57 protein-coding genes (2 of these 57 running past the window's edge) are annotated in these 57,671 nt (G+C 44.0%); 30 read left to right on the top strand and 27 right to left on the bottom strand.

Features of this window, described 5'->3' with window-relative positions:
* Window positions 1-2,197, bottom strand: the 5' portion of a protein-coding gene (locus CHH48_RS12015) for a putative bifunctional diguanylate cyclase/phosphodiesterase (RefSeq protein ID WP_176466416.1). 161 nt of this gene lie to the left of the window's left edge; the window shows 2,197 of its 2,358 coding nt (coding positions 1-2,197); its start codon is at window positions 2,195-2,197; the stop codon falls past the left edge of the window.
* Between the two features lie 126 nt (window positions 2,198-2,323).
* On the opposite strand from CHH48_RS12015, the gene purT reads away from it, so the two are divergent.
* The 3 genes from purT (at window position 2,324) to CHH48_RS12000 (ending at window position 5,300) form a co-directional block, all read left to right on the top strand.
* On the top strand, window positions 2,324-3,496 hold the full coding sequence (gene purT / locus CHH48_RS12010; RefSeq protein ID WP_095219107.1) for a phosphoribosylglycinamide formyltransferase 2: 1,173 nt from the start codon (window positions 2,324-2,326) through the stop codon (window positions 3,494-3,496).
* On the top strand, window positions 3,483-3,824 hold the full coding sequence (locus CHH48_RS12005; protein WP_095219108.1) for a n-acetylglutamate synthase: 342 nt from the start codon (window positions 3,483-3,485) through the stop codon (window positions 3,822-3,824). The genes purT and CHH48_RS12005 overlap by 14 nt, the downstream gene beginning before the upstream one ends.
* Window positions 3,825-3,908: 84 nt before the next feature.
* Window positions 3,909-5,300, top strand: coding sequence for a vWA domain-containing protein (locus CHH48_RS12000; protein ID WP_095219109.1), 1,392 nt, complete (start codon window positions 3,909-3,911; stop codon window positions 5,298-5,300).
* Window positions 5,301-5,343: 43 nt separating this feature from the next.
* Here CHH48_RS12000 and CHH48_RS11995 read toward each other — a convergent pair whose 3' ends face one another.
* The gene (locus CHH48_RS11995) at window positions 5,344-6,003 is read right to left on the bottom strand and encodes a DUF4396 domain-containing protein (RefSeq protein WP_245840359.1); all 660 of its coding nucleotides are present in this window, start codon (window positions 6,001-6,003) and stop codon (window positions 5,344-5,346) included.
* A gap of 32 nt (window positions 6,004-6,035) precedes the next feature.
* On the bottom strand, window positions 6,036-6,368 hold the full coding sequence (locus CHH48_RS11990) for a hypothetical protein (protein WP_095219110.1): 333 nt from the start codon (window positions 6,366-6,368) through the stop codon (window positions 6,036-6,038).
* A gap of 148 nt (window positions 6,369-6,516) precedes the next feature.
* On the opposite strand from CHH48_RS11990, the gene CHH48_RS11985 reads away from it, so the two are divergent.
* Window positions 6,517-7,842 (top strand): MFS transporter, encoded by a 1,326-nt coding sequence (locus CHH48_RS11985; protein ID WP_095219111.1) that lies wholly within the window; start codon window positions 6,517-6,519, stop codon window positions 7,840-7,842.
* On the opposite strand, the gene CHH48_RS11980 is transcribed toward CHH48_RS11985, so the two are convergent.
* A complete protein-coding gene (locus CHH48_RS11980) occupies window positions 7,839-8,192 on the bottom strand; it encodes a hypothetical protein (RefSeq protein WP_095219112.1) in 354 nt (117 codons plus the stop codon). The genes CHH48_RS11985 and CHH48_RS11980 overlap by 4 nt on opposite strands.
* Before the next feature lie 182 nt (window positions 8,193-8,374).
* On the bottom strand, window positions 8,375-9,214 hold the full coding sequence (locus CHH48_RS11975) for a methyl-accepting chemotaxis protein (protein WP_095219113.1): 840 nt from the start codon (window positions 9,212-9,214) through the stop codon (window positions 8,375-8,377).
* A gap of 396 nt (window positions 9,215-9,610) precedes the next feature.
* On the opposite strand from CHH48_RS11975, the gene CHH48_RS11970 reads away from it, so the two are divergent.
* Both CHH48_RS11970 and CHH48_RS11965 read left to right on the top strand, forming a co-directional pair.
* Window positions 9,611-10,339 (top strand): AzlC family ABC transporter permease, encoded by a 729-nt coding sequence (locus CHH48_RS11970; RefSeq protein WP_095219114.1) that lies wholly within the window; start codon window positions 9,611-9,613, stop codon window positions 10,337-10,339.
* Window positions 10,336-10,659, top strand: a complete 324-nt coding sequence (locus tag CHH48_RS11965; protein WP_095219115.1) for an AzlD domain-containing protein — start codon at window positions 10,336-10,338, stop codon at window positions 10,657-10,659. The genes CHH48_RS11970 and CHH48_RS11965 overlap by 4 nt, the downstream gene beginning before the upstream one ends.
* A gap of 42 nt (window positions 10,660-10,701) precedes the next feature.
* Here CHH48_RS11965 and garD read toward each other — a convergent pair whose 3' ends face one another.
* From garD to CHH48_RS11950, 3 genes are all read right to left on the bottom strand, one after another.
* Entirely contained in the window at window positions 10,702-12,231 is a 1,530-nt protein-coding gene (gene garD / locus CHH48_RS11960) for a galactarate dehydratase (protein ID WP_095219116.1), read from the bottom strand.
* A 123-nt stretch (window positions 12,232-12,354) separates the two neighbouring features.
* On the bottom strand, window positions 12,355-13,713 hold the full coding sequence (locus CHH48_RS11955) for an MFS transporter (RefSeq protein ID WP_095219117.1): 1,359 nt from the start codon (window positions 13,711-13,713) through the stop codon (window positions 12,355-12,357).
* Window positions 13,710-13,937: a hypothetical protein gene (locus CHH48_RS11950; protein ID WP_095219118.1), complete on the bottom strand. Its 228-nt coding sequence runs from the start codon at window positions 13,935-13,937 to the stop codon at window positions 13,710-13,712. Before CHH48_RS11950 ends, CHH48_RS11955 begins: the two co-directional genes overlap by 4 nt.
* Before the next feature lie 351 nt (window positions 13,938-14,288).
* Here CHH48_RS11950 and CHH48_RS11945 point away from each other — a divergent pair, with 351 nt between their 5' ends.
* The 4 genes from CHH48_RS11945 (at window position 14,289) to CHH48_RS11930 (ending at window position 17,441) form a co-directional block, all read left to right on the top strand.
* On the top strand, window positions 14,289-15,110 hold the full coding sequence (locus tag CHH48_RS11945; RefSeq protein WP_095219119.1) for an amino acid ABC transporter substrate-binding protein: 822 nt from the start codon (window positions 14,289-14,291) through the stop codon (window positions 15,108-15,110).
* Window positions 15,097-15,795 (top strand): amino acid ABC transporter permease, encoded by a 699-nt coding sequence (locus CHH48_RS11940; protein WP_095219120.1) that lies wholly within the window; start codon window positions 15,097-15,099, stop codon window positions 15,793-15,795. Before CHH48_RS11945 ends, CHH48_RS11940 begins: the two co-directional genes overlap by 14 nt.
* 12 nt (window positions 15,796-15,807) lie before the next feature.
* Window positions 15,808-16,554: an amino acid ABC transporter ATP-binding protein gene (locus tag CHH48_RS11935; RefSeq protein ID WP_095219121.1), complete on the top strand. Its 747-nt coding sequence runs from the start codon at window positions 15,808-15,810 to the stop codon at window positions 16,552-16,554.
* A gap of 119 nt (window positions 16,555-16,673) precedes the next feature.
* A complete protein-coding gene (locus CHH48_RS11930; protein ID WP_095219122.1) occupies window positions 16,674-17,441 on the top strand; it encodes an SDR family NAD(P)-dependent oxidoreductase in 768 nt (255 codons plus the stop codon).
* 16 nt (window positions 17,442-17,457) lie between these two features.
* Here CHH48_RS11930 and CHH48_RS11925 read toward each other — a convergent pair whose 3' ends face one another.
* Window positions 17,458-18,420 carry a LysR family transcriptional regulator gene (locus CHH48_RS11925; RefSeq protein WP_095219123.1) on the bottom strand — a complete coding sequence of 321 codons (963 nt, stop codon included), beginning with the start codon at window positions 18,418-18,420 and terminating at the stop codon, window positions 17,458-17,460.
* 127 nt (window positions 18,421-18,547) lie between these two features.
* On the opposite strand from CHH48_RS11925, the gene CHH48_RS11920 reads away from it, so the two are divergent.
* A complete protein-coding gene (locus tag CHH48_RS11920; RefSeq protein ID WP_095219124.1) occupies window positions 18,548-19,594 on the top strand; it encodes a 2,3-butanediol dehydrogenase in 1,047 nt (348 codons plus the stop codon).
* 34 nt (window positions 19,595-19,628) lie between these two features.
* Here CHH48_RS11920 and CHH48_RS11915 read toward each other — a convergent pair whose 3' ends face one another.
* From CHH48_RS11915 to CHH48_RS11905, 3 genes are all read right to left on the bottom strand, one after another.
* Window positions 19,629-20,561, bottom strand: coding sequence for an aldo/keto reductase (locus tag CHH48_RS11915; RefSeq protein ID WP_095219125.1), 933 nt, complete (start codon window positions 20,559-20,561; stop codon window positions 19,629-19,631).
* Window positions 20,562-20,679: 118 nt separating this feature from the next.
* Window positions 20,680-22,878: an MMPL family transporter gene (locus tag CHH48_RS11910; RefSeq protein ID WP_095219126.1), complete on the bottom strand. Its 2,199-nt coding sequence runs from the start codon at window positions 22,876-22,878 to the stop codon at window positions 20,680-20,682.
* Between the two features lie 73 nt (window positions 22,879-22,951).
* On the bottom strand, window positions 22,952-23,560 hold the full coding sequence (locus CHH48_RS11905) for a TetR/AcrR family transcriptional regulator (RefSeq protein ID WP_095219127.1): 609 nt from the start codon (window positions 23,558-23,560) through the stop codon (window positions 22,952-22,954).
* Window positions 23,561-23,671: 111 nt separating this feature from the next.
* Between CHH48_RS11905 and CHH48_RS11900 the strand changes: the two genes are divergently transcribed.
* Window positions 23,672-24,607 (top strand): alpha/beta hydrolase, encoded by a 936-nt coding sequence (locus tag CHH48_RS11900; RefSeq protein WP_095219128.1) that lies wholly within the window; start codon window positions 23,672-23,674, stop codon window positions 24,605-24,607.
* A 162-nt stretch (window positions 24,608-24,769) separates the two neighbouring features.
* On the top strand, window positions 24,770-26,254 hold the full coding sequence (locus CHH48_RS11895; protein ID WP_095219129.1) for an aldehyde dehydrogenase family protein: 1,485 nt from the start codon (window positions 24,770-24,772) through the stop codon (window positions 26,252-26,254).
* 70 nt (window positions 26,255-26,324) lie between these two features.
* Here the strand turns inward: CHH48_RS11895 and CHH48_RS11890 are convergent, their stop codons facing one another.
* From CHH48_RS11890 to pepT, 3 genes are all read right to left on the bottom strand, one after another.
* A complete protein-coding gene (locus CHH48_RS11890) occupies window positions 26,325-26,930 on the bottom strand; it encodes an alpha/beta hydrolase (protein ID WP_095219130.1) in 606 nt (201 codons plus the stop codon).
* Between the two features lie 14 nt (window positions 26,931-26,944).
* On the bottom strand, window positions 26,945-27,397 hold the full coding sequence (locus CHH48_RS11885) for a MarR family winged helix-turn-helix transcriptional regulator (RefSeq protein WP_095219131.1): 453 nt from the start codon (window positions 27,395-27,397) through the stop codon (window positions 26,945-26,947).
* A gap of 98 nt (window positions 27,398-27,495) precedes the next feature.
* A complete protein-coding gene (gene pepT / locus CHH48_RS11880) occupies window positions 27,496-28,731 on the bottom strand; it encodes a peptidase T (protein WP_095219132.1) in 1,236 nt (411 codons plus the stop codon).
* A gap of 109 nt (window positions 28,732-28,840) precedes the next feature.
* Between pepT and CHH48_RS11875 the strand changes: the two genes are divergently transcribed.
* The 3 genes from CHH48_RS11875 to CHH48_RS11865 all read left to right on the top strand — a co-directional run bounded on the left by CHH48_RS11875 (window position 28,841) and on the right by CHH48_RS11865 (window position 32,307).
* Window positions 28,841-29,938 (top strand): NAD(P)/FAD-dependent oxidoreductase, encoded by a 1,098-nt coding sequence (locus tag CHH48_RS11875; protein WP_095219133.1) that lies wholly within the window; start codon window positions 28,841-28,843, stop codon window positions 29,936-29,938.
* Window positions 29,939-29,990: 52 nt separating this feature from the next.
* Window positions 29,991-30,956, top strand: coding sequence for an alpha/beta hydrolase (locus CHH48_RS11870; RefSeq protein ID WP_095219134.1), 966 nt, complete (start codon window positions 29,991-29,993; stop codon window positions 30,954-30,956).
* Window positions 30,957-31,056: 100 nt separating this feature from the next.
* Window positions 31,057-32,307, top strand: coding sequence for an MDR family MFS transporter (locus CHH48_RS11865; RefSeq protein ID WP_095219135.1), 1,251 nt, complete (start codon window positions 31,057-31,059; stop codon window positions 32,305-32,307).
* Window positions 32,308-32,430: 123 nt separating this feature from the next.
* Here the strand turns inward: CHH48_RS11865 and CHH48_RS11860 are convergent, their stop codons facing one another.
* A complete protein-coding gene (locus CHH48_RS11860; protein ID WP_095219136.1) occupies window positions 32,431-33,399 on the bottom strand; it encodes a cation diffusion facilitator family transporter in 969 nt (322 codons plus the stop codon).
* A gap of 18 nt (window positions 33,400-33,417) precedes the next feature.
* Window positions 33,418-33,726 carry an ArsR/SmtB family transcription factor gene (locus tag CHH48_RS11855; protein ID WP_095219137.1) on the bottom strand — a complete coding sequence of 103 codons (309 nt, stop codon included), beginning with the start codon at window positions 33,724-33,726 and terminating at the stop codon, window positions 33,418-33,420.
* 481 nt (window positions 33,727-34,207) lie between these two features.
* On the opposite strand from CHH48_RS11855, the gene CHH48_RS11850 reads away from it, so the two are divergent.
* A complete protein-coding gene (locus CHH48_RS11850) occupies window positions 34,208-35,797 on the top strand; it encodes a SulP family inorganic anion transporter (RefSeq protein ID WP_095219265.1) in 1,590 nt (529 codons plus the stop codon).
* 159 nt (window positions 35,798-35,956) lie between these two features.
* Complete coding sequence (locus CHH48_RS11845) at window positions 35,957-37,873, top strand: S8 family peptidase (protein WP_176466417.1); 1,917 nt, start codon at window positions 35,957-35,959, stop codon at window positions 37,871-37,873.
* Between the two features lie 311 nt (window positions 37,874-38,184).
* Here CHH48_RS11845 and uvsE read toward each other — a convergent pair whose 3' ends face one another.
* Complete coding sequence (gene uvsE / locus CHH48_RS11840; RefSeq protein ID WP_095219139.1) at window positions 38,185-39,141, bottom strand: UV DNA damage repair endonuclease UvsE; 957 nt, start codon at window positions 39,139-39,141, stop codon at window positions 38,185-38,187.
* 191 nt (window positions 39,142-39,332) lie between these two features.
* On the opposite strand from uvsE, the gene CHH48_RS11835 reads away from it, so the two are divergent.
* The 5 genes from CHH48_RS11835 to CHH48_RS11815 all read left to right on the top strand — a co-directional run bounded on the left by CHH48_RS11835 (window position 39,333) and on the right by CHH48_RS11815 (window position 43,284).
* Window positions 39,333-39,845: a DUF4178 domain-containing protein gene (locus CHH48_RS11835; protein WP_095219140.1), complete on the top strand. Its 513-nt coding sequence runs from the start codon at window positions 39,333-39,335 to the stop codon at window positions 39,843-39,845.
* Between the two features lie 23 nt (window positions 39,846-39,868).
* Window positions 39,869-40,537, top strand: coding sequence for a PspA/IM30 family protein (locus CHH48_RS11830; protein WP_095219141.1), 669 nt, complete (start codon window positions 39,869-39,871; stop codon window positions 40,535-40,537).
* A gap of 96 nt (window positions 40,538-40,633) precedes the next feature.
* Window positions 40,634-41,284 carry a DUF4247 domain-containing protein gene (locus CHH48_RS11825; RefSeq protein WP_175073349.1) on the top strand — a complete coding sequence of 217 codons (651 nt, stop codon included), beginning with the start codon at window positions 40,634-40,636 and terminating at the stop codon, window positions 41,282-41,284.
* A 26-nt stretch (window positions 41,285-41,310) separates the two neighbouring features.
* Window positions 41,311-41,706 carry a DUF350 domain-containing protein gene (locus tag CHH48_RS11820; protein WP_095219143.1) on the top strand — a complete coding sequence of 132 codons (396 nt, stop codon included), beginning with the start codon at window positions 41,311-41,313 and terminating at the stop codon, window positions 41,704-41,706.
* 27 nt (window positions 41,707-41,733) lie between these two features.
* Window positions 41,734-43,284: a polyamine aminopropyltransferase gene (locus tag CHH48_RS11815; RefSeq protein WP_245840360.1), complete on the top strand. Its 1,551-nt coding sequence runs from the start codon at window positions 41,734-41,736 to the stop codon at window positions 43,282-43,284.
* Here CHH48_RS11815 and CHH48_RS11810 read toward each other — a convergent pair.
* A complete protein-coding gene (locus tag CHH48_RS11810; protein ID WP_095219145.1) occupies window positions 43,278-43,721 on the bottom strand; it encodes an Lrp/AsnC family transcriptional regulator in 444 nt (147 codons plus the stop codon). The genes CHH48_RS11815 and CHH48_RS11810 overlap by 7 nt on opposite strands.
* A 213-nt stretch (window positions 43,722-43,934) precedes the next feature.
* Between CHH48_RS11810 and CHH48_RS11805 the strand changes: the two genes are divergently transcribed.
* The 4 genes from CHH48_RS11805 to aguB all read left to right on the top strand — a co-directional run bounded on the left by CHH48_RS11805 (window position 43,935) and on the right by aguB (window position 47,412).
* Window positions 43,935-44,546 carry a YitT family protein gene (locus tag CHH48_RS11805; protein ID WP_095219146.1) on the top strand — a complete coding sequence of 204 codons (612 nt, stop codon included), beginning with the start codon at window positions 43,935-43,937 and terminating at the stop codon, window positions 44,544-44,546.
* A 60-nt stretch (window positions 44,547-44,606) separates the two neighbouring features.
* Window positions 44,607-45,422 (top strand): DUF2785 domain-containing protein, encoded by an 816-nt coding sequence (locus CHH48_RS11800; RefSeq protein WP_095219147.1) that lies wholly within the window; start codon window positions 44,607-44,609, stop codon window positions 45,420-45,422.
* 77 nt (window positions 45,423-45,499) lie between these two features.
* Window positions 45,500-46,531 carry an agmatine deiminase family protein gene (locus CHH48_RS11795; RefSeq protein WP_095219148.1) on the top strand — a complete coding sequence of 344 codons (1,032 nt, stop codon included), beginning with the start codon at window positions 45,500-45,502 and terminating at the stop codon, window positions 46,529-46,531.
* 5 nt (window positions 46,532-46,536) lie between these two features.
* A complete protein-coding gene (aguB, locus tag CHH48_RS11790) occupies window positions 46,537-47,412 on the top strand; it encodes an N-carbamoylputrescine amidase (protein WP_095219149.1) in 876 nt (291 codons plus the stop codon).
* Between the two features lie 33 nt (window positions 47,413-47,445).
* On the opposite strand, the gene CHH48_RS11785 is transcribed toward aguB, so the two are convergent.
* The 5 genes from CHH48_RS11785 to CHH48_RS11765 all read right to left on the bottom strand — a co-directional run bounded on the left by CHH48_RS11785 (window position 47,446) and on the right by CHH48_RS11765 (window position 51,201).
* Window positions 47,446-47,772 (bottom strand): YnfA family protein, encoded by a 327-nt coding sequence (locus CHH48_RS11785; RefSeq protein ID WP_095219150.1) that lies wholly within the window; start codon window positions 47,770-47,772, stop codon window positions 47,446-47,448.
* A gap of 78 nt (window positions 47,773-47,850) precedes the next feature.
* Window positions 47,851-48,750: an ABC transporter substrate-binding protein gene (locus CHH48_RS11780; RefSeq protein WP_095267113.1), complete on the bottom strand. Its 900-nt coding sequence runs from the start codon at window positions 48,748-48,750 to the stop codon at window positions 47,851-47,853.
* A gap of 19 nt (window positions 48,751-48,769) precedes the next feature.
* A complete protein-coding gene (locus tag CHH48_RS11775) occupies window positions 48,770-49,519 on the bottom strand; it encodes an ABC transporter permease (RefSeq protein ID WP_095219152.1) in 750 nt (249 codons plus the stop codon).
* Between the two features lie 13 nt (window positions 49,520-49,532).
* Entirely contained in the window at window positions 49,533-50,504 is a 972-nt protein-coding gene (locus tag CHH48_RS11770; RefSeq protein WP_095219153.1) for an ABC transporter ATP-binding protein, read from the bottom strand.
* 13 nt (window positions 50,505-50,517) lie between these two features.
* Complete coding sequence (locus tag CHH48_RS11765) at window positions 50,518-51,201, bottom strand: ABC transporter permease (RefSeq protein ID WP_281252940.1); 684 nt, start codon at window positions 51,199-51,201, stop codon at window positions 50,518-50,520.
* Between the two features lie 415 nt (window positions 51,202-51,616).
* Between CHH48_RS11765 and CHH48_RS11760 the strand changes: the two genes are divergently transcribed.
* The 3 genes from CHH48_RS11760 to CHH48_RS11750 all read left to right on the top strand — a co-directional run bounded on the left by CHH48_RS11760 (window position 51,617) and on the right by CHH48_RS11750 (window position 54,540).
* The gene (locus CHH48_RS11760; RefSeq protein ID WP_095219154.1) at window positions 51,617-52,636 is read left to right on the top strand and encodes a PTS transporter subunit IIC; all 1,020 of its coding nucleotides are present in this window, start codon (window positions 51,617-51,619) and stop codon (window positions 52,634-52,636) included.
* A 103-nt stretch (window positions 52,637-52,739) separates the two neighbouring features.
* A complete protein-coding gene (locus tag CHH48_RS11755) occupies window positions 52,740-53,687 on the top strand; it encodes a bile acid:sodium symporter family protein (RefSeq protein ID WP_245840361.1) in 948 nt (315 codons plus the stop codon).
* A gap of 109 nt (window positions 53,688-53,796) precedes the next feature.
* Window positions 53,797-54,540, top strand: a complete 744-nt coding sequence (locus CHH48_RS11750; RefSeq protein ID WP_095219155.1) for a ZIP family metal transporter — start codon at window positions 53,797-53,799, stop codon at window positions 54,538-54,540.
* 195 nt (window positions 54,541-54,735) lie between these two features.
* On the opposite strand, the gene CHH48_RS11745 is transcribed toward CHH48_RS11750, so the two are convergent.
* The 3 genes in view from CHH48_RS11745 to CHH48_RS11735 are tightly spaced (at most 19 nt apart) and all read right to left on the bottom strand, a layout consistent with a single transcriptional unit that may run on beyond the window.
* Window positions 54,736-56,064: an ABC transporter substrate-binding protein gene (locus CHH48_RS11745; RefSeq protein WP_095219156.1), complete on the bottom strand. Its 1,329-nt coding sequence runs from the start codon at window positions 56,062-56,064 to the stop codon at window positions 54,736-54,738.
* A 19-nt stretch (window positions 56,065-56,083) separates the two neighbouring features.
* On the bottom strand, window positions 56,084-56,896 hold the full coding sequence (locus tag CHH48_RS11740; RefSeq protein WP_095219157.1) for a carbohydrate ABC transporter permease: 813 nt from the start codon (window positions 56,894-56,896) through the stop codon (window positions 56,084-56,086).
* On the bottom strand, window positions 56,893-57,671 hold the 3' portion of the coding sequence (locus tag CHH48_RS11735) for a carbohydrate ABC transporter permease (RefSeq protein WP_095219158.1). Its footprint extends 148 nt past the window's final position; only the last 779 of its 927 coding nucleotides appear in the window; its start codon lies beyond the right edge, outside the window; its stop codon occupies window positions 56,893-56,895. Before CHH48_RS11735 ends, CHH48_RS11740 begins: the two co-directional genes overlap by 4 nt.

Raw genomic sequence — 57,671 nt, 5'->3', positions numbered from 1 at the left:
GGTTTTCAGCCAGAGACTGGATGGTGGCGACAATGGATTGATTATACTCGATATGTTGAATGAACGTTTGATCAATTTTTAAGATATCGACTTCGAGTTTATCCAGATAGTTCAAGGAACTATACCCGGTTCCGAAATCGTCGATACTAATTTTAACCCCTGTTTTGCGCAATTTCTGGAGGATGGAATTTATTTTGGTTTCATTCTGCATGACAACACGTTCTGTGATTTCCAGTTCCAGCAAGCTGCCATCCAGATTGTAATGATTCAGTCGATCTCGGAAGAAACTTGAGAAATCATCCTGCAGGAACGTAATAACAGATACGTTGATGGAGATGCAAGGAATAGTGCATTCGTTGGTTTCTTCCAGCCATTTCGCTAAGCAAGCCATTACCCGCTCAATGACACTGCGCTCAATAGCGACTATCAGACCGCTTTCCTCGGCAATCGGAATGAATATATTCGGAGGAATGAAGCCACGTTCGGGATGGTTCCAGCGCAGCAGCACTTCTGCTCCAGTTATTGTACGTTTGAAGCTGTGAAATTTTGGCTGAAAGTACAAATCAAAAGCCTGTGTTTCGATCGCTTCCTGCAGCTCATGTTCAATCTCGAACCGAAGCACCTGTTTTTCTGCCATCTCCGGCTGAAAGACAGTGTAATTATTTCCACCGTTTTCTTTCGTCTGATACATCGCAATATCAGCGTACTTATAGAGATTATCCATATCTTCCGCATGCTCCGGGAAGGAAGCAATGCCGATACTGGCTTGCAAAACGTGCTCGTAATCTTGAAGCCGCATTGGCTGTCGGAACTGCTCGACAATGTATTGAGCGAGTCGAGTTGCGGACTCTCCGGGTACGATGAGCAGGAATTCATCTCCTCCAACCCGGTTGACGGTGCCTTTACCATCCAAAATTCTTTCCAGACGAGCTGCTGTTTCCACTAGGACCTTATCGCCAAAGGAATGTCCAAAAATATCATTAATTCGTTTGAACAAATCATAATCAATTAACAGAATACTGAAGGAGGTTCCTTTGCCTGCGTATTCCTGCATCTGCTGCTGCATCAGGCGGCGATTCGGCAGTTTGGTCAGATCGTCATGATAGGCAAGAAATTCAACTTGTTTGGCTGTCTCTATCGTCTGCGATATGTCCTTGATGACGAGAAAGTAACCAACTATATGATGTTTCACAATCGTAGGGATGCCAGTAACATGAACATCTATTTGTACACCTGATCGGCTAATTATTTTAGTGTCCCATTGATGTGATCCGCCATTCTTAAGGATATTAAGGTGATTCCGGAATATCTCCTTATCAAGGAACAGAGCTGCTGCATCCATTCTTTTGATAGCATCCTCGTTATAACCGGTCAAAAATTCACTTTCTTTATTAGCATGCAGAATCGAACCATACTTCTCAACTGCCAATACAGCATTAGGATTGTCATTGAACAGAGATTGATAGAGCTGCTGTGTCGTCACTAGTGCCCTGTTCCTATAAAGCAACGGAATGACAGTCAAGACTGTATTAGAAGTTAAAACGATAACAGTAGGAAGCATGAAATGAAGGTTATAAGACATTGCTGATTGATAAGAAGTGAAAGCTGCAAAGATGCAATAACCTAAACCGACAATAGCAATTCCAGACATCAGACTTCCGAATAATAACAATAGCTTGCTCCACTTCATTTGTTCTCCATTCGTATACATATTAAGAAAACGGAATAAGGTGAATATAGTCGATTGTGTCAACACCATCGAAGTAAGTACTTCTATAAAGTGGACATCAATCAAATTTGGATATAAGGAAATCGGTGTTAACATATGTAATAAGTAAATTAAGGCGGCTAAAAGAAGGCTGATAAGCAAATCATGTCTGGTATTTCCTATCGGACTGCGTACGACACGCAGAATAAGAGCGCCGCTTACGGAACTTAGAAGGAAATTGACAATGAAGAAAAGACATGTCGCTTGAGGAGCAGGGCCCGCATCAATCGATAGGGTAAACGAATATGTAGCTAGAATGGCACTTAAGCCAGTTCCTAGTGATACTAAAATCACTTTCCATGTACTGACGTCAGTCCGCATCATATGCTGGCTCACATATAATACAAGCCTGGTGAGTACGCTTATGAGCAATACGCTAGTGATAGTGTAGAGAAGATGGATACCCGGTATATCAATGAACGGAAGCAACGTTTTTCCTCCTGCGACAAAAGTAAGGATTACCTGAATTGGACAGGCATGGTAACATAAGTTTATCAGATAAAGTCGAATCATGGCGCAAAACTTTTTACTAATTGCAACTCAGGAGGCGATAGTATGTATCAAACGAAAAAACTGCTGCTGCTCGGATCTGGAGAACTGGGAAAAGAGGTTGTAATCGAAGCGCAGAGGCTTGGCGTAGAGACAATTGCAGTGGACCGGTACGATGGGGCTCCGGCAATGTCGGTTGCCGATCGGAGCTATGTTATTGATATGCTGGATCGTGAAAAGCTCAGACAGATAGTAGAATGGGAAAAACCAGATTTTATTGTTCCGGAGATTGAGGCAATCGCTACAGATGAATTGGTCGAACTAGAGAGGGAAGGCTATCATGTCGTACCGACTGCAAAAGCTGCAAAGCTAACAATGGATCGGGAAGGAATCCGCAGATTTGCTTCTGAAACTTTGGATGTCCCGACAGCTGGCTATCGTTTTGCAGATACATACGAGGAATTTCAGGAAGCGGTGGAGAAAATCGGTTTTCCTTGTGTCATCAAGCCTTTGATGAGTTCATCTGGTAAAGGACAAAGTGTCTGCCGGAAACCGGAGGATATCGAGCGAAGCTGGCAAATTGCCATGGAAGGCGGAAGAGTGCAGAAACCGCGAGTCATTGTAGAAGAATTCATTCACTTTGATGCGGAAGTCACACTGCTGACAGTCCGTGCAGTAAACGGTACCTTCTTCTGCGAGCCGATTGGGCATGAGCAGGAAAATGGCGACTATACCGCTTCATGGCAGCCTCATCAGCTGACAGATTCGCAGCTGGAAGAAGCACAGGAGATAGCAGAGCGTATTACAACCGGATTAGGCGGCTATGGCTTATTCGGGGTAGAGCTCTTCCTTGCAGGGGAGCAAGTATACTTCAGTGAAGTGTCACCACGCCCGCATGACACGGGAATGGTGACGATGGTGACACAGCAGTTGTCCCAATTTGCCTTGCACGTGCGAGCAATATTAGGCTTGCCGATTACAGAAATCAAGCTGGTGCAGCCTGGTGCAACCAGTCCGTTAAAAGCGGGCACAGCTTTGGAATCCTATCATATATCGGGTTTAAGAGAAGCACTGCAAGAGCCCCAAACGCAGATTCGTGTCTTTCGCAAGCCATCGACAACAGTAGGCCGCAGAGTTGCTGTAGCTTTATCCGTTGCTGAAACTGTGGAAGAAGCAAGGGAACGCGCAGAACAGGCAAGAAAACGGCTTAAAGTGGAGGGACAGGATGAATTATCATAACCTGACTTTTCGCGCCGTCACAAATACAGACAATGGTGAAACCTCAAGTGAAACCATCTTTCATTACAAGCAGGATGGACAGATTCTTACCGCAGCATATAGCGGCGGTTCGATTCTGGAAGGAAGGCTGATTGGTTTGGTGGAAACAGATGGAAAGCTTCGTTTTCGTTATCATCATATTAATGATAAGTGCGAGCTGCGGAGCGGACAGTGTGTTTCTGTGCCGGAAATATTGGCAGACGGCCGAATACGGCTGCATGAACAGTGGCAATGGATGTACGATGATGATTCCGCGGGGGAGTCCATTGTAGAACAGGTTAAGGAGTAGAGCGCGGTTAGGATTTCCTGAATTTTGAAACGAAGCTGTTGATAATTCGTACTAATAGCAACAAAGGAGAGGAGTTAGGTTCGAATGAAAAACACCTCCATTTTCCTGCTTTTGGTTTCGCTTATCGTATTGGCAGCATGCAGTCCGAATAGTGCTCCAGATGAAGAATCTGCTACAGAAGAAGCGACTATAGAAGCAGATGAAACAATGGATATAAGTACGATACAGGAAGTCAGCACGGAAGGATCGCTGTCGGTGCTTAAAGAACAGCAGGGTGGAAAAGAGACTTCTGATATTCCGATAGAAACTGACACAGCTAAAAGCGATGGAAATGTAAAAGACGAGGACATTATAGATGCAGCAATTCCATCCTTGAAGGAAGCAATCGAGTCTGATGATAACCCTGAAACACTGCATAAGGCTCTGATAGCTGTTTTAGGGAGTCCATATTATGGGCAAACGATTCAGGACGCGGAGAATATGAAACCAGCTTTCGAGGATCCATACCTGCCGCATCCGGAGGCTGAAGAAGATGCTGATGCATCATCTGAAGCTGAGAACGCCATTATCTTGCTGGATGCCAGCTCCAGCATGCTTTTGGATGTAGGTGGCGAGCAGAAGATGAAAGTGGCTAAAGATGCCGTCAAGAGCTTCGCTAAAACACTGGGAAGCTCAAGTGAAATATCTTTGATCGTTTATGGTCATAAAGGGTCTGAGTCGGATACAGATATGGATGAATCTTGTTCAGGTATTGAAGAGGTCTATACCTCTGAAGCATATGATAATCAGAAATTCAGTAAAGCAACAGACCAAATCGAGGCAAAAGGCTGGACGCCGCTTGCAGGAGCAATTGAAGCAGCAGCAGACAAAAGCAGTTCGATGGATGGTGCAACCGCAATTTATATTGTCAGCGATGGGAAAGAGACTTGCGGAGGTGATCCAATTAAGGCAGCCGAGCAAGCTGCATCGGATGAATCGGGCATTGTTAACGTTATTGGATTTGATGTCGATGAGGAATCAGAAAATCAACTGGCTGATGTAGCAGAAGCAGGCAGAGGAAAATATTACGCTGCAGATAGTGCAGCAGATCTTCAGACTACCATTGAATATGAATGGCTGCCATCAAATTTGGACTTGGCATGGGCGCCTGTCAATATACCCCCGAATGGGTGGGAAGTAGGCGATGAATACGATCGCCAGCGGCAAGTGCTTGCTAAGATAAAGAATATAATGGGTAATGAAGAGGTGCGATACGAAGCAGCGCTTACAAATCTTGCAGAAGAGGAAGTCATCACAGAGGAAGTGAAAGTTGCTGTATCCCAGCTTATCCAGGAACGCTTTGATATGGCAAAGGAAGAGTTAAGCGACCTGGAACAAGAAAAGATTGACCAGGTAAATGAAAAGCAAGAAGAAATCCGTGTAGAAGTGATGGCATGGGTGGAAGAAATGAAGAAACTGAAAGAGAATGCTTCATGATAAAAGACACGGAAACAACAGGTATGTTGTTTCCGTGTCTTTTTCACATCGCGTGTTTCATGCCTTTTTTCACCATAATCCAATTGACAGGGTAGCTAGTAGCAAATCCGATGATCATGGCAATTTGCATCATGAACCAAAATAGTACACTATTCGGATGCAACCCATCAAAGAATACGGAATGCGCCAATAGCATGAATCCGAACATGCCTATTTCAAACGCAATAAGCGAAAGTGCATCTGTCTTGATTGCATCGGCTATATGACTGTCATTTGCTTTGTTCATTCCCATACCGTAGTACTGGAATACAATCCCAAATAAGAAGGCCAGGATGAATTCAACGGCAAAGTCAGCATACAAGGTACTTCCTGCGATTGTCAGACCAGCCCAGAAAACTATCGGAGCACCGATCATATCGCCAAGCGCACACCCGCTGCTGCAGTGGGTAGTCGAGACGAAAACCTGCTGCCAGAAAGGTTTGTCGGCATGTTGCATCTGATCGTGTTTTTTATTTACCTTCATACTGTCTTTCCTGCCGATCTTATAATAAGCCCAAAGGCCAATTATAGGGAAGTAGAGACCGATCATTGGCCAAACGATATACATAATCTTCATCATCTGGCGACGGCTGCGAAAATCGAAAACTATCATGATAGCTTGGAGAATACCAATCAAGACCCCAATTGTTGCGATAAGATGCAAACTGAATCACCCCTAAAATGTTCTTAGAAGCTTTACCCTTTCTTCCTTAAGTGAAAACGAAATGAGATCATCCATATCCACCAGCATAAAAGTAAGATCCAGCAAGCAGTCATGATGAGCGTGGAGCCATCACCTCTTGATAGACTGATAAAAAAGAACTGAATTTCCGTTGTTCCGCCTGATCGCATGAGGGCGTTGTAGAAGCTTGTGATAAATAATACGGGCACCAGAAGGATGGTCAGGAGTGAGAATAAGCGGCCATGTTTATGGATAACTAGTGAAATGATGCTTGCGACCAGAGTTGCCAAGAGAAATACAAAGTAAAGGATAAAGAATATAGCTGAAGAATTAGCGAAAGTATCCATCTCATTACCTCCTTTGGCATACCTAAAATCGATAGCAATGCTTTACGAGCAAGAAATTTTTGACAAAAAATGCGCACTGTAATTTTTTTGTAAATAAGCATGCATGTCAGCAAGCATAAGGTATAGTGGAAGAAAAAGGAGGTTTCCTATGGAAAGCAAACACGAAAGGCAGACACCCGACCAAGGTAGGGGATTCGGATTTTTGCTGTCCTTGCCTATTTTGTCGTGGGCTTTATATGACTTTGCCAATACTATTTTTTCTTCCAATATCACAACTGTCTTCTTCCCATTCTATGTTACTGATACAATCGGCAATACAGCAGAATTGGAACAGCTTGGGAATACCCTGATTGCTTATGCAAATGCACTGGCGAGTTTTTTTCTAGTTATCTTCTCACCCTTGTTTGGCGTCTGGATCGACCAGACTGGCTATAAACAGCGCTATATTGTCCGATTTGCTGGCGTCTCCATTCTATGTACAGTTTTAATGGGCGTATTTGCGGGATGGAATTCGGACGCAACCCTATGGGGACTTCCAGCGCCGTTTGTAGCTACAGTTCTTGTATTTGTACTGGCGAAGTTCTTCTATAATAGCAGTCTTATATTTTATGATGCGAAAATCAGTGATTTGGTACCGCGCAACCGGCTGTCGACATTGTCGGGATTCGGTGTAGCAGTGGGGTATATGGGGACGCTAGTCGGCTTGCTTGTCTACTTTTTGCTGGATGACGGCTATGAATACGTCTTCTTGGCTACAGCAGGTCTCTATCTCATATTTACGCTCCCGCTGCTGTTTTTCCTGAAAGACAAGCAGTCAGTGCAGAAGCGGCCACGTATGAGTCTGTTGATCGGATATAAGGAAATCATCGCAACATTCAAGGAAATCCGCAAGCATCAATCCATCTTTCGGTTCATGGTAGCTTATTTCTTTGTTAATGATGCAATAGCGACAACCATTGCTGTAATGAGTGTTTATGCTGTCACGGTTGTTGGGTTCAGTTCCGGACAGTTCATCATTCTGTATTTAGTTTCAACGGTTACAGCAATCATAGGTTCATTTTGCTTTGGCCAGATAGCTAATCGGGTAGGGGCGCATCGATCATTTTCATTTGTGGCATTAATTATGGTGATAGCTTTAACGGTCGGCGTGTTGGCAACAGCGCAATGGATGTTTTGGATAGCGGGCAGTCTTTTCGGGATTGCTTTAGGATCTATTTGGGTTACATCGAGGATTTTAATTGTGGAATTATCTCCTGTTGAAAAAAGAGGGCAATTCTTCGGCCTGTTCGCATTCTCGGGCAAGGTGTCCTCGATTATTGGGCCGATGATTTATGGAAGTATTACTCTTGTTTTAAGAGGTTACGGAGATTTGGCAAGCAGAATTGCTTTGACCTCGCTCATCGTACTCACACTGATAGGTTTGATTGTCCATGTGGCAAAAAAGAAGACTCCGGACAGGATGGCAGTGCGTTAACGCGGCTGCCATTCCTCCAATGAATCTACGAAGGTGCCGGAGAAATGCACGCTTCTTGCGATATTGAAAAGCTGTACTTTCGCTAAAATGGAAATTGGATTGACGATGACAATGTTACGGAAACCGAGTTCATCATATAATTCAAAAGCATCAGCAATTCTATAAACCAGATCCTGCTTTATAACATTCAAATGAATAAGGTCTACAATCAGATCATATTCGGTGGCTTGGATAGACCCGAATATTTCATAAAGTGCCTCCATGAATTCTGTGGATTCATCATTCTTAAAGAACCCTTCTGCTGTTATATGAAGTACTTTCTCTTTGTCATCAATCTCGAATTTGTACATACTGAATTACTCCCCAAACTTCATTCCTTAACGGGACTTAAGCGTACTAGCTTTGCTGGTTTATGTCAATTAACCATTTATCCTCTATATACCAGGTCAGTATAATTTAGGAATCAAGTACTTGTGAATATTATACTAGACTTTTTTCCTATAGATAAAAAATCCCGCAATAATGCGATTCCTTAAATAAGGAGACTTAGTTCATTTGCTTGTTTATCCAGATTCTGGGCCGCTTGTTCCAAGGTATAAAGTTCTTCTATAACCTCTTGCACGCGGGTTTTCCCATCCATACTCCGCTGTTGAGCCTGATGCGAAACGGCTTCAATCCGTTTAATATGCTCAGTCATCTTCCCGATATTCTCTTGAGCCTGCTTTGTTGCTTCTGCTGCTTGTGATGCAAGCTTCCGGACTTCATCCGCAACAACATTGAAACCTCTGCCATGTTCGCCAGCATGGGCTGCTTGAATGGCAGCATTCAACGCTAATAGATTCGTCTGGTTTGCAATGTCCCTAATGGTTTGGACAAGCGATTGAATGGAGCCTGTTTGTTTAATTAAGGCTTCAGTTGCATCAATATTGGCGGTCGTCGCAGCAACGATGGACTGTATTGAATCGGCGGCTCCATTATTTTTTTCGATTCCGGAACTCGTTCGGTCACGTAAGTCATTTGCCATCTGCTGCAGGTCGGATGTAATTGTTTTTGTGCCAATTTCCCTTGCAGTAATATCAGTTGCAATTTTCAGGACGGCTCCCACACTTCCATCATCGCCGCAGACAGGCATGTAGGTAGCTTCCAGCCAGATTACATCACCATTTCTGGCAATTCGCATGATCTTATCCTGGAAAGATTGACCGCTGCGCAGTCGGCTCCAGAACTGATTATAATCTGCGCTATGAGCAAAATCTGGTGTGCAGAATTGCCGGTGATGCATACCAGGCAGCTCTGTCTTGTGATAGCCAATGGTTGCAGCAAAATTTTCATTAGCCCATAATACCTCGCCAAATGGTGTGAACTCTATCATGGCTAAGGACTTCTCTGCTGCGCTTAAGACAGCATTGTTATCCAGGACTTGTGTCGTTGATGGTGGATTATTTATTATTGGAATCTACTCCTATTCTTTTCGAAACTAAGTATTTATACCCAGATTTAAGTGGTGAAAAACTTTTTATACTTATATATATATCCTTTTTTAAAAGTTAATAATTGCAGGTACTTTACTTTATTATCTATAGCTCATATAGAACTGCTATGGGAAGATGTAATCTTGACTAGTCTTATCCTATTCTATCCAGAGAAAAAAACATACGAATAGAACTCCTGGCTGAAGTCTTTTAAGTTATTTCTGTGATTCCCATTACGTGCCTGCTTTTGGTATACTGTCTACCAATACTAGAGAAGATTGATAGGTGGGAGCAGAATGGCCGATGTGCATGCATCGATTGGAGCAGAGGAAAACAATGAGATGAATTTTAGGCAGGGAGTGAGGGATTGTATCCCTACACTGCTTGGGTATATCAGCATTGGGATTGCTGCTGGAGTAATCGGTATTGCAGCAGGACTTAGTGCGCTGGAGGTAGTGTTACTGGCAGTGCTTGTATATGCTGGATCAGCTCAATTTATATTTGCTGCATTAGTACTTGAGGGAAGCCCGGCTGCTGCAATTATTTTAACAATTTTTATCGTGAATTTACGTCATTTTCTTATGAGTGCGACGCTGGCTCCGCATTTTACACAGTATTCTGTTTGGCAGAACATTGGATCTGGCATACTGCTGACAGATGAGACATTCGGCGTTGCCTCGGTCAAGACACAGCAGAAGCAAGGGATGACAGCAAGCTGGATGAACGGGTTAAATGTGACGGCTTATATTTGCTGGATTATTTCTTGTGCTGTCGGCGCAATATTCGGGAACTGGATAGCAGATCCGGAGGCGCTCGGTCTGGATTTTGCTCTGACCAGTATGTTTATTGCACTGCTTGTGCTGCAGCTGGATGCAGTTGAATCGACGAAAATAAAGCACTATATTCGACTAATACTATGTATTGTCATTCTGATGATAGGCTTTTCCTTCTTTGTAAGTTCCCATATGGCTGTACTTCTGGCGACCATTCTCGGTGCAACGATTGGAGTGGTAACTGAAAAATGAACGTTTCTTTATCCATGCTGCTGCTGATTGCTGCTTGTGCGGCAGTGACGATAGTGCCGCGCGTCCTGCCTTTTCTCATTATCAGAAATCTGAAATTGCCGGTGCTTGCCATGAGGTGGCTGTCCTATATACCTATATGTATACTTACTGCACTAGTTGTCTCGAATGTACTAGGAGAAAACGGACCGCTTTCTTTCGACTGGGAGGTCATCGCAATTATGATTCCTACCATTCTTTTCGCATTATGGACGAAGAGCCTATTGTTAACGGTAGTAATTGGTGTAGTGCTTATGGCTGCTCTACGATTTTTCATAGGATAACAAAAAAATCCCGACGCTCTATGCATCGGGATTTTTCCTTTTTCATGTAACAGGGGCTGGATTGAACAGAGCTAGATCGTTATGGGTGCCCCAATGATCTGCCCAAGTCTGTTTCCTGCCGCTTGCTACATCCAGTATAAAGTGGAATATTTCCCAGCCTACTTCTTCCAATGTTGCTTCCCCGGTAGCGATCGTACCAGCATTTATATCTATTAAATCCTTCCATTGCTGGTGCAGGGCAGTTCGAGTCGATATCTTCACGACAGGTGCCATTGCCAGACTGTATGGCGTGCCGCGGCCTGTTGTAAAGAGCTGCAGGTGTATGCCGGAAGCAAGCTGAAGTGTACCGCAGACAAAATCGCTGGCAGGAGTGGCGGCAAATAGTAAGCCCTTCGTTTCAGCACGTTCTCCTGGTGCGAGGACATTTGCAATTGTGCTTTGTCCAGACTTGGCGACAGATCCCAACGCCTTTTCTACAACATTGGATAAGCCGCCTTTTTTGTTCCCAGGCGACGGATTGGCGCTCCGATCGGCCTGGCCGGAAGCTAGATAGCGGTCATACCAATCCATTTCCCGCACTAGCTTTTCGGCGACTTCCTCACTGGCAGCCCGAGGTGTGAGTAAATGGATTGCATCCCGCACTTCTGTCACTTCGGAAAACATTACGGTTGCACCAGCACGGACTAGTAGGTCCGATGCATAACCTACGGCAGGGTTCGCGGTGACGCCGGAAAACGCATCACTTCCGCCGCATTGTGTGCCAATAACCAATTCAGAGACAGGACAGGTTTCTCGTTTTCGCTTATTCAGCGTGACCAGCTTTGCCTCGGCCTTTTCTATAATTTTGTCAACCATTGCATGAAAGCCATGCTGATCTTGCAGCATAATGATATCTTCATCGTTTCCGCTTGGGTTTACTCGTGATGGAATGAGTTTCTCGCAGCCAAGACCGATAACTAGTGTCTCTCCGCCAAAGTTCGGATGGCGTGCCAGGTTTTGAACAGTACGGATCGGGATGATTGCTTCCGGTGCCTGAATAGCAACCCCACAGCCGTAAGCGTGGTGAAGACCGATAATATCATCGACATTTGGATAGTTAGGCAGGATATCCTCTTTCAGTCGTTTCACTGCATGATCCATTACCCCGACGACACATTGGACACTAGTTATAATGCCGAGTATGTTTTTGGTGCCGACTGATCCATCGGGATTACGGTAGCCTTCGAATGTATAACCTTCTAATGAAGGAAGGGGGGCAGCGGGATCAGGAGAAAGAGAGAGTTCATCCAGCGGCGGTGGCGTCGGCAGGAGCAAGTGGCGTTCCTGTACCCAGCTTCCGGTGGGAATATCTGTTGTAGCATGCCCAATCACTTCGCCGTAGCGGATAACCGGTTCGCCTGTATGGATAGGTTGCAAGGAAAGCTTGTGACCCTGTGGAATGTGCTCCTGCGCAACAATGTTATCTGCAAGAGAAGTACCAGCAGCAAGACCACCATCAGCAACAGCGATAGCAACATTATCTTGTTCATGTACCTTAACAAAATAAGGGTTAGTCGTTGATTTCAATTGTATTCCTCCTTATTGTAAGCGATTTCAATTAGAAGCAATAAAAAAGATGGAACTATTTGTTATTTTGTTTAATTGTATGACCATTAGAGACGACTGTCAATAGAAGATGGAAAAAGCAGCAGAAAATCATACCGCTGCTTTTTCCATCTGTTTTGAATAGATAGCTGTAACTAAGAAAGCCAGGCCGGTGATGACAAGGACTATCATTAGGATCCGGAAACCGGGCAGAGATAAGTCAGCACCGAAAACTATCGCTAAGACAACCGAAGAAAGAATTGAACCGAGATATCTGCATGTTTGGAAAAGACCTGAGCTTGTCCCGATAATAGGTTCAGGGGAAGCATGCAACATTGCTGCTTGCAAGGTGACATTTCCAATTCCGTAGCTGATACCAAGAGAAATGAGGACAGCACCGATGTTTCCAAGAGTAAGATGCTGGGATATAAGAGCTAATGCTGCAGTTCCGCCAATCATGAGCACAGCCCCGACAATTGTAGGAATACTTGTACCGGAACGGTCGATCCAGCGTCCCATCAGGAATGACACAAAAGTACTTGCACCAGAAAGGAAAATCATCATCAGTCCGCTCGTCTTCAGGCTGTAATGCAAGACATCCTGGAAGAAGCTCGGCAGTCCGAAGAAGAGACTATAGTTAAAGATATTCAATAGTATGAACTGGATGTAGACGAGTGTCAGTTGTTTGTTGCTCCGCAATAAACGTACATCGATAAAAGGGTATCCGGCACGCAATTCACGCACAATAAATGCTGCTAGAAATATAATCCCTATCCCCAAGGGTATTAAATGGATACCGTGCTCAAAAGATAGTAGAAAATATAAAGAAAAGCTCATACCGATTGCAAAAAGGATAATTCCAATGCTATCGAGTTGTTTCCAGAATTCACGGAAAGTATAGTGCGTAGTTTCTGGATCCTTAGGGACGGCAAACCAAGTCAGCAGAAAACTAAGCAGAATAAATGGAGCATTGACCGTAAAGATTGACTGCCAGCCAGCAAAGTCGATCAGAAATCCGCCGGCAGTCGGCCCGAACGCTGACATAGAGGATGTGAAGATGGATAATATGGCAAGTGCTGACGCTTGTTTTTCATGGATATGTGTACGCACAAGTGCCATACCGGCTGGATAAATGGAACTGCTGCCGACTGCCTGAAAAAGCCGCATGCCTAATAAGATTAGGAATGTACCTGCAAATGGAGCACCAACAGCAGACACAGCAACAAGCAGCAGACCGATCAAAAGCATCTTACGCCGACCAATCAGATCCCCGACTTTGCCGGCAATTGGCACAACAATCGCGCTGGCTAAATAATAGGTAGAAATAAGCCAGGAAACTGTTGCAAAGCTGAGCGAAAATTCATGCTGGATAGCATGAAGAGCCAATGAAATCATCGAGGAATTCAGCGGATTGAGCATTGTCCCTGTAGCGATAGCTGTCAGGAAAAAGCCGCGTTGCTTTTTGTTCATTCCACCGTACCGAGAAAGAGATCTGTAGTCCGCATCTGGGCAATGTAAGGGGGAATTATTTTACTGACTTCTGTAAAGGCTTCTCTCGAGATTCGGGTTATAGCATCGGTATTAAGAAAATGATTATTCTCCAATAGCTTGTCCATGCTAGGTAAAATGGCGATCCGTTTTTGTGAGTCAATTAGTTCTAATGCTGTTTTACTGAAGTTAATTATATTGGACATTCCTGTTACCTCCAACTTTCGCTCTGCTGTTAATTTGACCATCCTTCTGTTTCTTTACACATGTTAGCTTTCATGTACTTTCTTCCACACGGGATAGATGCATTTAATTTTTCATTTTCGATAAATATGTTCCATCCATTCGCTAGCTGGGTATTGTAACTTTGAATAACCGTTTAGATATAAGGTTGTGATGGAGAATTAAGCTGAATGATGAGGCGCAGATACGTTTATAATAAGCGATAGAAGGGTGATTTAATCCTGATTAGTTTACTCAGACTTATTTCTTTACTTTTCCTGTGGATGGCCTTAAACTGATGAAAGTTAAAAATTATAGAAAAGTGGGTTTGGTACATGAAGAAAGCACTATTAGGTCTACTATTTATGTCGATATTTGCAATTCTTGCTGCCTGCGGTAACGGAGATGATTCCGCTTCCGATTCTGGCGAAAATGGCAGTAATGGCGATTTGTGGCAAGAAGTTCAAGATAAAGGTGAAATTACAGTCGGAACAGAAGGAACATACGCTCCTTTCACATTCCATGATGATAGCGGTGAACTTACAGGATACGACGTGGAAGTGATGAAGGAAGTCGGTAAGCGTTTGGATCTTGATGTGAAATTTGAAGAGACACAATGGGATTCCATGTTCTCTGGTTTGAACAGTGCTCGTTTCGATGTGATTGCGAATCAAGTGGGTAAAGGGGAAAACGACAATCGCGTTGGGCAGTATGATTTCTCTGATCCTTATACAAAATCCCAGTCCGTTGTCGTAACAGCTGCAGATAACAATGACATTACAGCAATCGAAGATGTTGAAGGTAAAACATCTGCACAATCTCTAACAAGTAACTACAATGCAGTGGCCACAGAAGCTGGCGCACAAATCGAGGGTGTAGAAGGATTGGCACAATCGATTCAGCTGATTGAACAAGGACGTGTTGATCTTACTTTCAACGATAAACTTGCAGTCCTTGACTATTTGAACAATACAGAAAAGGATGCTCCAGTAAAAATCGCTTTTGAAACTGGAGAACCAAACGAGACGTACTTCACTTTCCGCAAGGACAGCGGTGAAATAGTCGAACAGTTCAACAAAGCACTTGATGAGATGCGTGAAGATGGTACTTTAGCAGAAATCTCAACGAAATGGTTTGGCGAAGATGTTAACAAGTAATATGGTATTCGGCGGGATTGTCATCCCTTGGGAGCTGTTGCAGCAGTCATTCTGGCCGATACTGATTGAGGGGATCAAAGTCACGATCCCCTTGACTCTTATTTCGTTCTTTTTTGGTATCATCATCGCACTCATCACGGCATTGGTAAGGATCTCAAATATCAAGCCTTTGCGGTGGATTTTTTCTGTCTATGTTTCTGCTATCCGCGGAACACCGCTGCTTGTTCAGCTGTTCATCATTTTCTACTTACTGCCGGAATTAAATATTATGATTGATCCGTATCCGACAGCTATTATCGCGTTTTCCTTAAATGTCGGGGCTTATGCTTCCGAAATCTTCCGAGCATCCATCCTCTCAGTTCCTAAGGGGCAATGGGAGGCAGGCTTTACAATCGGAATGACTTATCGGAAAACGTTGTTTCGTGTCATTCTGCCCCAGGCGTTACGAGTTTCCGTACCGCCTTTATCCAATAGTTTTATTGGCTTAGTGAAGGAAACGTCATTAGCATCTCAGATTCTCGTAACCGAGCTGTTTCGTAAATCTCAGCAAATCGGTGCAACGAATCTGGATCAGATTGTTTACATCTATATATTGGCTGCCTTCATTTATTGGATTATCTGTTTCGTCCTGTCGCTGGCTCAGCATCAGCTCGAACGCAGATTAGACCGCTATACAGCGAGATAAGGAGGTGTAGCTATGCTAGCAGTGAAAGGTTTAAAGAAAACTTTCGGTACAAATACAGTACTGAAATCTATTGATATGCAAGTCGATAAAGGAAAGGTAATAGCAATTCTTGGACCATCCGGTTCCGGAAAGACAACCTTGCTTCGCTGCCTGAATGCACTGGAGATTCCGGATGAAGGTATTGTTGGTTTTGAAGACCATCAAGTGGATTTCAGCCAAGAGGTTAAACAGCAGGAATTGATCAAGCTGCGTCGTAAATCAGGTATGGTATTCCAATCTTATAATCTATTCCCGCATCGCACTGTTCTGGAAAATGTCATGGAAGGACCTATTCAGGTTCAGAAACGGGACAAACAAACGGTAAGAGCGGAAGCAATTGAATTGCTTAATAAAGTAGGATTGAAGGATAAGAAGGATCTTTATCCGTATCAACTATCAGGCGGACAGCAGCAGCGGGTCGGTATTGCCCGTGCGCTTGCAATCAAGCCGGAACTTATGCTTTTTGATGAACCTACTTCAGCACTTGATCCAGAGCTGATTGGAGAAGTACTCCGAGTTATGAGGGATCTGGCGAGCGAGGGCTGGACAATGGTTGTCGTAACTCATGAAATTAAATTTGCCCAGGAAATCGCTGACGAAGTAATCTTCATTGATGGCGGCTTCATTGTTGAGCAAGGACCGCCGGCAGACGTGCTTACGCATCCTAAAGAGGAGCGTACACAGCGCTTCCTGCATCGAATTTTGAATCCAATAGAGTAACAGGAGAACAAATTGTTCTCCTGTTTTTTTGTGTATATTTTAAGCGTCTTAGTTGAAAATAGTAATATAGTTACCGATAATAAGTATGATAGTACATATTCTGAGAGGGGACTTAAGAGATGGAATTCAAAGACAAAGTGGTACTTATTACAGGAGCAGCAGGCGGAATCGGGATTGCAGCTGCTAAGAAATTTGCAGCAGAGGGCGCTAAACTGGCTCTTGTAGACCTTTCCCAAGAAGCGCTAGAGAAAGCTGCGGCATCCATTGACGCAGAGAAAATCCTGCTGGCAGCAAATGCTACGAAAGAAGAAGAAGTAATTGATTACGTGCAAAAAACCAAAGATCAGTTCGGTCGCATTGATGTTTTTATCAATAACGCTGGTATCAATGGAGAATTCAAAAATATCGTTGATTCAACTGTTGAGAACTTAGAAAAGGTATTGGCTGTCAATGTAGTAGGGGCCTTCCTTGGATTGAAACATGTATTGAAAGTAATGACAGAACAAAAAAGCGGCGCTGTTGTAAATACAGCTTCCAACGGCGGATTGCTTGGTGCTCCAGGTATGAGTGCTTATATTGCTTCGAAGCATGCACTTATTGGTATCAACAAAACAGCAGCTTTGGAAGTGGCAGACTATGGCGTACGTGTAAACGCTGTTGCTCCATCTGGTGTGGATACAGCAATGATGCGCTCTATTGAAACAAATGCTGCTCAAGGACATGAAGAAGAAGCTAGAAAAGGCTTTGAAGCGAGTGTACCGATGAAGCGCTATGCTACTGCGGAAGAAATTGCTGATTTGATGTTATTCCTATCATCTGAAAAAGCATCCTTCATCACTGGTTCTTATTACCGAATCGATGGCGGACAAGGAACAACATCTGCTTAATTTTAAAACACGCCTGTCATATGACAGGCGTGTTTTTTATATGCGTGTACAACGATGGATCCGACTTAGCATGTGATTCTTCCTTAGCAAGGATAGTTTCTTCCAATTCGCGTAAAAATGTTCTGGCTACACGGGAAAGTGTATTGTTTCCGTGGTACACATAGCCGAAGGAGTAGGTCTGAAAAAAAGGCGGTGCAAAATGAAGCAGTGTGATGTCTTTGCTTCTTGATAGTTCGGCATCGGTCCGAAAGGCATAGTCGAAGCCGATGTTGATAGCTGTTTCATTTTCTACCATATTCCGTATGGTCTGTACATTGTTCGTAGTAAACAGGATATCATATTGAAGCGATTTGAATTGGCGCATAAAAGCCTGAATGTAGGCATCATTATAAAGAACAATCGGCTGTTTAAGGAGCATCTCTTCAGTGATTAATTCTTCCTTTGCCAAAGGATGTTTGTTATTGACGGCTGTCACCATGTGCCCATCAAGTAGTTTTTTGAAGACAAGATTACGGTATTTTTGGACCTCCTTTTCTGTATAAATGACAAGTCCGATATCGACAGCTTCCGCATCTACATTTCTCATGATGCGCTGAGATGTGTTCTCAAATAGGGAAGCTTTAATATTTGGATGAAGCTTGCGGAAATTTGAGAAAAGCTCAACCAAAATCTCCATCGGTCCGGGAAAGCTTGCAATTTTCAGTTCTCCATTTAGTGATTCCGTGTATGTCTCTGCTTCTTCGCTGAATTCCTGCAGTTTCTCTAAGACAGCCTCCGCATGCTGTATAAGCTTACGGCCTTCCTCAGTTGGCGTCGTGCCTGTACGCGATCGGCGGAAAAGGCTGATATTCAATTCTCTTTCCAGGTTAGTCAGCGCCTGGCTCAGTGCAGGGAGCGTTACATGCTGTTCAGCTGCAGCAGCTTTTAATGATCCTGATCGTGCGATAGCTACTATATATTTCAATTGTTCGATAGTCATGTCTATCCCTCATTCGTTTAGTTAAGCAAACGTTTATTTAAGTTAAATAACCCGAAATTTATTATATCATTTTCCAGCAGTATACTAGGAATGTAGAAAGAAATGCTGCAAAAAGGGGATGGAACAAATGAAAGCATTACGTTGGCATAATCAGAAGGATGTTAGATTAGAAGATATTGATGAACCTATCATCAAACCGAATCAGGTGAAAATGAAGGTTAAATGGTGCGGTATTTGCGGAAGCGACTTGCACGAATATCTTGGTGGACCAATTTTCATTCCAGTTGATAATCCGCATCCACTGACTGGTGAAGTGGCTCCAGTGACAATGGGTCATGAATTTTCTGGTGAAGTAGTCGAAGTAGGACCAGAGGTAAAAGATTACGAGGTTGGCGACCGTGTGGTTGTGGAACCAATCTTTGCAACACATGGACATCAAGGTGCATATAACTTGGACAAGCAAATGGGATTCCTCGGACTTGCTGGCGGTGGCGGCGGATTGAGCGAATATGTTGCCGTTGATGAAGAGCTTCTGTTCAAGCTTCCGGATTCTTTAAGCTATGAGCAAGGAGCGCTGGTAGAGCCATCTGCAGTTGCGTTGTACGCGGTGCGTTCCAGTAAGGTAAAAGCAGGGGACAAGGTAGCTGTTTTTGGATGTGGTCCAATCGGCTTGCTTGTTATTGAAGCCTTGAAAGCAGCAGGTGCAACGGAAATTTATGCAGTTGAACTATCACCGGAACGTCAAGCAAAAGCAGAAGAATTAGGTGCAATTGTCGTAGATCCAAGCAAGGTGGATGATACAGTTGAGGAAATCAGAAGATTGACTGATGGTGGTGTAGAAGTTGCCTTTGAAGTAACTGGCGTACCAGTTGTCTTGCGTCAGGCGATCCAGTCTACGGATATCGGCGGGGAAACGATGATCGTGAGCATCTGGGAAAAACCAGCTGAAATCATGCCAAATGATATTGTTATTCAGGAACGTTCCATTAAAGGTATCATTGGTTATCGTGATGTATTCCCGCAAGTGCTTTCCTTAATGGAAAAAGGCTACTTCTCTGCTGAGAAGCTAGTCACAAAGAAAATCAAGCTGGATGAAGTAGTTGAAGAAGGATTCGAAAGCTTGATCAAAGAGAAGAGCCAAGTGAAGATCCTTGTTCAATCTGAACAAGAATAAAGGAAAAGCGGATGCATGTGCATCCGCTTTTTTCTTATCTGAAAATCTTGTCAATCGCTTCGATATCATCTGCTGACAGTTTCACGTCGAGGGTTCTTAGGTTATTGAGTACTTGTTCCGGGCGTTTCGCTCCAGGGATAATTGCATCAATGCTGTCTCGTGTTAGGTACCAAGCCAGTACGACGTGAGCAACTTCTGCATCCTTCTTAGAAGCGATATCCCGCAGCTGATCTACTTTTTTCAAATTTTGCTTGAACGTTTCACCTTCGAAAAGGGGATCATTTGCCCGCAGATCATCAAACTTTGTATTTTCGTCGTATTTACCGCCAAGCAAGCCAGAAGCAAGCGGGAAGTAAGGTACGAAGGAGATATTGTTTTCAGCTGTATACGGGAGAAGGTCGTTTTCTGCACCGCGTTTGAACAAATTATACTCAGACTGCAAAACATCAACGTAACCATCAACATTTGCTTCCTTCAGCTGTTCGATTGAGAAGTTGGAAACACCAATGCTTTTGATTTTGCCTTGATCCTTCAATTCCTTCAGTGCACCGACAGCTTCCGCTTTTGGTGTATCTGCGTCAGGGAAGTGGATGTAGAACAAATCAATATAATCTGTTTGCAGGCGCTTCAATGCGCTATCCACAGAGTCTTTCAGGAATTGCGGAGAGTTGTCCATCAGTGTTTCGCCATTGATAATTTTGTGAGCAGCTTTGGTTGCGATTACGATGTCATCGCGTTTGCCGCTTTCCTTGATCACCTGACCGACGAGCTCCTCAGATCTTTCCGGACCGTAAATATAAGCTGTATCAAAGAAATTCATCCCATTTTCAATCGCTTGGCGGACAACCTCCTTGCCTTGTTCCTCATCTAGATTTGGATAGAGGTTATGGCCTCCGACTGCATTCGTACCGACTCCAATCGGATTAACATACAAACCGGATTTTCCTAATTGCACACGTTCTGTCATTTCTTGCTCAGCTCCTTTTTATAAGTCTGTCTTAACTGTAGCAAATTCACAGGGTGGTATGGAAAAGATTTGCTTGAATAAAACAGAAGCCGGGACAACTATGCTGTCCCGGCTAATTTTAGCCATGTGCCTTTTGTTCATTCTCTTCTGTTTGCTGAATTCGCTTCTTCCAAGGCCAGAACGCCCATTTACCAAGAATTGCAGTAATAGCAGGTACAAGGAAAGGACGGACAAGGAAGGTGTCGAGCAATACACCTATTGCTGTAATTGTTCCGAAATGGACAAGTATTTGAATAGGCAGTGTCGTCAATACAGCAAATGTTGCTGCCAGAATCAACCCGGCAGACGTAATAACACCGCCGGTATGGGCAACACCGTCAGCGATAGCTTGTTTAAGCGGCATCGTCTTACTGCGTTTCCAAATGCTTGAGATCATGAAAATATTATAGTCTTCTCCAAGCGCAACGATGAACACAAAAGCATACAGCGGGATGAAGCCTTGAATTGCTTCGACACCGAATCCGTAATGCAGGATGAGCCAGCCGAGGCCCAATGCACTGAAGAAAGAGAGCAAAACGGTAGCGACCAAGTAGATTGTTGCCGTTACAGATCGCAGATACGTGAGTAATAACAGGGTGATAAAGCCAATAACGATTGGAATAATCCACTTTTCATCGTGCTTTGTCACTTGTTGTGTATCATACTGTTCTGCTGTCTGACCGCCAATCCAAACACTATCGGCATTTCCAGTTGTATCGGATACAGCTTCTTTTATATCAGGAATGTGAGCCATTGCTTCATTTGAGTACGGATTTTCATCCAGCTCGAGTTGGATGCGGATTAACTGATCGTTTGATTCTGACTGCTCCGGGTCCATTACAGTAGCTGCATAAGGCAGTTCTTCCAGAGCGGCACGGACAGCTTCTGGATCATCTGTCTCAGTGATAACAGAAACAGGTGCAAGCTCACCAGCATTGACGTGATCTGTCAGTATCTCAAAGCCTTCTTTTGACGGCATATCATCTGGGAAAGATGATAGCGTATCATACGTATACGTAATGCGGGATGAGATTCCGGCAAGAATTCCAAGTACAACGATTGTAGCAATGGCTATCTTCCATGGGTGACGGATGACAAGTCTGCCCACGCTATTGCCAATTTTATTTTGCGGTTTTTTCGTACGAACTGGTTTACCTTTTTCTTTTGCACGTTGCTCCTGCATATCCTCTGTTCTGGGAATGAACGGGAAGAAGGATGCGCGTCCGATGATTGTAAGCAATGCTGGTACGAGTGTAAGACTTGCAAGCAGCATGATGAAAATGGCGATGCCGAATGGAATAGCGAACCGGTTAATCGATCCATAATCAGCCACAAGCAGTACCAGCATAGCAACGATGACAGTCAATCCGCTCATTGCAATTGCACCACTAGCAGATGATAGGGAACGGACAATTGCTGTTTTCTTGCTCTTAAGTTCCCATAGATTTTCCCGGAAGCGGGTGATCAGGAATAAGCAGTAATCGGTACCTGCGCCGAAGAGCAGTACGGTCATTATCGCAAGCCCTTGAGAATCAAACGAAATCAATTCGGCTTTTCCTAATGCGCCAAGAATCGGACTGATAACTAAATAAGCAAAACCTACGCCGATAAGCGGCACTAGTGCCAGTATCGGAGATCGATAGATAACGAGAAGGAAGATAAGTACGATCAGTACGGTTCCAAATAGAAGCGTCGTATCTCCTTGAGAGAATAGGCCGACAGCATCCACCGAAATACCAGCAGGACCGGTTGCTCGGACAAGCAGATCGCCGCTATTCAAGTCTTGTTCAAATGGATTCTGCGTGAATGCATCATTTGCTGTATCTTGAATTTTTTTAAGACCAGCTTCGACTGTATCTGTTGCTGTTCCATTATCAAATAGGATTGGCATGACGAGCGTCGTACCGTCATCGGAAAGCTGTTCTTTTAATGCTGGCAGGGGGATATCTTGAAATGGTGTTACGGTTGCTGCTTCAATGTCAGCTTCCTGTAAATCAGCACTGAATTGCTGGATCGATTGCAAATCTTCATCTGTAAGGCCATCCTCCTGATACCAGGTAAGCAAGGCGGGCAGACCGCTGTTATCAGAGAATTCTTCTTCAATAATACGGGCAGCTTCCTCGCTGTTTGTGTCATTGAGGAATGTTTCGGCTTGCTCGTCCTCCTGTGAATTTGCTTGCGGTAAGGTTAAATTTAATACGAGGGCAAGGACAATCCAAGCAGCCAAGATAATCCACCGCCCAGATTTGCCGCTTATAAAAGCGCCTAATTTTTTCATGAATGATTCCTCCTAATTAATTTATCAACTGATAAGTTATACCCAAAAAATAAAAGATTATGCACATAATCTTTTATTTTTTCTGGATTCCATCAAAAAGGATGTCTACAAGCATCTTTGATTTCTTGTCTGCGAACGCACGTCGGGCTTCATGATCCTCTTTGGATGGAGGCAGAAAGGACTTCATCATCTCGAGGACGAAAAAGGTTAGCTCCATCGGGGGAACGGTAGGTATCGTTTTAATGTCACCTTTGGCAATTCCTTCTGTCAAAGTCTGCATCACAGGATTGAAGTAACTGCGCAGCCACCAGTCCTGAATCGTATTCCGATGTTCTTCCTCAATCTCGTATTGCAGATCATGAAACATCTGCGTCATGTCACCTTGATGGTTCATAATCATAAAATAGGCTATTTGACGAATACGATCCTTGCTGTTGGCGTGATCCTGAAGTACGTGTGTCATCGCTTCCTCTGTCTGGACCATAATGGAGCGGACGACTTCGAGGTAGATGGCCTGTTTATTCGGGAAATGATGATATAAAGCTGGCTGCGTAATGTTGCATTCCTCTGCTATCCGGCGAGTTGAGATCGCCCGGTAGCCATGTGTCATGAAAAGCCGTTCAGCTGTCGCGATAATAGTGCGCTGGGTCTGTTCAGCGGAAACTTCTTTTTTTCTAGCCATAGTGTCTGCCCTCTTTAATAACTTATCACTTGATAAGTTAACTCATTTTGTTTAGAAAAGCAATGATTGTCTTACTTATTGTAAAATAGAATATAAAAAGGGGGTAGTGATATGGGGAGAAAAGGGTTATTTCTTTCCGTTGCCGGCTTGCTTGGAGGGTACACAGCGCTTGTTGCGACACTTGTGAACAAGGAACTAAGGCAAATGAAAGCCTTCACGGAGGAAGAGACGATCAGCCGGGAAGTGGAGGCTGGGCGCTACAACAAAGCGGCTTATGATGCACTGCGTAAAGAGGAATTCAGTGTACTTTCAGGAGAAGGGAAGATTTACGGTACACATTATGTAGGAGATCCCGATTCCCGCCATGTGATGGTTATCTCGCACGGAGTAGCTGTAAACAAATATAATTCCATTAAATACATGAATGTATTCCTGGCACTCGGTTTCAATGTCGTATTGTACGATCAGAGAAGGCATGGACTATCTGACGGCAAAAGCATTACGTATGGTTATCAGGAAAGGCACGATCTCGCTCGGGTAATTCAATGGACGAAGGAAAGATATGATTACGACTTGAAGCTTGGTGTACATGGCGAATCAATGGGGGCAGCAACTGCTTTGCTTTATGCAGGCACGGTGGAAGATGGAGCCGATTTCTATATCGCCGATTGCCCTTACAGTGATTTCGCAGAACAGGTCGCCTATAGGTTGAAAGTCCAATTCCATCTGCCAAGGCAAGTGTTTTTGCCCGCTGCAGAATTATTCGTACGTAAATTGGATGGCTATCGTTTTCGGGATGTTTCTCCGATCCACTCTGTGGCGAATATCGAAAAACCGGTTCTCTTTATCAGCAGCTTGCCAGACTCCTACATTCCTGTGCAAATGACGAAGGACTTGTACGCGAAGAAGCAAAGTGGGTACAAGCAATTGCATCTGTTTGAAAAAGGCGACCATGCGATGTCATTAGCCGATAATAAGCAGGATTATGAGCAGGTCGTAAAGCAGTTCCTGCAAGAGATCAACATAAAAGCTCAGCCTGTTGGCTGAGCTTTTTCTATGTCGAAATATAGCGTACTATTCTTCTGTGCTATCAATTGCTTTCTATAACCTTTAGATGCTACCATATCAACTGTAAGCGGTTTCCTATAGTCTATAATCTTGCATCACGACGCTTAGACAAAACTAGAATACAATCTGAGGAGGATTTCTATGAGTCAATTAGCAGCAGGTGTGCACGAGAAAGTGGAGCGTTTTCTGAATGGGACGAAGAAGCTGTATATCAATGGGGAGTTCGTGGCGAGTGCGACAGAGAAGACTTTCGATTCGTATAACCCAGCAACAGGCGAAGTACTAGCGACTGTTTATGAAGCGGGAGCAGAGGATATCGACCGTGCAGTGAAAGCAGCGCGGCTTGCATTCGATGAAGGCCCTTGGTCGACGATGACGGCAGCAGAGCGAAGCAGAATCATGTACAAGCTGGCTGACTTGATGGAAGAACATGCAGATGCACTTGCCCAGCTCGAGACATTGGACAATGGGAAACCGATCAGGGAAACGAGCAATGCGGATATTCCGCTGGCGATTGAACATATGCGCTATTATGCGGGCTGGTCGACTAAGATTGTCGGACAGACAATTCCCGTCAATGGCCCATATTTCAACTATACAAGGCATGAAGCACTTGGTGTGGTAGGACAGATCATTCCATGGAACTTCCCGCTCTTAATGGCAATGTGGAAGCTTGGAGCAGCTCTCGCAACGGGCTGTACAGTTGTACTGAAGCCTGCCGAGCAGACGCCATTGTCTGCACTATACTTAGCAGAATTAGCAGAGGAAGCAGGATTCCCATCCGGTGTTCTCAATATTGTACCTGGATTCGGAGAAACGGCAGGTCAGCCGCTTGTCGATCATCCGCAGGTTGATAAGATAGCTTTCACTGGATCCACAAGCGTCGGGAAACAAATTATGGCAAATGCTTCCAAAACACTGAAACGAGTGACATTGGAGCTTGGCGGCAAATCACCGAATATTGTTCTGCCAGATGCCGATCTGACAAAGGCAATCCCTGGTACATTAAATGGGGTCATGTTCAACCAAGGACAAGTCTGCTGCGCCGGATCGCGTGTCTTTATCCAGAAAAAGCAATTCGATAATGTGATCGCCGACATGGCATCTCACGCAGAGAAAATCAAGCAAGGTGCTGGTATTCATGCAGATACAGAAATCGGTCCGCTCGTATCATTGGAGCAGCAAGAGCGAGTGCTTGGCTATATTGAGAAGGGAAGAAATGAAGGAGCAGAGCTCATCACTGGAGGCACCAAGCCACAAGAGCAAGGCTATTTTGTTTCCCCGACGATCTTCGCAGATGTACGGGATGAAATGACGATCGCCAAAGAAGAAATCTTCGGGCCAGTCATCTCAGCGATGCCTTATGATGATTTGGATGAATTGATTCGCCGTGCGAATGCTAGCGAATACGGCCTAGCAGCAGGGGTATGGACGCAGGACGTCACCAAAGCACATTATATTGCAAACCGTCTTCGGGCTGGAACGGTATGGGTAAACTGCTACAATGCTTTCGATGCTGCATCTCCTTTCGGCGGATACAAACAATCCGGTATAGGGAGAGAAATGGGATCATACGCGTTAAATAACTATACAGAAGTAAAGAGTGTCTGGATCGGGATGGAATAATGTAAAGGAGCCTGTGCTAGTTAGTGCAGGCTCTTTAATGCACAAAAAAGCATACGCCTTAGGCGTATGCTTAAAAGTGTTTACGATACCATACAGCAGCTGCTTGAACTTCTGTATGGGTAAGGCTGTGACCGTTACTTTCCCAGTGAATGGATGCGTCAGCACCAGATTCCCCAAGCATCTGTTCAAGTTCTATTGCTTCGGATTTCGGGCAGATTGGATCGTTATCTCCAGCAGTAATGAACACAGGTGTTCCTTGCTGCTGGGCAAGTGTGATATTTCGTCTTGGCACCATTGGATGATGCAAGATTGCTCCTTTTAGTGAATCAGTATAATGATAGAGGAGGCTGGCGGCAATATTGGCACCATTGGAATAACCAATTGCGATAATATTGTCTCGATTGAATTCGTATTTCGCTGCTGCTTCATCCAGGAAGCTGCGAAGTTCTTCCGTGCGGAAAATCAAATCCTCTTCATCAAATACACCTTCAGCCAGACGTTTGAAGAAGCGGGGCATGCCATTTTCGGAAACATTTCCCCGTACGCTTAATACGGCTGCATCAGGATCGATCATATCAGCTAGCGGCAAAAGATCTTTTTCCGTTCCGCCAGTACCGTGCAGCAGTAAAAATGTCGGTTTGTCTGCTTGTTTAGCAGCTTTGAAGACGTGTATCATGTTTGTTCCTCCTTTTATTTGTCGGTCGAAGTACCCTCGGCATGTAAACCTAAAGTTTTAATATGTTCAATGACTTGGGCTTTTTCATCATCGTCAAGACCTGCTAAAATGCTGTGAATCGCTTGTTCGTGCTTCGGGAAATAATCCTCCATGAAAGCACGTCCTTTTTCGGTCAAAGTAGCGAACGTAATGCGTCGATCATCTGGACATGGACGTCTTCTGATCATTTCTTTTTGGACAAGGCGATCTACAACATAGCTGATGCTGCTGCTGGATAACAGGACTTTACTGCCGATTTTCTGGATGGGCTGATCTCCTTTATGGAATAGCAGCTCCATCACCGCGAATTCCGTCAAGTTGATTCCTTGCTTCTTAATATCTTCCTCGATCCGTTTCTTAATGGACTGTAGTGCTCTTGTCAGTACAATGAATAGTTTCAACGATAAACCTACGTTATCATTTGCCATAGTCTTTCACGCTTCCTTTTTTATCTCGAATTCGAGATAATTATATGCAATAAATGAAAGAATGTCAATAATGGGGGAGCCGGAAACCGACTCCTTGTTTATTTTGCTTGTTCTTCGTACAGTTTTACAATTTCAATAATAACCTTTGTTGCTTTTTCCATATTGTCGACGCTAATATATTCGAACTTACCATGGTAGTTTTCTCCGCCTGTAAAGACGTTTGGTGTCGGTAAGCCTTTATAAGAAATCTGCGATCCATCTGTCGCACCGCGAATCGGTTTGATCACTGGTTCAATGTCCAGGCGCTTCATCGCATCGGATGCAATATCAACGATTTCCATGACGGGCTCGATCTTCTCACGCATGTTGTAATATTGGTCATGCATATCAAGCTGAATGCTCTTGTCACCATATTCTGCTTTGATTTCTGCAGTGATTTCTTCGAACAACGCTTTTTTCGCCTCAAATTTTTCTCGATCATGGTCCCGCAGAATATACTGCAGCTTCGTCTGTTCGACGTCTCCTTGGATAGAAAGCAGGTGGAAGAAACCTTCGCGTCCTTCTGTATATTCTGGTGCTTCATCCTCTGGCAGCTTGTCATGGAATTCCATCGCTATCTTCATGCTGTTTACCATCTTGTTTTTAGCTGTTCCTGGATGTACATTGTTACCGTTGAAAGTAACTTTGGCTTGTGCACCATTGAAGTTTTCATATTCCAATTCACCTAGTGGACCGCCATCCATTGTATAAGCGTATGTAGCACCGAATGCTTCTACATCGAATTTATGCGGACCGCGGCCGATTTCTTCATCCGGTGTGAAGGCAACGCGTATTTTGCCATGCTTGATTTCAGGATGCTGGATCAAATACTCCATTGCAGTCATGATCTCTGCAATACCGGCTTTGTTATCTGCCCCAAGAAGTGTTGTTCCATCTGTCGTCATCAGTGTATGTCCTTTGTAGCCAGGCAATTCAGGAAATTCAGCTGCGGACAGTACAACATCTAGCTTTTCGTTGAGTGTGATATCATTTCCGTCAAAGTTTTCGATCACCTGTGGGTTGACATTCTTGCCAGTGAAATCTGTCGCTGTATCAACGTGTGCCATAAAACCAATAACTGGAACGTCTTTGTCTGTGGTAGCTGGCAGTGTTGCCATCACATAGCCATTGTCGTCAATTGTGACTTCTTCCATCCCAATTTGTTTCAGCTCTTCAACAAGCATATTTGCCAGCTCAAGCTGTCCCGTGGTAGAAGGGGTTGTTTCGATGTCTTCGTTTGATTGTGTATCCACTTTTGCGTATGTAGTAAGGCGGTCGATCAATGTTTGTTTCATCATTTTCATCTCCTTGGAGTTTATATTACTAGTTTAGCATGAAAGGTATACACTGAAACAGATGCTGCATGCGTGTATAATAGGGAGAAAAGAAAATGGGGGAAACGTTATGCATATCGTTGTTGTGGGCGGAGGAATCGCCGGAGCCAGTACAGCCTATCATTTGGCCAGATCAGGAGCCAAAGTCACGATAGTCGATTCAAAAGCAAAAGGGCAAGCCACCGCTGCTGGAGCAGGTATCATTTCTCCTTGGCTGTCAAAGCGTGTAAGAGTCAAGCCTTATTTCAGTTTAGCCAAAGCAGGTGCTATCTATTATCCTGAGCTGCTTGAGATGCTCAAGGAAGATGGTCAGGATAATGTGAGTTATAAGCAAGTAGGGGCATTGTATGTGAGTGCAAGTAAGAAGCGTCTGGATGAGCTGGAAAAACTTGCTTATAAACAGCGGGTTGAGACACCGGAAATCGGGGAAATCAAAAGACTGAGTGCAGAAGAAGCGCGAGTTAAATTCCCACCATTGCGGGAAGATATGACAGCCCTCTTCCTTGAAGGAGCGGCGCGTGTTGATGGACGACAACTGCTTCAGGCTTTACTGGATGCAGGAGAAAAGCACGGTGTTCAATACGTGCAGGGAGAAGCGTCATTGCTTCATAAAGGAAACAAGGTCATCGGTGTACGTGTCAACGAAGAAATAATCGAAGCTGATACTGTTGTTGCAGCAGCTGGAGCGTGGATTAATACGCTGTTGGAAACAATTAATATCAAACTTCCGGTAGAGCCACAAAAAGGTCAAATCATGCATATGCATGTTGACGCTGATACAAGCAACTGGCCTGTCATCCTACCGAAAAGCAGCCACTATCTGCTCGGCTTTGATGACGGAAAGGTTGTGGCGGGTGCTACGAGAGAAGTGGGCTCTGGTTACGATACAAAGCAGACAGCTGCCGGCATGCAGGAAGTATTACGGGAAGCACTGAAGGTCGCACCAGGTCTTGCAGATGAGGAAGTGACAGAATTCCGCATAGGTCTTCGTCCTGCGGGTCCGAACCCATACCCAATTCTAGGTCCAGTGAAGGACGTTGACGGACTTCACTTGGCTGCAGGATTTGGTCCTGCTGGGCTCAACCTTGCGCCATTTTCTGGGAAACTGGTAGCAGAGGTAATACTTGGACAGACGCAAGGCTTGGATATTACACCGTATTTATTATAAGCTAATAGCATGTGACAGCGTATGAGCGAACAGAGGGGAGGAAAGAGATAGCATGTTGCGGAGAAAAAGAGTGTGGATTTCAGGTGTCATCATTTTGGCAATTGGAATCCTGCTCCTCATCGGCAGTCTCTTTTCTTCTGAGATTAGAGCATTTATGGCAATTGATCAAAGCAATAAACAGCCGAATATACCCGATCCGGAAAATGTCGTAGCTGTGAAGGATATTGCCTATCCGACCGAAAACTATGATGGTAAATTGGACTTTTATTATCCCAAGGATGCCCAGGGAACACTTCCAATCGTTATCTATATCCATGGCGGCGGATGGATTGGAGGCGACAAGGCAGCCCAAAATCCATTCACAATGTGGATTGCATCAAAAGGCTATCTGGTCGTGAACGTTAACTACGGGTTGGCACCGGAATATAACTTTCCGACACAACTCTATCAGTTGAATGATGCTATCAGCTTTGCATTGCGAGAAGCATCCCGTTACCACGGAGATACGGAACAAGTATTCATTGGCGGGGGATCGGCGGGTGCAAACCTTGCCGGTATGGTTGCAGCAATGGCTACCAATCCAACTACGGAATCAATTATTGGGGAGAATTCAGCACTACAATCGGATCAGATTCGGGGTACACTGCTTTATAATGGTGTATTGAACTTGGAGGATGCCCAGCAGACGGGCTTCAACAATATGACGACATTCTTGTGGTCATATACAGGAAACAAAAATTATACGCATGATCCTCGGCTGCGAGATATGTCTCCAGTCTTTCAGATTACGCCGGATTATCCGCCTACTTTCATTTCATCAGGTGAGTCTGATAAACTGCACCCTCAAAGCGTGGAGATGGCAGATGAACTTGAGAAGGCAGGAGTGGATGTAGAGAGAATGTTCTTTGACTCCTCGCATCCAGCTGCCGGGCATGAATACCAGCGAAAATTATATTTGGAAGAAGCACAATACAGCTTTGATCATATGATCAATTTTTTGCAAGCACATTCGGAATGACCTCAGGCTAAAGCCAGGGGTCATTTTTTATTTTAATACCCCGTGGAATTTACTGTAAAATTTCTATATAATTAGAAAATATAGAAAAAGGGGGGATACGATGCGTTTTAGGGATTTTCATCCAAATATAAAGATAAGGCTCGTGGAATCCTTCGTGTCCAGCTTGATCGGCAGTATGGTAACCCCATTTATGACCATTTACTTGGCGATGCATTTTGGAGCGAAAGTGGCAGGTCTCTTGCTGCTTGTCAATGTATTCCTCGGAATCGGGATGTCCTTGCTTGGTGGTTACTTTAGTGATTTATTCGGACGGCGCAAAATCATGCTGCTAGCTGAAACACTCCGGCTGGTAGCATTTTTCATGATGATGGTTAGTAATTCACCATGGTTCGAATCAGCTGAGATAACGTATGCGATGATCATGCTCAATAGTATTTGCTGGGGATTGGCTGGGCCGGCTAATGATGCCATGCTGATTGATGTCAGTACACCAGATCAGCGAAGTCTCATTTATTCTATTGGATATTGGGCAAGTAACTTATCCATTGCCCTAGGTGGTATCGCTGGAGCCTTCATGTTTGAGAACTATTTATTCCAATTATTCATGGCGCTGACAATCGCCGCAGCAGGAACGTTGTTTGTCGTTTACTTCTTTATCACGGAGACGCATTTTCCAAAGAAAGTGGAGGTCAAACCGTTACAGCACGTGACACAGATTTTCGGGACCTATCAATCAGTCATGCAGGATCGACTGTTTGTCTGGTTCATTGCCGGCGGAATCCTAGTGCTGAGCATGGAATTCCAGCTGACAAGTTATATCGGAATCCGATTGTCGGAAGAAATGCCGACACAGCAATTCTTGTTTTGGGAAATAGATGGCGTAAAAATGATGGGTTTGTTACGAAGTGAAAATACGATCTTAGTTGCCTTGCTTGCCTTATTTGCTGCCAAGCTTATTGTTGGGATGAAGGACAGATTCGTTCTCGTTGCCAGCTGTCTCATCTTTACAATGGGATATGCGGCGCTGACATTTTCGAATCAGATTTGGGTGCTGTTCATCATGATGGCAGTACTAACAATCGGTGAGGTATTCCGGGTGCCAGTGGAGCAGTCCTATATGGCAGCAATTCCCCCGGATGACAAGCGCAGTGCATACATGGCATTCGGAGGTCTTCAGTACAATCTCTCCATGTTGATTGTTTCCTTGACTGTTACACTCAGTGGATTTCTGTCATCAATTACGATGGGGATATTACTTACAATGATTGGACTGGCTGGTACTTTCATTTTGTATATGATTAGCCCGCAGCTTGATATTAGGAAGCTGGATGCGGAACAAAAGGCAGTCTAGATGTGAATAGTTATACTTAAAAGCGACCTGGAAAGCGTTCCTAACATTAGGGCGCTTTTTTCGTGTTTAGGAAAAAAGCAATCGAAATGACAGAAAAAAGACGGGGATATTATCCCCGTCTTCTCAATGTTCATGGACATGTATATGGGCGCTGGCGTCATGCTGGCACATGAGTGATTCCTCATGCGTGTGGGTTGCTGTTTCCATTTGGATCGTCACATGACCGATTCCTAAATGCTCTAGATCATGCTCAATTTTTCGCAGCATTGCTTGACTTTGTTCGACTAGCAAATCACCTTGAACTACAGCGTGACAGGAAAGAGCGTTCTGACCACTGGTGATGCTCCACACATGTAGATCATGAATGGAAATTATACCGGGTGCTTTCTCGATACAATCAATGATTTTACTCATTTCCACATTCCGCGGCGTTCCTTCCATCAGCACATGAATGGCATCCTTTGTTACACGCCAGCCACTTATAATTACTAGGGCAGCTACAATGACACTTGCGACTGGGTCGGCCCAATTCCAGCCGAATAGAAGCACGAGCAACGCAGCAGCGATAGCGCCGACAGATCCGAGCAAATCGCCGATTACATGAAGGAAGGCTGCACGTACGTTCAGATTCTCACTCGTATCACCGCGCATCAGAATCCAGGCAACTAGAATATTAACAAGGAAACCGATGACAGCAATAATCAGCATGCCCCCGGAAGCAATTTCTGCAGGTTCGCGGAAACGCTGGATTGCTTCATAGAAAATGTAGAGGGACACAAGGATGAGCGTGACTCCATTGAATAAGGCAGCCAATATTTCAAATCGCTTATAACCGTATGTCTTACTGTAATTAGCTACTCGCTCACCTAGTATAAAGGCAAACAGACCGACTCCGAGAGATACAGCGTCACTTAGCATATGACCGGCATCTGACAGCAAAGCAAGACTATTCGTCAGGAAGCCTCCTATTGCTTCAATCAGCATGAATCCAGCTGTCAAAATAAAACTGATCAGTAAGGCTTTTTTATTCGCATTATGTCCGTGATGGTGGTGATGATCATGTCCATGATCGTGTGCATGTCCGTGTCCCATACATATTCCTCCGATTAGTTAGTTATGGCAGGCGTGGTTGATAGCTTCTGTCAGTAGATCGATGACATGCTTGTCATCGTGGGAATAATAAATCGTCGTGCCTTCGCGTCTCGATTTAACGAGCCGAATTTTTTTCATTGAGCTCAGCTGATGAGAGACAGTGGACTGATGCATCTCGAGCTTTTCTGCGATTTCATTTACGCTGTATTCCTTATCGAGCAGCAAGTGCAGGATTCGGATTCTAGTCGGATCGCCGAGGGCTTTGAAGATTTGCGAAACATGTGTCAATCGCTCATCTGTCAGTTCCAAGTGTGTATCGTACTTCATATATAGACGCTCCTCTTATTTGCTTATATGCGTATATTAGCATATATAAATACTCTAAGCAAATTCTAATCTTTCTCTTATATATAAGAATTCTAATAATCTAAAGAGGAGATTAGATTGATAACTACCATCAGAACATGTGATTAGTCACGGGCAGAAAGGGACAGGCAGAAAGTATGGGCAAAATAATAAGCTTACAAACATTTTACAAACAAGCCTATATATAACGGCGTTTACTAAGATTTTACGAACCTAGCTTCTATGTGAGCAGGAAGATAGTTAGGATTAAGAAACTAAAGAAAGCAAGGGCACATTTATGAGAATAGCAAGATTTATAGCCTATGGGTACGATATACAAATTTCGGCATTTGTCGAATACTTAATTCCAATGAATCTGTAAAGGAGGTTGCAGCAGGACGCTTCTTGCAATGTATGCAAACAAAAAAAGCAAGGTGACAACAAAATGAAGGGTAGTGATGAAATGAAAAGGCTTGGAAGATACAGCGGTTATAATCTGCAAACGCTGCGTCGGGATATCATTGCGGGAATTATCGTTGGCATCGTCGCCATTCCGCTTGGGATGTCTTTTGCTATTGCATCGGGAGTAAATCCTGAATATGGATTGTATACAGTCATCATCGGCGGTCTGCTTATTTCATTGCTGGGCGGATCGAGGTTCCAAATCGGCGGGCCAACTGGAGCATTTGTTCCGATTCTCTTAGGTGTTGTCATTCAATTTGGCTATCAGGATCTTTTGGTGGCAGGCATAATGGCTGGGATATTGCTCGTCATTTTCGGTCTGCTCAAGCTCGGGAGTTTGATAAAATTCATCCCGCGCCCAGTAGTAGTCGGTTTCACAGCAGGAATCGCGGTCATTATCTTTTCTGGGCAAATCGGGAATTTCACGGGTATTCAGGCTGAACAAGAAGAGGGATTCCTTCCGAAAATGCAAGCACTGCTTGCAGCTGCGGATACAATCAATCTATACAGCCTGATCATCGCAGGTGTGTCCCTTGCTGCCATTCTCCTCACGCCTAAAATCTTGCCGAAAGTACCTGGAGCACTCGCAGGCTTGATTCTATCGACAGTTGTAGCAGTCCTGTTTTTCCAAGGACAGGTGGCAACCATCGGCAGTGTGTATGGTGATATACCGAGCCAGCTGCCACAACTCCAGTTACCGGCTTTTACTTTGGACAAGATTCTCTACCTGCTGCCATCTGCTGTGGCTATTGCCTTATTGGGCGGGGTGGAATCACTCCTGTCTGCTACAGTTGCTGATAATATGGCGAAAACAAAACATCATAGCAACCGGGAATTGATCGGTCAAGGTGTGGCGAATATCGCTGTCCCGCTATTCGGAGGTATTCCAGCCACTGGAGCAATAGCCCGGACTGCAACAAATATACGGAGTAATGCCTTCTCGCCTGTATCCGGAGTGGTGCATTGTGCTTTTGTCCTGATCATCCTGCTTCTGCTTGCTCCTTATGCTTCTGCCATCCCGCTAGCCAGCATGGCGCCAATTCTTATGGTTGTTGCTTGGAATATGAGTGAACGTAAAGAAGTAGCCCATATTATCAAAATGCGTACATTCGATTCCTTCATCCTGATTGTCACTTTTGCGTTGACGGTACTTGCTGATCTGACTGTCGGTGTCGGCTGCGGACTATTACTCGCCTTTGTTGTTTTCGTCAAACGTATGAGCACCGTGCTCTTTGTGAAAGACGAACAAATTCATGTAAAGGAAACAGATGGCGTGCGGATGTGGCAATTCGAAGGTCCGTTGTTCTTCGGATCCACTGATATATTGGAGGAAGTAGTGGAAAAGACAATAAATGAGGAACCAGATTCCCTTATCCTTGACCTGCAAAAGGTTTCCTATATGGATACATCCGCCGAGGCTGCCTTGCATAAACTCGTCGATCATTATGAAGCTGATGGTAAACAGCTGCTTTTCCTTGGTGTTCACGGGCAGCCAGAGCGATTGCTTCAAAAAACTGGACTGCTAGATAAGGTAGGGGAGGAGTATACAGTGAATAAGAGAGAGGAAGCTGTACGGATTTGTACTTCTTGAATATTTTAACTTGAGAATCAAGCAATTTATGCTCTTAGGGCACAGGTTGCTTGATTTTTCATGTTAGCTTTTTATATAAATCACACTAGTTGTTTTCATGTTTGAATGGTTTCAGCCGATATAAAGGAGAGAATCTACTTAGTTGAGGGGAAACTAGCAATGAATAAGCTTTTGAGAAGAAATGTCGTATTTGTATCACTATTAGTAGGATTGACTTGCTTATTTCCTGTCAATCATTCCTATGCGGAAGAAGAAAAACAAGTCATTGTCGTCTATAAAAATAAACAAGGAGAAGAAGCAGTTCAGGAAAGTGATGCTGCAATAGAGGAGCAGTATGAACAATTATCGGCTGCAGCAATCTCAGCGGATACAGAAACAATTGATGTATTGAAAGAAGATCCTGATATTAAATATGTAGAGCTTGACAGCAAGATTAGTATTTCAACTAGCGATGTGGTTGACAAGTCTAAAACGCCGGTTCTGGACCAATGGAATCTCGCTTCCATTCAGGCTTCAGCAGCTTGGGAAGATGGCTTAACAGGTAAAGGTGTCAAAATCGCCATTATGGATAGTGGAATTTATTCGCATCAGGAATTGCATATAACAGGAGGCTATTCGGCTGTTGATTACACAACATCCTACGAGGATGATGAGGGGTATGGTACTCATGTGGCCGGTATTATTGGTGCAGAGCATGATGAGCATGGAACAGATGGCATAGCACCGGATGCGGATCTTTTTGCTGTTAAAGTGCTGGATGATACAGGGGAAGGATATCTTTCCGATTTGTTAGAAGGAATAAATTGGGCCATTTCGAATAATATGGACATCATTAATCTGAGCATGGGGGCTGCGGATGAAAGTGATGCTCTGGAGGATGCCGTACAAAAAGCTTATCAAGCTGGAATCCTGTTAGTGGCTGCTAGTGGAAATGAAGGAGCTGGTCATCCGCTGGATTATCCTGCTGCTTATGAGTCTGTCATTGCTGTTTCAGCTACCGACTCGAACGACAACATTGCCTCGTTCTCTTCTATTGGTGACAAGGTGGAATTTGCAGCTCCGGGAGCAGATATCCAAAGTACATATCTTGGTTCTGATTATCGGGTGATGAGTGGTACGTCTCAAGCCGCGGCGCATGTTTCGGCCATGCTCGCGTTGTTGAAGCAGCAGTTTCCTGATGATACCAATTTGCAATTGAGGACGCGTCTCCAGCAGTACAGTAAGGATCTGGGACAGGAAGGAAGAGATGCACTCTATGGTTATGGATTGATTCAATTTCCTGCTCCAGTACAAGAGGAAGAGCTTGTCTCAAATGACTCAGGTAGAAGCGAGTCAGAAAATGCAGGAGATGAAGTGAAGGAAGAAAAAGTTACAACTGAGGAATTACGTATTTTGGCAGATGATTTGAAACTGAGAATAGATGAACTGGCAGATTTGTTTGCCGCATACGGCTTCGATTTATACAACTACGATAACCTGAACGAAGTAAATGACATGATTTATCAAAGTATAAATGAAGTGTCTGTTCATTTCCTTTTAGAAAAAGCGGGAATGGATCGAGAGCAGCTTGATCAGCAGCTTGCTGCTGAAGATCTAACGCTTGATGATTTTCATACCCCTGAAGAACTGTCAGCATATATAAAGGAATTTGAACAGCGTATCGAAAACGAGGTAGGTACATCTGAAGGGAATGATGAAGAAGTTAATACAACTCAGGACATTCCCATAACTGATGATCAGACTGATGTGAATCCAATTAATACACCAGTTGAAGCTGACTCTGCTGAAAAGGAGAAAGTTGATTCAGTAACTGTGCTGCAGCAGGTTGACTCTGACGAAAAGGCGAAGATTAATTTACGGACTGTGCAGCAGGCTGACGACTCGAATAGGGAAACAGATGAAATTATTTTTACATATAAATCAGCTGGTAAACCATATCAAGATGACCAACAAGGAAAGCATTTGCCTGATACAGCCTCCCCAATCGGCAATATGATAGTGGCAGGGGGCGTGTTAGCTGTGACGGGTTTGGTACTTTATTTAAGGAACCGAAGGACTAAATTCAGAAGCAAGTAATGTAAGCTATCAATCGGATTATCCAGAAGACTTCGACAAAATGATTGCTGTTTCAGTTTTGACTTAAAAAATAAGATCGCCTCTTTCTCCTCAGTTGGTAGTAAGGTGGAACTATCAGCGCCATTATTATGCGATGATGAGCGGAACCTCCCAAGCAACACCTCATGTATAAGCAATGCTGGCGCTATTAAAGTAATAACTGAATGAAGCGATTAATCAGCTACGCGAATGTATACTGCGCTATAGCAAAGACCTAGGAGCAATTAAATTGAAATGAAAACAGGCATTCCGCTGATGGAATGCCTGTTTTCTTATAATTCTACTGTAGCTTCTCCTATTCTTTTCACACCCCGTATGCGAGCGACATCTTCTGCCAGCTGTAACGCGGCTTTATCCTTCTGTTTTGCTTCAATCATGAAATCCACTGATTGGCCAATTTCTTTTAAATGCTTAATTAAAGGCATCAGGAATTCTACATCCACATAGTCAGCATGACTGCGATATGCCTTCTCTGACTTAGGAGAGGAAGTATGGATTTTTGGTACATGTTTACGGTCTTTCCATGTAGCCATAAAACGCGGGAGAATCTCTTCTAATGGCTCCTCTTCTGTATGATTTGCCATGTAATGATGGATATCGAACATCATTGGGATCTGGTGTCTTTCGCATACCTCCAATGTTTCAGTTGTTGTATACGTCTTGTCGTCGTTCTCCAACGTCATTTGTCTCTTAATCGGATCGGGAAGCTGTTTGATGTTTTCGTGGAAACGCTCCAGGGCAAGTTCTTTGTTTCCATATGCACCGCCGACATGGATGTTGATATATGCTTCGTCTTCTAATCCCATAGCAGTCAGCATATTGTAATGGTATTGCATATCTTTGACAGCATTTGAAGTAATATGCGGTTTATCGCTTGTAAAAAGGGTAAACTGATTCGGATGAAAGCTTACGCGGATGCCGTATTCCCGCACTAGCCGTCCAATCTCCTCATATAAGTCAGTGAAGGGCGAGATATAGTCCCATCCAACTTCTTCGTGAGTCGCGAGTGGCGCAACGGAGGAAGAAAATCGGTAAAGCTTGATTTGATGGGCAATATTATAGTGAAGGATACGGATTGTACGCTCCAGGTTTTCCCTTGTAATTGCTTGCAGCTGTGCCGTTCTTTCTTCTTTTTCTAGCTTCGACCATCTGGCGAATGTCATAGTCTTTGCTGGTGATGCTTCATATAAATTCAATGCAGTAGATACGTAGCCGAAACGGATGATCATACAATTTCTCCTTTGTGACAATCTGTAGCTATTTTCCCCTTCTTTTGACTCTGATAATCCTGTTTTGCGTAGTAAGTCCATGCATGTCCGGCTGTACACCTGTATAATTAGTTATAAGCAGGAAAAAAGTTTGAAACCTTCTGTATCCCTGCACGTATATAAGATACAAGATAAGAGGATGGTGAAAGGTTTTGGGTATTCTTTCCCGTATATTCAAGAAAAAGTCCCCTGAGCGTCCTGCTGTAAGGGAACGTCATGCACTATCCATCCAAGTGGGCGACATCGTCGAATACGATTTGGTCACCTATGAAGTAGTCGGAAAAATCACTTCCCGACAAGGGAACTATGAATGGTTCGATTACCAGCTGGTGGAAGGGGATACGACCATATGGCTATCAGCTGAAATGGATGATGAACTGGAGCTGGGAATATATAAAAAAATCCCGCTATCGGTATCGAAACCATATCCGAAGCAGCTGACGCATGAAGGCCGGACTTACTTCCTTGATGAGCAGGGTGAAGCTAGAGTCGTTGGTGAAGGAAGAAGCCGTAATGTGAACGGCTCGATCGTCCATTTTGCGGATTATTATGATGAGGATGAAGAACATTTCCTTGGCCTTGAAGGCTGGGGGAGCGAAGTTGAAGTCAGCTATGGCTATGAAATCAAACCGCGTGAAATTAAAATCATTGCGGGTTCAAATTAAATTAATTAAAGGAGAGAATTATTATGTTTAAATTTTTTAACCGTGTAAAAACAGTCGTAAACTCAGAATTGAATGCAATGCTGGATAAAGCGGAAGACCCGGTGAAAATGCTGGATCAGTTCATGCGTGACATGGAAGCGGATATTCGTGAAGCGGAAACTGCGGTAGCGAAGCAAATTGCTAATGAAAAGATGCTGAAACGCAAATACGATGATGCCAAGGCTATGGCGGATAAACGTCAGCAACAGGCTGAGACAGCAATCGAAGCTGGTAATGATGATTTAGCACGCCGAGCTTTGGAAGATAAGCAGACACATCAGCAGACAGCTGATTCACTTTACGCATCTTGGGAGCGCGCATCCAGTGATGTTGCGTCCATCCGTCAGAAATTGGATGAAATGAAAAAAGAATATGCTGAAATGAAGCTGAAGAAAGATTCCTTGAAAGCACGTGCGGAATCTGCCAAAACACGTACGAAGATGAACCGTACAATGTCCAATATTGGCAGTGACGAGTCCCGCGGCGGCTTTGAACGTATGGAAGAAAAAGTATTGCAGTATGAAGCAGAAGCTGAGACGAGTGAGGATATGTCCCGATCCAATCGTTCCTTAGATGATGAATTTGCTGCACTTGATAAGAATGGTGTCGACGATGAGTTAGCTGCTTTGAAAAAGAAAATGGGTAAAGAATAAGCAGCCATTGCCATCGGCAGGCAGACCCTTGCGTGAAGCAAGGGTCTTCGTCTGTCTGCTTTACATATGGAAATCGATAAGAAGGGAGGAGCCTTCATGAAATACTGGCTGGCTGGATTTTGCATGGTATTTGTTCTTATTTTGGCTGGGTGCGGTAATTCCGAGGAGCAAACTGCTTCTGTCAGTGATATACCGGATGAACCTGATAAGGAGACAGTTACTTCAGAGTTTGAGAATAGCGTAGGGGAATCAATCGAAACATTGATTGATAATAACTTCTATTTGCTTGATGTTGTTTCCGGTGATAGACGCGGCAGTGCAAATGTATATGCAACGCGCCTTTATACAGTAGACGAATTGGAAGAACTGTTCAAACAAGCCGAAGGACCGGATGAAATCAGCGATAAGAAGAACGGACAGCAGATAATGATTTACGACGATGTCTTCATTACCTTGAAACCGAGTGAGGATGATGAGGATGTCACATTGATAGAAGTAGCGGACCGGACATTTGTGCGGAATAACTACTCACCGAACTATTTAAATACATTCTTTACATTTGCTCTATTGAATTCTCTCTTTGGCAGTAATTGGAGCCAGAACAGAATGGATACTTGTCAGAGCGGCGGCTGTTATGGCGGCTACACGTCGACATATCGGTCGAATGATGATGGCGGTTCGGGCGGCAGCAGTACGAGACGCGGTACGTCTAACTATCGAGGCGGCGGACCAGATGCTGGTAAATAAACAAACCTATAAGGAGGCATAGAATCATGAATCCATTTTTATCGACTTTTCTATACTTTATCATTGCAGTTGTGATCGTTATCATCGGTCTTATCATTTTTGAGCTGATCACACATAAATACAAGGACTGGGAAGAAATTGAAAAGGGCAATACAGCTGTGGCTTTATCGATTGGCGGTAAGATCATTGGAATCTGTCTTGTACTGTCATTCTCCATTTATCACAGCAGTGAACTTTGGGAAACACTTATCTGGGGCGCGTATGGTGTCGTTCTGCAGATGATTGCCTACTTCGTATTTGAGGGTGTGACACGGCGTTTTTCTGTTCAATCCAAGCTGAAAGAAAACAATGTCGCAGTTGGGATTATTTCTTTAGCTGTTTCAATTGGTCTTGGGTTCGTCATCGGGGCGTCCATTACGTAAGCTAAAAGAAGTTCGGAGATGAAAGACATGCAGCAGAAAGTAACAAATAAAACCTCATTCATTTATTGGGCTTCCGGTATCGTTTCCATTTGCGGTATTATATTTGAAGTCTTGTTCGGGGCTCTTGGGTCCTATATTCTCGGAGATGGTGTGAAGCAATATACACTCACCATCTCTTTGTTTTTGACTGGTATGGGTATTGGCGCCAGCATAAGTGAACGTGTGACGAAACGACTTATTCTCGCATTCATTTATATCGAATTCTTTGTAGCTTTGATTGGTGGCTTTTCGAGTTTTACTATGTTTGGGATCACAGCATACACTCCTGACGGAACAGATGCGTTCTATCTCTATTTCGTCACCATTATCGTTGGAGCGCTTACCGGAGTAGAGCTGCCGATTCTCATTAGGAAAGCGAATGAGATCGGGGAGACAATTGGCCGCAGTACAGCAAGAGTACTTTTCAGTGATTATGCAGGCGGTCTTATTGGTGGGCTGCTTTTCGCCTTCTTGCTGCGCCCGCAGTTCGGAATCGTCAAATCAGCTTTTTTAGTTGGCCTAGTCAATTTAATAGTGGCACTGGTCGTCCTTTGGTTATTCCGGGAAGAAGTGAAGCGGGTTGTACTGCACGCTACAGTCGGTATAATCATCGGAATTCTGCTCATACTTGGTGTTTTTTTTGGAGAAGCAACTGCATTTTCATTTGAGCAGAAGCTTTACGAGGATCCAATCATTCACATGGAACAAAGCCAATATCAGAAAATCATTCTAACCCAGGATGGAGATGATTTGCGGCTGTATTTGAATGGCGGATTACAGTTTAGTTCGTTCGATCAGCATCGCTACCATGATGCACTTGTACACCCGGTTATGTCACAAGCTAAACAGCATGAACACGTTCTCATACTTGGGGGAGGGGATGGCTTAGCGGCGAATGAGATTCTGAAATATGATGATGTTCAGGATATTACCCTAGTTGACCTCGACCCTGCTGTTACAGAAATGGCTGAGACGGAGCCGAGGTTGCTCGACTTGAACAATCGCTCGCTGCTTAATGACAAAGTCACCATCCATAATCAGGATGCCTTTACTTACTTAAAGGAAACGGACCAGGTCTATGATGTCATCATCGTCGATTTGCCTGATCCGAATGATGAGAGTTTGAACAAGCTGTATACCGAGGAATTCTACTCTTTAGTGCGCAATCACATGCATCCAGAGGGAGCGATGATCGTTCAGGCAACAAGTCCGGTGTTCGCAACTGAATCCTATTGGACAATAGACGAAACAATTCGTGCAACAGGGTTGGAAACGGAAAATTTACATCTGGATGTGCCGAGTTTTGGCAACTGGGGATTTGTTATGGCTAGCAGGAATTCAATCGATCCAGAAAATCTTGACGTTACCGTACCAACCGAATACTTAAAGTCGTCTATGATTCCTGGAATGACAGAATTCGGAAAGGATGAGGATAAGGAAATCACCAATGCAGATGGAGAGAAAGTAACACTGCGTCCCAATACATTGGTTGATCCTCATTTGATTGAAATCTATCAACAGGAATGGAAGCATTACTGATCTTCCCTAGGCAGCAATGCCCGGTAAGCTACCGGAGATGTCAGCACAGTTGATGTATTGAATGCCCCATATGGAATCAGCCGATCGATCAATTCCCGCATGCCATTCATGTCAGGGACTGCTGCCTTCAGCAAATAATTGATCGGTCCGGTCACCCGGTGGCATTCAAGCACAGCTTCTTCTTTTGCAATCAGATTTTCAAACTCCAAATGAGGAATCTTCAATTCACTAACCTGGATGAACAGCAAAATATCCAGTCCAACCTTCGCATGCGCTACTCGGGCTGTGTAATGCTCGATGACACCGCGCTCCTCAAGCCTTGCTATCCGTTCTGAAACGCTCGGTCTGCTCAGTGCAAGCTTCTTGGATAATTCGCTTATTGTTATCCTCCCATCATGCTGCAGTAGCTCCAGCAGTGTACGATCGATGTGGTCCATATTTGTTCTCCTTTCACATTGCAGGTGATCCCTGCATATAATTTTCATTATGAAACCCGAATCATGATATTGCCTGCAAATATCTATTCATTTCTTATGTTATTTATTCTAACATAGAAAGTGAATAAACAGGATGTCGTGATTTTAAACGCTCATATTGTCAATTGCGGGCGTGTTTCAACATGGATTTTAACTTGGAGAGGAGCAATTCGTTTGCCGCAAAAGTATCTTAAAATTATTCTCGGCTGTTTCCTGGCCAGTATTGGTCTGTATATGCTCAAAAGCGCTGAGCTGGTGACAGGAGGAACAGCAGGGCTTTCCTTAGGATTATCATATCTAATGTCTATGCCTTTCGGTGTCGTCTTCTTTATTATCAACATACCATTCTATATCTTTTCATTTATCAATATGGGTTGGCGTTTTACGGTAACTACAATTCTATCCGTATCAATCCTGACGTTATTCTCATTTCTCCATCCGTTTTATCCCGCTATTGAACTGCCGGGCATCGTTTCAGCTGTGGCTGGCGGCCTGATTATCGGATTTGGCTTGATCATCCTTTTTGCGAACCAAGCATCATTAGGAGGAGCCAATATCCTCGCTTTGTTCCTGCAGAAACGTTTCGGAACAAATCCTGGAACAATCAACTTTATCTTTGATTTCTGTGTTGTTATGGTCAGTCTTTATTCAGTAGGTCTTATCAAAGGTATCTATTCCATTGTGTCCATAGCAGTTACTTCATTTGTTATCAGCTACTTCAAAGAGAAGTTCGCTAAACCATTACCAAAACCGAATGCAGTACCAGTTGCGCAAGCAGCAGAGTGAACGAAGGAGAAATCCTTCGTTTTTTAATGGTATAATTTGGTTCGTGAGGGGGATGGTGGAATGGAAAGAGAAGCCTTGAAACAAAAGCTTACAGAACTAGCTGAAACCGAAAAAACATCAACTCATATAGAGGGTTTATTATTTTCTATGCTGCCGTATATCGGTGATCTGGATCCAATATTACGTGATAGGTTGATTTATGGATTGGCGAACAAATGGATAACACAAGGACTAGTTTCGCCAAGCGTGATGAATCAAATTCTGGATGAGCTCCTGACAGAACGATACCTTTATAAAAAAGAAAAATACACTAGAAGTTTTACAACACTATGGATTGCAGCTATTCTTTATCGCCATAGAAAGGAAGCATTTCTGTCTGCGGACGCAATTGAACGAGTCTTCCAAGCGCTTCTCACCTATTTCCAGCAGGAGACTGTTGGAGAAGGTTATGATGAAACATACGGATGGGTTCATACGTTAGCGCATGCTGCTGATGCACTGGATGAACTGATTCAATTAGCTGAACTGACAAATGATCAGCGTCAGACAGTTGCTGGGGAGATTATTAACAAGATGGCATTCCCGTATTATGTCCTTTCACATGAAGAGGACGAGCGTATGACGATTGCGATTCATTCTGCTTTACGGAATGGATTGTCACCGGATATAGTTGGATGCATGGTAAAGGAAAAGGCATCTGAAGTAATTGCCTTCTGGCCTGAAGTCACCGAAGCGAACCTGCATATCCGTGCGAATTATAAGCAGTTCATCCGCAGCCTTTACTTTTGTCTATCTGACTTCCCATCCCTGAAGAAAACGTTACACGGATGTGAACAGTTATTTTCTGCTATCTATCATAAAAAGCCTTCATCCTGATTGTTGTTCAGGTACTTTTGTTATATGATATTCCGGAAAGTCTGTTTTAAAGAATCTATAATAAAGAGTGATGCGAAATGGAAAAACATTTAATATATACAATGCCTCCTGAATGGGAGAAACATGAGCGTACGCTGATCAGCTGGCCTGTGAAAGATTCTATGGTCTACCCAGAGGATTGGGAAACTGTTTGTAATGGTTATGCAGAACTAATTCTTGCGATTGCAGAATTCGAGCCAATCACTGTATTAGTAAATGCAAAGGATCACGATGCTGCAGCTGCTTATGTAGGACAAGATGAAAATGTAACATTACTTGAGGTTTCTCATAACGATGCATGGCTTCGAGATAACGGTCCGACATTCGTCCGAGATGGAGCTGGCAAATTGGCTGGTGTGAACTGGCGTTTTAATGCATGGGGTGAAAAATACTTCCCTTGGGATCTAGATGATGCGGTAGCTCCGGCTGTTTTGGATCACTTTGGCGTGAAGCAACTGGATGCACCATTAGTGTTAGAAGGTGGATCCATTCACGTAGACGGGGAAGGGACACTGATTACTACAGAGGAATGTCTCTTAAATCCGAATCGCAACTCAGATCTTTCTAAGGAGGATATCGAAGTATACCTTCGTCAATATCTCGGCATTGAGAAAGTGATTTGGCTGAAACGTGGTGTAGCTGGGGACGAAACGGATGGACATGTCGATAATATCGCTTCCTTTGCTGCACCAGGTAAACTGCTGCTGCAAGTGACAGATGACCCTGAAGACGAGAATTATGAAATCACCCAAGAGAATCTTCGCATTCTCGATGAAACCAAGGATGCAAGAGGACGTCAGATTGAAGTCATCGCTATCCAGCAGCCGCCGAAGGCTACCTGGAACGATACGCGTTTGACATTGAGTTATATCAATTTCTATTTTGTAAATGGAGGTATCATCCTTCCTGTTTTCGGTAATACAGCAACAGGAACGGATGAGCGGGCAATCAAGCTGCTGCAAGAGCAGTACCCGGATCGCCGAATTCGTACAATTGATGGACTAGCTATCATCAAAGAGGGCGGAAATGTGCATTGTACAACACAGCAGATGCCTGCAGTGAAGGAGTGAAGTAATTGAGAAAGGTAACATTAGCAGCAACACAGATGGCGTGTTCCAGTGTCGTGGAGGAGAATATCGCGAACGCTGAGAAGCTTGTACGCCAAGCAGCAGCTCAAGGTGCGAATGTCATCCTGCTGCAGGAGTTGTTTGAAACACCATACTTCTGTCAAAAGGAAAAGCCTGCTTACTATGCGTTTGCTACAGAACTGGATCAAAACAAAGCAGTGCAGCATTTTAAGCAAGTAGCGAAGGAGCTTGGAGTAGTACTGCCGATCAGCTTCTATGAGAAAAAGAACAATGCGAACTATAATACAGTAGCCATGATCGATGCCGATGGCTCTGTGCTTGGTATCTATCGAAAAACACATATTCCTGATGGACCTGGTTATGAAGAGAAATATTACTTCTCACCTGGGGACACTGGTTTCAAAGTGTGGGAGACGAAATTCGGAAAGATAGGCGTGGGCATTTGCTGGGATCAGTGGTTCCCGGAAGCAGCGCGCAGCATGGCGCTTCAAGGAGCAGAAATCCTGCTGTATCCAACAGCGATCGGCTCAGAGCCTGAGGATGCTAGCATTGACTCGAAGGATCATTGGCAAATGTGCATGCGCGGACATGCAGCAACCAATCTAATGCCTGTTTTAGCATCAAACCGGATTGGCGTGGAAACCGACGAAGATTCCTCTATTACGTTCTATGGTTCTTCCTTTATCGCTGGACCGCAAGGGAACTTGCTTGCGGAAGCAGGACGCACAGAAGAAGAGATCTTGACTGCTACATTCGATTTGGATGAGCTGTCTATGCAGCGTGTGGAATGGGGATTATTCCGTGACCGCCGTCCGTCGATGTACCGTAATATCTTGAGCTCCGATGGCTCAACAACTGTATAGAACGAAAGCTGCCAGCATAAGCTGGCAGCTTTTTTAATGTCGCGGTGCCCAAAGCATAACCGCGACACCTGCTATACATAATCCGGCACCAATCCAGTCATACATATCCGGTGTTTCCTTGTCAATGAACCATCCCCATAGGATGGACAATACAATGAAAACACCTCCATATGCTGCATATACACGACCAAATGAAGGGAAGGTCTGGAAAGTGGCAATCACTCCGTACATAACCAAGGCAATGCCGCCGAGAAAACCAAGATAGCCAGGGCGGCCATCACGCAGCCACATCCAGATCAAGTACCCTCCGCCAATTTCAGCAATACCTGCGAGCAGGAAAATGAGAATCGATAATAACATTCTTTCGTCTCCTAGTATGTAATACATCTATGGTAGCGCAAGATACATACAAAAAACGACCCTGTCCGGGTCGTTTTTTCAGTCCTTGAGTAAATTATTTTCGTCGAGGAAGTCCTTGGCTACACGTTCTACACTCTTTTGCTCAATATCTACTTGGTAGTTCAATTCACGCAAGGTATCCTCTGTCAGGGCATTCTGGAGCGGTTCCAGTAATTCTGTCAGTTCAGGATACTCATCCAGAGTTTCCTGATTGATGGTGGCTGCATAATTGTAGGAAGGGAAAAACTTCTGATCATCTTCCAATATTTTCAGATCCATTGAATTAATCTGGGGATCGGTTACAAAAGCCTGGGTGACGTCGATTTCATCATTTCCTAATGCTGTGTAATATAAACCGATTTCCATTTCGCGGATATTGGAGTCAGGAACTTTGAATCCATAATGCTCTTCTAATCCGGGCATTCCATCTCTCCGATTTCTAAATTCCGTCTCCATCCCGAATCGGAGATCTTCCGGGTTTTCTTTATCATAAGCTGCCAAATCACTTAAAGTCTCTATGCCTAATTCATCGGCTTTGTCACGTTCCATCACCAATGCATAAGTATTGTTAGCATCAGTTAAGTTTGTCCAGGCAATGCCGTTATTCTTATCCAATTCCTTAACCTTTTGCATCGCTTCATCTTTATCTGCAATCGGCTCTTGATCCAAATAGGTGACAAGTGCTGTACCAACATACTCCCATGACATATCGACTTGGCGCGTTTCGATCGCTTGACGCATAGCGGAGGAGCCTAGATTTTGAATTTCTTCGACATTATAACCGTTATCTTCTAATATGAAGGCCGTCATTTTGGCTATTACGAGCTGCTCAGTAAAAGTTTTTGCTCCTACGGTAATACTTTTCCCACCAGGTCCGCAAGAGCTTAGTACGACAAGCAGAGCCATTAAGAAGGCGAATAGAGTTAATCGTTTTCTCATGAATTCAGGTATCCTTTCCTTACGAATTTTGTGCTTTTCTGGCAAGTCGGAGTCCTTTTGGCACTAAACCAAACTGCAGCCACTTGAAAAGATAGTCAATCACGATGGCAAGCAGAGTGACGGGAACTGCTCCAGACATTAAGAAAGCATTATCGAAGAGACGGATACCAGTGAAAATCCATACACCCAGACCGCCAGCACCAATTAGATAAGCAAGTGCAGCTGTTCCGATATTGATGACCAATGCTGTACGCACTCCTGCAATAATGGAGGTGAGTGCATTCGGCAGTTCTATTTTCCAAAGGATCTGCGCATTGGTTAGTCCCATGCCTTTGGCTGCATCAATCATGTTTTCATCAACGGAATCAAGGCCAGCTATCGTATTTTGCAAAATAGGCAGCAGGGAATAGACGAATAAGGCAACTACTGCTGCGCTGATTCCAATACCTAGGAAGCCCATGGCTAATGCAAGTACAGCTAAGCTTGGAATCGTCTGCCCAAGATTTGCGATACCTACGATCAGCCATTCAGATTTACGGAACTTAGGCCGTGTAACGAAGATGCCTAGTGGTACTGCAAGCAGCACAGCAGCAGCTCCTGAAAGGAGTACAATCGTAATATGCTCACCGAGTAAACGTAGGAAAGTATCCGGCTGTTCCCAGATTTTGCTGAACATATTGTTAGCGAATGCCCAAACAAAGAAAGCGATGAGCAGTGCCCAGAAGATAAGCTTGATAATCAAGGCGATGGTTTTGTTTGTCCTATCCATGATTACAGCCCCCTCAGACGCTCTCCTTGATCTCACGGTGTAAGAACTGCTCGATCAAGTCTAAAGTAATACTTCCTTTGCGCGTGCCATTGTCGTTCTCTACAATCAGCTGATCAGCTTCCTGGTTTAAGATCTTCGATATAGCCACTCGCAAGGAAAGGTTCTCGTTGATATTCTGAGAATCAGGAGATTCCATCACAGGCTTTAGTGTCAGTGCATTTGCAAGATCTCTCACTGTATACAGACTCATGCTCTTCAGCACACGGTCCTGACCGACAAACTCTGCAACAAAGCTGTTGGCTGGTTTGTTAAGCATTTTTGCTGGTTCCGCGTATTGCATCATTTTTCCGCCTTTAAGAAGCGCAATCTTATCTGCCATCTTGACTGCTTCATCAATGTCATGGCTGACAAAGAGTATGGTTTTCTTTAGTTCCTTCTGAATTTGCAGGAATTCCTCCTGAAGGTGAGTACGGATGATTGGATCAAGTGCGCCGAATGGTTCATCCATAAGCATAACTGGTGGATCTGCTGCCAAAGCACGGGCTACGCCGACACGCTGCTGCTGTCCTCCGGAAAGCTCATGTGGGTATCGTTTCCGATATTCATCAGGTTTCAAGCCTACAAGTTCCATTAGCATATTGAAGCGATCACGCATTTTTTTTCTGTCCCAGCCGAGCAGGTTCGGAACAATCATTGCATTATCCTCGATGTTCATATTGGGGAATAGTCCGTTTGATTGAATGACGTACCCAATATTGCGGCGCATTTCAATTTTATTGGAATGCCGCACGCTCTTGCCGTTGAGCATGATATCGCCGTCAGTAATGCTCTCCAGCTGGTTCACCATCCGAAGCAAAGTCGTCTTTCCGCAGCCGGAAGGACCTAGCATGATAACCAGTTCACCATCTTCGACCGTAAAATTCATATTTTCAATAGCTTTCACATTGCCGTTGTATACCTTTGTTACATCGTTAAAATGTATCATAATGTCACCCTTATTATTTTTTAACACCCTTAGGCGTAAATATATTTTCGATTAAGCGAAGGAACAAATCAGCAATCAATGCTAAAACAGCAACCGCAATTGCTCCTGCCAGGATCATCGTATTGTTCGTACGAAGGATTCCTTGATAGATAATGCCTCCCAGACCTCCAGCACCGATTAATGTAGCGATGGCACCGACACCGATATTTAGAACGGTAGCAGTACGGATACCAGCCATTATTAATGGCATGGCGTTTGGAAGCTCCACTTTGTAGAGACGCTGGAATGTAGTCAGTCCAATACCATTTGCAGCGTCGCGAAGATCAGGATCGACATTGCTGATAGCTGTGTACGTATTCCGGATGATCGGCAGCTGTGAGTAAAGTACAAGTGCGATGACAGCCGGTAACGTACCGATTCCTTCGTTTATGAGTGAAAGAATTGGAATCATGATTCCAAATAAAGCGAGGCTTGGAATAGTCATCATGATAGAAGCAATTTGGAGAATAGTGGAGGCTGCGTATTTATTGACGGAGCAATAAATACCTAATGGGACACCGATCACAATCGCGATGATAATGGCTAAACCAACAAGTTTGATGTGATCCCATGTATATCCAAGTATAAATGTAAAATTACTAGTGAAATAATCGATTAAATCCGTAATGGGAGGGCACCTCCTAAATTTGTCATGCAAAGGTTCTTGTCAGACTTTTGCTACCTATTGTTATACCCAGATAAACCAACATCCTAACATGAAAAAATAACCATTACAAAGATAGGATTAACTTATAACACTAAGTATGGTGGAGTAAACAGGAGGAAAATAGGCTTGAGGGTAGCTGAGCATTGTAAATCAAGGGATTTCCTTCTCGACATAAGCTTAAAGTTTTGACTAAGGAAAAATATAAAAAAACTGAAAATTAAATAACATTATAAAAAATATATTTACTTCCTCCTAAAAATGATGGTAGTATATCTAAATACTAATATGTACTCATTTAATATGTACAAGATTGTAAGGAGTCACGCCCTTATATACAAAAAAAGAGAGAATGGAATGCTGAATAGTCAGAATTTAATAACTATTTAGTGGAGAGGGAGCGAGAAGAATGAAGGAATACTTTATCGAACGAATGTACAAAGCATCACAAGGAATGGCGAATGCAGTCCTCGTGACCCTCGGTATTGGTTTATTAATGGAGACTTTTGGTGAATTTTTAAACTGGCCAACATTAATTGCTGTCGGTACTGTTGCAAAAGCGTTGTTAGCACCAGCCTTAGGGGCAGGAATAGCTGTTCAGCTAGGCGGTAATACGTTAGTTGTCTTCAGTGCTATGATCAGTGCGACTATCGGCGGAGCTGCAATGACTGTAGGCGATGACGGTTTACTGACATCGATGGTCTCAGGACAGCCAATCAGTGCTGTGCTTGCTGCTGTCGTTGCAACATTTGTAGGAAAACGGGTAGCAGGGAAGACACCGCTTGATATGATGGCTATCCCATTTGCAGCAGTACTTGTAGGAGGGATCGCTGGAGCGGGACTTGCTGCCGTTACAACTCCGCTGCTGACATGGATGAGCGGACAGATTACCAACTCTGTTACTGGCTCACCGCTGCTAGCATCTATTGTCATTTCGTTAGTATGGAGTATTTTGTTGATGACCCCGGCGTCTTCAGCAGCATTGGCTATTGCACTGCAGCTGGATCCGGTATCCAGTGCGGCAGCTTTGATTGGTTGTACGGCACAATTTGTCGGATTCACATTCATGAGTATCCGTCAGAACGATTTAGGTGGTTTCCTGGCACAGTTCGTCATTACACCAAAAGTACAATTTCCTAACTTAATAAAGAATCCAGCACTCGTCATCCCGCCATTTGTAGCGGCAGTTGTTTGTGCACCGATTGCAACAGTGCTGCTAGGTTTTACAACATCCTACGAACTGGCAGGATTGGGTTTGAATTCATTCATTGCCCCGCTTAATATCTTGGCCAGCCAAGGCTGGGAAGCTTTCTTGATCTACTTAGTAACAGGCGTTATCATGCCTCTGATCATTTCACTTGGCCTTTATCATGTGATGAAATCGATTGGATGGGCTAAGGTCGGCGATTTGCGTATGGAAATTCAATAATAAAAGCCGCAGCTTAAAGCTGCGGTTTTTATTTATCATACAGCTATGAATATTATTGATATACTGATGGGAGATACAAAATTAGAAAGAAGGATATCCTTCCATGGATCAACTGAATCGTGTACTTGCAAGATACATGCCTTTTCTGACCCCGGCAAGCGTACTGGCAGGTTTTCTCTTCGCGGATTTTCTCCATTATGGTGAAGCATTGGTACCTTGGATATTTGCATGTATGACATTCGCAGGAAGCCTATCAGCCAATTTCAACAGTCTGCTGCATGCTGTTAAAAGGCCAGGACCGATGCTGCTTGCTTTTGGCGTGCTTCATTTCATCATGCCTTTGATTGCACTTGGTTTAGGTCACGTGTTCTTTTCTGGAGATGTAAACACGATCACGGGGCTTGTGCTGCTGACGGCCATTCCGACTGGTATTACTGCATTTGTCTGGGTTGCCATGCAGAAAGGAGATATAGGTCTTACGTTGTCGACAATACTCTTAGGAACATTGCTTTCTCCTATGCTAGTTCCTTTGATCTTGCATTTCTTAGTCGGAGGAGACGTCCAGCTGGACATATTACCGATGATGGAAGGCTTATTATGGATGATTGTCATTCCTTCGATAGCAGGCATGCTTGTCAATCAACTCTGCAGCAAAAGCGTTACAAGCACATTGAGTAAGAACCTGGCACCATTTTCAAAGATTGGCCTCATGGCTGTCGTTTCCATTAATGCTTCCGTAGTCGCACCTTATTTGAAGGGAATGGATATGACAGTCTTAGGAATTGTGTTGCTTGTATTCTGTTTATCCTTCTGTGGCTATCTGCTAAGCTGGCTGCTCGGAAAATTATTCCGTTACGATAGAACCGAGATTGTCAGTGTAACCTTTATTGGGGGGATGCGGAATATCAGCGCGGGTGTGGTCCTTGCTGTGAGTTTTTTTCCAGCTCCTGTCGCTATCCCTGTTGTCATTGGAATGCTGTTTCAGCAGGTATTGGCTGCAGTATTCACTAGCCTCCTGAAAAAATATGAACCGCAGCAAGCAGCTGCTTAAAAGAAGACCGTTCGACGGTCTTCTTTTCTTATGTTGGAAATGCTTCACCCATGTTTAATTTCTTTCCATTATGGCAATGGCTCTACATGATACGGAAAGGAAGATGCATATGTGGGAAGCTATTTTATGGGGAGCCATCGCCGGATCTGCCAGTTTAATCGGTGCAGCTGTACTGATGCTTGTTCCAGTAAAGAAGCGAATTATCGGTTTTATCATGGCCTTAGGTACAGGGGCGCTGATCGGTTCTACCTCCTATGAGCTATTGGAGGAAGCATATGAAATCAGCGGTGGCTTGCAAGAAGAGGCAATAGGATTTCTTGGAGGAGCAGTTATCTTTACAATATTGGATATTGTTATATCACGCAGCGGCGGGAAGAATCGCAAAAGCAGCCGTCTGCACGAGACACATAATAAAGAGAAGAAAGGTTCAGGCTTGGCGATATTTGCGGGAACTGTAATGGATGCGATACCAGAATCGGCCATGATCGGCTTGAGTTTGGCAAGCGGGGGAGGTGCAAGTACTGCCTTGATCGTATCCATTTTCATCAGTAACTTTCCTGAAGGTCTTTCCAGTACCTCGGGAATGCAAAGCAGCGGCTATAGCCGGAAGCGCATCATTATCATGTGGATAGCCGTAATGGTTATCTCCGCTTTGAGTGCATTAATCGGAGCTGCATTACTTCAGGATACAAGCGCTAGTACAAGAGCGATACTTAATTCATTTGCAGGAGGAGCAATTATTGCTATGGTGGCATCCACTATGGCGCCTGAGGCATATGAAGAGGGAGGACCAGCTGTAGGAATTGTAACTGCAGTAGGGATGTTCATCGCCTTTTCATTGGCGCATGTTTAAGCATAGCTTACGCAGGGGATATACAAACAAAAGAATGGAGGCGTTTCAACATGAAAAACCTTATTCGGAAAGCGATCAAGTATGGACCTGTCGTCTATCCTATCGTTAAGAAAATTATCAATAAACGCAAAGCGAAGCGTTCTGGAAGAGCTTCGTATTAAAAAACCGTGAGAGCATATGCTCTCACGGTTTTCTTTATCTGCTGCGACTGCCTTTTTCAAGGACAGTGTCCACTTCAGCGGCTGCTTTATCTAGTGCAGCTTTTGGATCTTCACCTTGGTATAGACTCTCCATACCAGTTACAATCTGCTGCCGTGCTTCTGGGAAGATGGAAATTAAAGCACCTTGTGTTACCGTACTTGGCACTGTATCGTGCAGCTGGTCAACAGTTACTTTTAACTGTGGGTATTTTTCCCACTCTTGTTTTACGATATCTTTTTCATAAGCAGCTGGGTTGATGGCGAAATAACCAGATTCAACATGCCATTTTGCCTGAACCTCTGCTGTTGACAAGTATTTCATGAAGTCCCAAGCAGCTTGCTGCTGATTCTCTTCTATATCCTTCGCCATCCAGAGGGAAGCTCCTCCGATGATAACGCCTTGCGGATCAACATCATCCGGGTGCGGCAGATAAGCTACGCCAACCTCGAAATCGGCATTATCGACGAGTCCTTTTATACCGGCAGAGGAATCAAGCATCATTGCCATCGTGCCAGTTTGGAAGGATGCCCGCATATCATCCCAATTTTGACCGCTATTATAAAAAGTTCCTTCCTCGTACATATCACTTATTAATTCAAATACCTTTTGACCTTTTTCATCGTTGAATGAAGCTTTTGTTGCTTCGCCTTCGCGTCCATTTTCATTATCGACGAACATACCTCCCTGTGTGGCAAGCAATTCTTCGAAGAACCATCCATAATTCAAAATGGAAAGACCATATTGTGACGTTTTATCTCCTTCTTTAATCGTTAGCTTTTCTGCAGCATCCTTCAGCTCGCTGTATGTGCGTGGCGCTTGCTCAGGATCAAGGCCAGCTTCCTTGAATGCATCCTTGTTATAGGCAAGCACAGGAGTGGAGGAGTTAAATGGCATAGAATACTGCTCGCCATCCACTTGATAATAGGAGGAAATATTCTCTTCCCATTGTGATGTATCGTAGTTTTCTTCATCGATGAATTTCTGTACAGGCTGGATATTTCCGCTGTCTATCATTTGCTTTGTACCTGCTTCAAAAATCTGTGTAACTGCGGGAGCATCTGCAGTACCCGCAACAGTATTCAATTTTGTCAAAGATTCCTCATATGAACCTTGATAAACCGGCTTTACAGTATATTTATCCTGTGAACTATTGTATTCGTCTACGATTTCATTGACACTTGCTTCTAATTCTCCGCCCATGGCATGCCAGAAGATGATTTCTGTCTTGCCATCCTCAGTTGTACCGCTCGCAGAATCCGTACTGGAACAAGCGGTAAGGAACAGTACAAATAAAACAGATAAACCAGCTAATAGTCTTTTCATCATATAACCTCTTTCGATTTTATTTGATTGCACCTTGCGTGAGACCTTTTTGCAGTTTTTTCTGTCCGGCGAACAACAGCAGCAGCGTAGGCAGGATTACGATGACTACACCAGCCATGACGATACCCCAATCGGATGCGATTTCTTGTGTTTGCAGCTGCTTAAGCCCGATCTGGACGGTTCTTGCCGATTCTGTGTTTGTGACTAACAGCGGCCAAAGATACATGTTCCAATTGGTCAGAAAGCTGTAAATACCTAAGGTGATTAAGCTCGACCTGCTGACGGGCAGGATGACATTCCAGAAGAAACGAAATCTGGAAATACCAGCTACCTGAGAAGCTTCATAGAGTTCTTGTGGTATTGTCTTGAAATGTTGGCGTAATAGAAAGGTTCCGAATGCCAAAGCAAAGAACGGGATTGTCAACCCGAGATAGCTGTTTGTCCAACCTAGGCTTTGTATTGTCATGAAATTCGGTACCATCGTCGCTTCCCAAGGTATCATCATGGTTGAAATAAACAGGAAGAAGACAAAGTCTCTGCCTTTGAACTTCATGAAAACAAAGGCGAAGGCAGCTAAACTGCTGACTAGCAGCTGTCCGATCATAACGATGGCAGATGTGACAAAACTGTTTAGCAGATAGGTTAGCAGCGGCACCTTTTGAAATACCTCTAAGTAATTATCCAATGATAGACTGCTAGGAAGAAGTTGTCCGCCCATAACTTCTCCGCCATCCATGAAGGAGATGCTGAAAGCATAGAAAATCGGAAACATCATGATGATAGCGCAGATGACCAGGACGGTATAAAGACTGATCCGCTTTGCAAGAATCATTGGTAATGCACCTTCCTTTCGCCAAGCTTAAACTGCAAGGCTGTCAGCAGCAGGACACAGAAGAATAGGATAACTGCCTGTGCACTCGCCGAGCCGACATCATTATTAATGAAGGCATCCTTATAGATGGAATAGACGATTACATTTGTTGATTCTACTGGTCCGCCCTTGGTAAGAATGTCAATTTGCCCGAATGTCTGAAAAGAGTTGATAAACGATACTGTCACGATAAAGAATAATGTAGGGGACAGCATGGGCAGTGTGATTCGGCGGAGCTGATAAAGATAACTTACACCTGCTACTTTTGCATTTTCGTATAGATGGGTATCGATGTTCTGTAATCCGCCAAGTATGATCAGATATGCGAAGCCTGCATTCATCCACACTGTGGATAAAGATACTGCGAGCAAGGCATAATCAGGATCCTGCAGCCATTGAATGGCTGGAAAGCCTAACCATTCAGCAATTCTGCTGAATACGCCGATTGAAGGATTATACATGAACATCCAAATGACACTGGATGCGGCAACGCTCATCCCCATTGTGGAGGAAAACAACGTACGGAATATGCCGATTCCCTTGATTTTTTCATTTGTCAGCAATGCAAGGAAGAGAGCGAGCAGGATACCTGCAGGTACTGTGTATAGTACAAAAAGAATGGTAGCTTTAACGCTGCTCTGAAAACTGTCTGAGCTTAGTATATACTGGTAGTTTTCTAATCCGACGAATTCGAATGGACCCATTTGGTCAGCTAAAAAGAAACTCAAGTATATAG

It is taken from the genome of Terribacillus saccharophilus (genome assembly GCF_002272075.1).
Classification (GTDB): domain Bacteria; phylum Bacillota; class Bacilli; order Bacillales; family Amphibacillaceae; genus Terribacillus; species Terribacillus saccharophilus_A.
The sequence above is the reverse complement of the archived record's forward strand: the minus strand, read 5'-3'. Positions and strand labels throughout refer to the sequence as shown.

Coding starts and splice junctions, on each gene's coding strand:
- CHH48_RS11945 (WP_095219119.1), top strand. CDS start 14,289: ATGAAGAAAGCACTATTAGGTCTACTATTTATGTCGATATTTGCAATT.
- CHH48_RS11915 (WP_095219125.1), bottom strand. CDS start 20,561: ATGACAGAACGTGTGCAATTAGGAAAATCCGGTTTGTATGTTAATCCG.
- CHH48_RS11885 (WP_095219131.1), bottom strand. CDS start 27,397: ATGGCAAATGATAACGTAGGTTTATCGTTGAAACTATTCATTGTACTG.
- CHH48_RS11955 (WP_095219117.1), bottom strand. CDS start 13,713: ATGAACAAAAAGCAACGCGGCTTTTTCCTGACAGCTATCGCTACAGGG.
- CHH48_RS11800 (WP_095219147.1), top strand. CDS start 44,607: ATGGAAAGAGAAGCCTTGAAACAAAAGCTTACAGAACTAGCTGAAACC.
- CHH48_RS11740 (WP_095219157.1), bottom strand. CDS start 56,896: ATGATTCTTGCAAAGCGGATCAGTCTTTATACCGTCCTGGTCATCTGC.
- CHH48_RS11935 (WP_095219121.1), top strand. CDS start 15,808: ATGCTAGCAGTGAAAGGTTTAAAGAAAACTTTCGGTACAAATACAGTA.
- CHH48_RS11820 (WP_095219143.1), top strand. CDS start 41,311: ATGAATCCATTTTTATCGACTTTTCTATACTTTATCATTGCAGTTGTG.
- CHH48_RS11940 (WP_095219120.1), top strand. CDS start 15,097: ATGTTAACAAGTAATATGGTATTCGGCGGGATTGTCATCCCTTGGGAG.
- CHH48_RS11920 (WP_095219124.1), top strand. CDS start 18,548: ATGAAAGCATTACGTTGGCATAATCAGAAGGATGTTAGATTAGAAGAT.
- CHH48_RS11900 (WP_095219128.1), top strand. CDS start 23,672: ATGGGGAGAAAAGGGTTATTTCTTTCCGTTGCCGGCTTGCTTGGAGGG.
- CHH48_RS11890 (WP_095219130.1), bottom strand. CDS start 26,930: ATGATACACGTCTTCAAAGCTGCTAAACAAGCAGACAAACCGACATTT.
- CHH48_RS11810 (WP_095219145.1), bottom strand. CDS start 43,721: ATGGACCACATCGATCGTACACTGCTGGAGCTACTGCAGCATGATGGG.
- CHH48_RS11865 (WP_095219135.1), top strand. CDS start 31,057: ATGCGTTTTAGGGATTTTCATCCAAATATAAAGATAAGGCTCGTGGAA.
- CHH48_RS11910 (WP_095219126.1), bottom strand. CDS start 22,878: ATGAAAAAATTAGGCGCTTTTATAAGCGGCAAATCTGGGCGGTGGATT.
- CHH48_RS11850 (WP_095219265.1), top strand. CDS start 34,208: ATGAAAAGGCTTGGAAGATACAGCGGTTATAATCTGCAAACGCTGCGT.
- CHH48_RS11845 (WP_176466417.1), top strand. CDS start 35,957: ATGAATAAGCTTTTGAGAAGAAATGTCGTATTTGTATCACTATTAGTA.
- CHH48_RS11950 (WP_095219118.1), bottom strand. CDS start 13,937: ATGTCCAATATAATTAACTTCAGTAAAACAGCATTAGAACTAATTGAC.
- CHH48_RS11855 (WP_095219137.1), bottom strand. CDS start 33,726: ATGAAGTACGATACACACTTGGAACTGACAGATGAGCGATTGACACAT.
- CHH48_RS11870 (WP_095219134.1), top strand. CDS start 29,991: ATGTTGCGGAGAAAAAGAGTGTGGATTTCAGGTGTCATCATTTTGGCA.
- CHH48_RS11975 (WP_095219113.1), bottom strand. CDS start 9,214: ATGATAGAGTTCACACCATTTGGCGAGGTATTATGGGCTAATGAAAAT.
- CHH48_RS11785 (WP_095219150.1), bottom strand. CDS start 47,772: ATGTTATTATCGATTCTCATTTTCCTGCTCGCAGGTATTGCTGAAATT.
- CHH48_RS12005 (WP_095219108.1), top strand. CDS start 3,483: ATGAATTATCATAACCTGACTTTTCGCGCCGTCACAAATACAGACAAT.
- CHH48_RS11825 (WP_175073349.1), top strand. CDS start 40,634: ATGAAATACTGGCTGGCTGGATTTTGCATGGTATTTGTTCTTATTTTG.
- CHH48_RS11860 (WP_095219136.1), bottom strand. CDS start 33,399: ATGGGACACGGACATGCACACGATCATGGACATGATCATCACCACCAT.
- purT (WP_095219107.1), top strand. CDS start 2,324: ATGTATCAAACGAAAAAACTGCTGCTGCTCGGATCTGGAGAACTGGGA.
- CHH48_RS11990 (WP_095219110.1), bottom strand. CDS start 6,368: ATGGATACTTTCGCTAATTCTTCAGCTATATTCTTTATCCTTTACTTT.
- CHH48_RS11905 (WP_095219127.1), bottom strand. CDS start 23,560: ATGGCTAGAAAAAAAGAAGTTTCCGCTGAACAGACCCAGCGCACTATT.
- CHH48_RS11755 (WP_245840361.1), top strand. CDS start 52,740: ATGGATCAACTGAATCGTGTACTTGCAAGATACATGCCTTTTCTGACC.
- CHH48_RS11795 (WP_095219148.1), top strand. CDS start 45,500: ATGGAAAAACATTTAATATATACAATGCCTCCTGAATGGGAGAAACAT.
- CHH48_RS11775 (WP_095219152.1), bottom strand. CDS start 49,519: ATGGATAGGACAAACAAAACCATCGCCTTGATTATCAAGCTTATCTTC.
- CHH48_RS11925 (WP_095219123.1), bottom strand. CDS start 18,420: ATGACTATCGAACAATTGAAATATATAGTAGCTATCGCACGATCAGGA.
- CHH48_RS11770 (WP_095219153.1), bottom strand. CDS start 50,504: ATGATACATTTTAACGATGTAACAAAGGTATACAACGGCAATGTGAAA.
- pepT (WP_095219132.1), bottom strand. CDS start 28,731: ATGAAACAAACATTGATCGACCGCCTTACTACATACGCAAAAGTGGAT.
- CHH48_RS11780 (WP_095267113.1), bottom strand. CDS start 48,750: ATGAGAAAACGATTAACTCTATTCGCCTTCTTAATGGCTCTGCTTGTC.
- CHH48_RS11985 (WP_095219111.1), top strand. CDS start 6,517: ATGGAAAGCAAACACGAAAGGCAGACACCCGACCAAGGTAGGGGATTC.
- CHH48_RS11980 (WP_095219112.1), bottom strand. CDS start 8,192: ATGTACAAATTCGAGATTGATGACAAAGAGAAAGTACTTCATATAACA.
- CHH48_RS11760 (WP_095219154.1), top strand. CDS start 51,617: ATGAAGGAATACTTTATCGAACGAATGTACAAAGCATCACAAGGAATG.
- CHH48_RS11750 (WP_095219155.1), top strand. CDS start 53,797: ATGTGGGAAGCTATTTTATGGGGAGCCATCGCCGGATCTGCCAGTTTA.
- CHH48_RS11895 (WP_095219129.1), top strand. CDS start 24,770: ATGAGTCAATTAGCAGCAGGTGTGCACGAGAAAGTGGAGCGTTTTCTG.
- CHH48_RS12000 (WP_095219109.1), top strand. CDS start 3,909: ATGAAAAACACCTCCATTTTCCTGCTTTTGGTTTCGCTTATCGTATTG.
- CHH48_RS11965 (WP_095219115.1), top strand. CDS start 10,336: ATGAACGTTTCTTTATCCATGCTGCTGCTGATTGCTGCTTGTGCGGCA.
- CHH48_RS11745 (WP_095219156.1), bottom strand. CDS start 56,064: ATGAAAAGACTATTAGCTGGTTTATCTGTTTTATTTGTACTGTTCCTT.
- CHH48_RS11930 (WP_095219122.1), top strand. CDS start 16,674: ATGGAATTCAAAGACAAAGTGGTACTTATTACAGGAGCAGCAGGCGGA.
- uvsE (WP_095219139.1), bottom strand. CDS start 39,141: ATGATCATCCGTTTCGGCTACGTATCTACTGCATTGAATTTATATGAA.
- CHH48_RS11830 (WP_095219141.1), top strand. CDS start 39,869: ATGTTTAAATTTTTTAACCGTGTAAAAACAGTCGTAAACTCAGAATTG.
- CHH48_RS11970 (WP_095219114.1), top strand. CDS start 9,611: ATGGCCGATGTGCATGCATCGATTGGAGCAGAGGAAAACAATGAGATG.
- CHH48_RS11875 (WP_095219133.1), top strand. CDS start 28,841: ATGCATATCGTTGTTGTGGGCGGAGGAATCGCCGGAGCCAGTACAGCC.
- CHH48_RS11815 (WP_245840360.1), top strand. CDS start 41,734: ATGCAGCAGAAAGTAACAAATAAAACCTCATTCATTTATTGGGCTTCC.